Source organism: Candidatus Marinimicrobia bacterium CG08_land_8_20_14_0_20_45_22, assembly GCA_002774355.1.
In the GTDB taxonomy this organism is placed as follows: Bacteria; Fidelibacterota; UBA2242; order UBA2242; family UBA2242; genus 0-14-0-20-45-22.
Map to the genome: position 1 here is coordinate 1 of PEYN01000212.1, position 43,735 is coordinate 43,735.

Annotated in this window: 45 protein-coding genes; 39 read left to right on the forward strand and 6 right to left on the reverse strand. The window is 44.9% G+C overall.

All coding sequences use genetic code 11. The features are described 5' to 3' along the window. Positions 1-612, reverse strand: a 612-nt coding sequence (locus COT43_11855; GenBank protein ID PIS27135.1) for a sugar kinase, incomplete at its 3' end; no start/stop codon positions are given. 89 nt (positions 613-701) lie between these two features. Between COT43_11855 and COT43_11860 the strand changes: the two genes are divergently transcribed. From COT43_11860 to argF, 19 genes are all read left to right on the forward strand, one after another. Continuing rightward, positions 702-1,265: an NUDIX hydrolase gene (locus tag COT43_11860; protein ID PIS27136.1), complete on the forward strand. Its 564-nt coding sequence runs from the start codon at positions 702-704 to the stop codon at positions 1,263-1,265. Between the two features lie 11 nt (positions 1,266-1,276). Next, a complete protein-coding gene (panB, locus tag COT43_11865; protein PIS27137.1) occupies positions 1,277-2,077 on the forward strand; it encodes a 3-methyl-2-oxobutanoate hydroxymethyltransferase in 801 nt (266 codons plus the stop codon). Positions 2,078-2,080: 3 nt separating this feature from the next. Beyond that, positions 2,081-2,926, forward strand: coding sequence for a pantoate--beta-alanine ligase (locus tag COT43_11870; protein ID PIS27138.1), 846 nt, complete (start codon positions 2,081-2,083; stop codon positions 2,924-2,926). A gap of 170 nt (positions 2,927-3,096) precedes the next feature. Continuing rightward, positions 3,097-3,567 carry a hypothetical protein gene (locus COT43_11875; protein PIS27139.1) on the forward strand — a complete coding sequence of 157 codons (471 nt, stop codon included), beginning with the start codon at positions 3,097-3,099 and terminating at the stop codon, positions 3,565-3,567. Between the two features lie 10 nt (positions 3,568-3,577). After that, entirely contained in the window at positions 3,578-4,105 is a 528-nt protein-coding gene (locus COT43_11880; protein ID PIS27140.1) for a hypothetical protein, read from the forward strand. A 38-nt stretch (positions 4,106-4,143) separates the two neighbouring features. Continuing rightward, positions 4,144-4,494: a ribosome silencing factor gene (gene rsfS, locus COT43_11885; GenBank protein ID PIS27176.1), complete on the forward strand. Its 351-nt coding sequence runs from the start codon at positions 4,144-4,146 to the stop codon at positions 4,492-4,494. A 105-nt stretch (positions 4,495-4,599) separates the two neighbouring features. Next, positions 4,600-6,234 (forward strand): arginine--tRNA ligase, encoded by a 1,635-nt coding sequence (locus COT43_11890; protein PIS27141.1) that lies wholly within the window; start codon positions 4,600-4,602, stop codon positions 6,232-6,234. A gap of 123 nt (positions 6,235-6,357) precedes the next feature. Next, positions 6,358-6,657, forward strand: a complete 300-nt coding sequence (locus COT43_11895) for an Asp-tRNA(Asn)/Glu-tRNA(Gln) amidotransferase GatCAB subunit C (GenBank protein PIS27142.1) — start codon at positions 6,358-6,360, stop codon at positions 6,655-6,657. Then, positions 6,654-7,397, forward strand: coding sequence for a 3-deoxy-manno-octulosonate cytidylyltransferase (kdsB, locus tag COT43_11900; GenBank protein ID PIS27143.1), 744 nt, complete (start codon positions 6,654-6,656; stop codon positions 7,395-7,397). The genes COT43_11895 and kdsB overlap by 4 nt, the downstream gene beginning before the upstream one ends. Further along, positions 7,384-9,036, forward strand: a complete 1,653-nt coding sequence (locus COT43_11905; GenBank protein PIS27144.1) for a CTP synthase — start codon at positions 7,384-7,386, stop codon at positions 9,034-9,036. Before kdsB ends, COT43_11905 begins: the two co-directional genes overlap by 14 nt. After that, complete coding sequence (locus COT43_11910) at positions 9,033-9,857, forward strand: 3-deoxy-8-phosphooctulonate synthase (GenBank protein ID PIS27145.1); 825 nt, start codon at positions 9,033-9,035, stop codon at positions 9,855-9,857. The genes COT43_11905 and COT43_11910 overlap by 4 nt, the downstream gene beginning before the upstream one ends. Positions 9,858-9,865: 8 nt before the next feature. Beyond that, entirely contained in the window at positions 9,866-10,402 is a 537-nt protein-coding gene (locus COT43_11915; GenBank protein PIS27177.1) for a 3-deoxy-D-manno-octulosonate 8-phosphate phosphatase, read from the forward strand. A 4-nt stretch (positions 10,403-10,406) separates the two neighbouring features. Beyond that, positions 10,407-11,384 carry a D-arabinose 5-phosphate isomerase gene (locus COT43_11920; protein PIS27178.1) on the forward strand — a complete coding sequence of 326 codons (978 nt, stop codon included), beginning with the start codon at positions 10,407-10,409 and terminating at the stop codon, positions 11,382-11,384. Next, on the forward strand, positions 11,381-11,914 hold the full coding sequence (lptC, locus tag COT43_11925) for an LPS export ABC transporter periplasmic protein LptC (protein PIS27146.1): 534 nt from the start codon (positions 11,381-11,383) through the stop codon (positions 11,912-11,914). The genes COT43_11920 and lptC overlap by 4 nt, the downstream gene beginning before the upstream one ends. A gap of 37 nt (positions 11,915-11,951) precedes the next feature. After that, complete coding sequence (lptB, locus tag COT43_11930) at positions 11,952-12,674, forward strand: LPS export ABC transporter ATP-binding protein (protein ID PIS27147.1); 723 nt, start codon at positions 11,952-11,954, stop codon at positions 12,672-12,674. Then, positions 12,674-14,059: an RNA polymerase sigma-54 factor gene (gene rpoN, locus COT43_11935; protein PIS27148.1), complete on the forward strand. Its 1,386-nt coding sequence runs from the start codon at positions 12,674-12,676 to the stop codon at positions 14,057-14,059. The genes lptB and rpoN overlap by 1 nt, the downstream gene beginning before the upstream one ends. 69 nt (positions 14,060-14,128) lie before the next feature. After that, positions 14,129-14,686, forward strand: coding sequence for an HslU--HslV peptidase proteolytic subunit (locus tag COT43_11940; GenBank protein PIS27149.1), 558 nt, complete (start codon positions 14,129-14,131; stop codon positions 14,684-14,686). Beyond that, entirely contained in the window at positions 14,683-16,041 is a 1,359-nt protein-coding gene (locus COT43_11945; protein ID PIS27150.1) for an HslU--HslV peptidase ATPase subunit, read from the forward strand. The genes COT43_11940 and COT43_11945 overlap by 4 nt, the downstream gene beginning before the upstream one ends. A 51-nt stretch (positions 16,042-16,092) precedes the next feature. Then, the gene (gene argF, locus COT43_11950) at positions 16,093-17,007 is read left to right on the forward strand and encodes an ornithine carbamoyltransferase (GenBank protein PIS27151.1); all 915 of its coding nucleotides are present in this window, start codon (positions 16,093-16,095) and stop codon (positions 17,005-17,007) included. An 81-nt stretch (positions 17,008-17,088) separates the two neighbouring features. Here argF and COT43_11955 read toward each other — a convergent pair whose 3' ends face one another. The 4 genes from COT43_11955 to COT43_11970 form a co-directional block, all read right to left on the reverse strand. Next, positions 17,089-17,610: a hypothetical protein gene (locus COT43_11955; GenBank protein ID PIS27152.1), complete on the reverse strand. Its 522-nt coding sequence runs from the start codon at positions 17,608-17,610 to the stop codon at positions 17,089-17,091. 18 nt (positions 17,611-17,628) lie between these two features. After that, positions 17,629-18,213 carry a hypothetical protein gene (locus tag COT43_11960; protein PIS27153.1) on the reverse strand — a complete coding sequence of 195 codons (585 nt, stop codon included), beginning with the start codon at positions 18,211-18,213 and terminating at the stop codon, positions 17,629-17,631. Positions 18,214-18,253: 40 nt separating this feature from the next. Then, entirely contained in the window at positions 18,254-19,228 is a 975-nt protein-coding gene (locus tag COT43_11965) for a D-cysteine desulfhydrase (protein ID PIS27154.1), read from the reverse strand. Between the two features lie 91 nt (positions 19,229-19,319). Beyond that, positions 19,320-19,844 (reverse strand): adenylate cyclase, encoded by a 525-nt coding sequence (locus COT43_11970; GenBank protein ID PIS27179.1) that lies wholly within the window; start codon positions 19,842-19,844, stop codon positions 19,320-19,322. A 139-nt stretch (positions 19,845-19,983) separates the two neighbouring features. Here COT43_11970 and COT43_11975 point away from each other — a divergent pair, with 139 nt between their 5' ends. Continuing rightward, positions 19,984-21,282, forward strand: coding sequence for a hypothetical protein (locus COT43_11975; GenBank protein ID PIS27155.1), 1,299 nt, complete (start codon positions 19,984-19,986; stop codon positions 21,280-21,282). Between the two features lie 30 nt (positions 21,283-21,312). On the opposite strand, the gene COT43_11980 is transcribed toward COT43_11975, so the two are convergent. Beyond that, on the reverse strand, positions 21,313-22,383 hold the full coding sequence (locus tag COT43_11980; GenBank protein ID PIS27156.1) for a hypothetical protein: 1,071 nt from the start codon (positions 22,381-22,383) through the stop codon (positions 21,313-21,315). Positions 22,384-22,458: 75 nt separating this feature from the next. Between COT43_11980 and COT43_11985 the strand changes: the two genes are divergently transcribed. The 19 genes from COT43_11985 to COT43_12075 all read left to right on the forward strand — a co-directional run bounded on the left by COT43_11985 (position 22,459) and on the right by COT43_12075 (position 43,530). Further along, positions 22,459-23,703, forward strand: a complete 1,245-nt coding sequence (locus tag COT43_11985) for a hypothetical protein (GenBank protein ID PIS27157.1) — start codon at positions 22,459-22,461, stop codon at positions 23,701-23,703. A 259-nt stretch (positions 23,704-23,962) separates the two neighbouring features. After that, entirely contained in the window at positions 23,963-25,102 is a 1,140-nt protein-coding gene (locus tag COT43_11990) for a hypothetical protein (protein ID PIS27158.1), read from the forward strand. A 216-nt stretch (positions 25,103-25,318) separates the two neighbouring features. Next, complete coding sequence (locus tag COT43_11995) at positions 25,319-26,278, forward strand: hypothetical protein (GenBank protein PIS27159.1); 960 nt, start codon at positions 25,319-25,321, stop codon at positions 26,276-26,278. Then, entirely contained in the window at positions 26,275-27,054 is a 780-nt protein-coding gene (locus COT43_12000; protein PIS27160.1) for a hypothetical protein, read from the forward strand. Before COT43_11995 ends, COT43_12000 begins: the two co-directional genes overlap by 4 nt. After that, positions 27,051-27,788: a hypothetical protein gene (locus tag COT43_12005; GenBank protein ID PIS27161.1), complete on the forward strand. Its 738-nt coding sequence runs from the start codon at positions 27,051-27,053 to the stop codon at positions 27,786-27,788. Before COT43_12000 ends, COT43_12005 begins: the two co-directional genes overlap by 4 nt. Before the next feature lie 20 nt (positions 27,789-27,808). Beyond that, positions 27,809-29,152 (forward strand): hypothetical protein, encoded by a 1,344-nt coding sequence (locus tag COT43_12010; protein ID PIS27162.1) that lies wholly within the window; start codon positions 27,809-27,811, stop codon positions 29,150-29,152. A 10-nt stretch (positions 29,153-29,162) separates the two neighbouring features. Beyond that, a complete protein-coding gene (locus COT43_12015; GenBank protein ID PIS27163.1) occupies positions 29,163-29,957 on the forward strand; it encodes a motility protein A in 795 nt (264 codons plus the stop codon). Positions 29,958-29,960: 3 nt separating this feature from the next. Continuing rightward, on the forward strand, positions 29,961-30,644 hold the full coding sequence (locus tag COT43_12020) for a hypothetical protein (GenBank protein PIS27164.1): 684 nt from the start codon (positions 29,961-29,963) through the stop codon (positions 30,642-30,644). 16 nt (positions 30,645-30,660) lie between these two features. After that, positions 30,661-32,154, forward strand: a complete 1,494-nt coding sequence (locus COT43_12025; GenBank protein ID PIS27165.1) for a hypothetical protein — start codon at positions 30,661-30,663, stop codon at positions 32,152-32,154. 16 nt (positions 32,155-32,170) lie between these two features. After that, entirely contained in the window at positions 32,171-33,103 is a 933-nt protein-coding gene (locus COT43_12030; GenBank protein PIS27166.1) for a hypothetical protein, read from the forward strand. Between the two features lie 107 nt (positions 33,104-33,210). Next, positions 33,211-34,293, forward strand: coding sequence for a 4-hydroxy-3-methylbut-2-en-1-yl diphosphate synthase (locus COT43_12035; GenBank protein ID PIS27167.1), 1,083 nt, complete (start codon positions 33,211-33,213; stop codon positions 34,291-34,293). Between the two features lie 2 nt (positions 34,294-34,295). After that, a complete protein-coding gene (locus COT43_12040) occupies positions 34,296-34,736 on the forward strand; it encodes a hypothetical protein (protein ID PIS27168.1) in 441 nt (146 codons plus the stop codon). Between the two features lie 37 nt (positions 34,737-34,773). Continuing rightward, on the forward strand, positions 34,774-35,697 hold the full coding sequence (locus COT43_12045) for a hypothetical protein (GenBank protein PIS27169.1): 924 nt from the start codon (positions 34,774-34,776) through the stop codon (positions 35,695-35,697). Further along, positions 35,690-36,316 (forward strand): threonylcarbamoyl-AMP synthase, encoded by a 627-nt coding sequence (locus COT43_12050; protein ID PIS27170.1) that lies wholly within the window; start codon positions 35,690-35,692, stop codon positions 36,314-36,316. Before COT43_12045 ends, COT43_12050 begins: the two co-directional genes overlap by 8 nt. Before the next feature lies 1 nt (position 36,317). Next, positions 36,318-38,192 (forward strand): ABC transporter ATP-binding protein, encoded by a 1,875-nt coding sequence (locus tag COT43_12055; GenBank protein PIS27171.1) that lies wholly within the window; start codon positions 36,318-36,320, stop codon positions 38,190-38,192. Positions 38,193-38,202: 10 nt separating this feature from the next. Beyond that, complete coding sequence (selA, locus tag COT43_12060; GenBank protein ID PIS27172.1) at positions 38,203-39,618, forward strand: L-seryl-tRNA(Sec) selenium transferase; 1,416 nt, start codon at positions 38,203-38,205, stop codon at positions 39,616-39,618. Between the two features lie 11 nt (positions 39,619-39,629). Then, complete coding sequence (selB, locus tag COT43_12065; GenBank protein PIS27173.1) at positions 39,630-41,552, forward strand: selenocysteine-specific translation elongation factor; 1,923 nt, start codon at positions 39,630-39,632, stop codon at positions 41,550-41,552. A 116-nt stretch (positions 41,553-41,668) separates the two neighbouring features. After that, on the forward strand, positions 41,669-42,598 hold the full coding sequence (locus COT43_12070; GenBank protein ID PIS27174.1) for a restriction endonuclease: 930 nt from the start codon (positions 41,669-41,671) through the stop codon (positions 42,596-42,598). Further along, complete coding sequence (locus tag COT43_12075; GenBank protein ID PIS27175.1) at positions 42,589-43,530, forward strand: DNA adenine methylase; 942 nt, start codon at positions 42,589-42,591, stop codon at positions 43,528-43,530. The genes COT43_12070 and COT43_12075 overlap by 10 nt, the downstream gene beginning before the upstream one ends. The last annotated feature ends 205 nt before the right edge of the window (positions 43,531-43,735 follow it).

The window sequence follows — 43,735 nt, forward strand, 5'->3', positions numbered from 1 at the left end:
TTTTTTCAGGACGATATAAGTCAAACTGAGCGCGTGGAGTTTCCGCAAACCGGAATATGGATTGTTTTCGCCTGTCAGTTCGGCGAGTTCGGTGTCGTTGATAAATAGCAGATCGACGCGGGGAATTACTTTCATCAGGTCGTCACGAGTCGTGTGAATCCATAGATTCATGGTGTCTAATGCAACGAATTTCGGTTTTTGTATTTTGTTTAAAATATCCGATTGAAGCGCCGGTTGAATATTTCCGAGAAAGACAAACGGCGTCTGAAGGTAGGCTTCAGGAATCTTCGGATCGAATGAGGCGAACACATTCAAATCGGTATAGAGCGTGTCGCGTTTATTGACGTCTGAATAATATTTTCCGCCCCACCGGAAGGTTTTCCCGTCGGCGATTTCGAGCCCACCCAGATCGACACGGTGTTTTTTTAGGAGTTCGATGGTTTCTTTCGGGAAATCGTTCCCGGCGACACCGACGAGCCGAACATTTGAAAAATGAGAAGCGGCAACGGAAAAGTAAACCGCCGAGCCGCCGATCGCATCAATGCGCTTTCCGAAAGGCGTTTCGACATCGTCAAAGGCGACGGAGCCGACAACCAGTACCGAATTTGACATGAGAAATTCCTCAGTTAGACGTTTCAATTTGCATCAGAAGATACAAAATCCGCCTGACGTTTTCAACATCATCTACGGAAAAATGCGTTGTGAATCCGTGTAAAACTGCTTATTTTCTTGACATGAAATACCGGTTTTGTTATCAATGCGGACATCCGATGGAACAGGTGAATATAGAAGGCAGAATCCGCACTTTTTGTCCTGCATGCAAGGCGGTTTTGTACGAAAATCCGATCCCGTCGGTGGCTATTCTTGCCGAAAACGATCGGAACGAAATTCTGCTCGTGAAACGAAATGTGGAACCGGGAAAAGGCGGCTGGTCATTAGCAGGCGGATTTATTGAAATGGGTGAAACGCCGGAAAACGGCGCGATTCGTGAACTGAAAGAAGAAACTGGACTGAACGGAATTCAGCCGACGTTATTCGACGTCAAAATTCATTTGAACGGGTATTACGGCGACATCCTCATCGTCATTTATCGGATGATTTTGCAGAGCTTCGAAATCCTACCCGGCGACGATGTTCAAGACGCGCGTTTTTTTAAAATTGACGAACGGCCGCAACTGGTTTTTTCGATCCACGAACAACTTCTGAAAAGATGGCTTTCGGAAAGAGAATCGAAAAAATATGAACGTATCGTCGGTAAAAAATAGGTTAATAAACGATGAATAAAAAAGTAAGAATCTCCACACTCCTGAAAATGAAATCTGAAAAACAGAAAATTACAGCGCTGACCGCGTATGATTACACTTTCGCCTATTTGCTGGACGAATCTGGCGTCGATCTGATTTTGGTCGGCGATTCGTGCGGAAACGTCTGTGCCGGATACGAGACGACATTACCGGTAACGATGGACGAAATGCTGTATCACATCAAATCCGTTCGTCGCGGCGTTCAACACGCACTGTTGGTCGGTGACATGCCGTTTATGTCGTATCAGGAAAGCATCGAATCGGCGATTCACAATGCAGGGCGATTTATGAAAGAGGGTGGCGTCGAAGCCGTCAAACTCGAAGGCGGCGAACCGGTTTGTCCGACGATTCGAAAACTCGTCGAGATTGGAATTCCGGTAATGGGACATTTAGGATTTACGCCGCAAAGCGTTCACGAATTCGGCGGCTACGGCGTCCGAGGCGCCAGCGAGATCGAAGCGGAACGAATCAAGAAAGACGCTCTGGCGCTGGAATCTGCCGGCGCGTTCTCAATTGTGCTGGAAAAAGTGCCAGCACAATTGGCAAAAACAGTTTCGGAATCGTTGAAAATACCGACGATCGGAATCGGCGCGGGCGTTGATTGCGACGGACAAATTCTCGTCATTTACGATTTGCTTGGTTTATTCGACAAGATGCAGGTCCGGTTTGCGCGGCGTTATGCCGATCTCAGTGAAACCATTCGGAAAGGCGTTTCGGACTATTGCTCGGATGTTCGGGCGGGGAAATTTCCTTCCAAAGAGGAGAGTTACTAAAAAATGAGAGTCGTGAGCAGTATTCCGGAAACACGGGAAATCCTCCGGGAAATTCGTCTTGCCGGAAAATCCGTCGGTTTAGTTCCAACGATGGGCTACTTGCATGAGGGACATCTTTCGCTCGTCGATGAAGCGAAGAAACGATGCAATTTTATCGTTATGAGCATTTTCGTCAACCCGACGCAATTTGGACCAAATGAAGACTTGGATAAATATCCGCGCGACTTTGAGCGCGATGAAAAATTAGCGCAGCAACGCGGTGTCGATCTGATATTTTATCCCAACGTGGCGGAAATGTATCCCAAACCATATTTTACTTATGTCATGACCGAACAACTTTCCAAAACGCTGTGCGGCGCGTCGCGTCCGATTCATTTCCGGGGCGTGACGACGATTGTTTCAAAATTATTCAACATCGTTCAGCCGGACATTGCGGTTTTTGGGCAAAAAGACGCTCAGCAGGCGATCATCATCCGGCGAATGGTTGACGATTTGAATTTTCCGGTTCAAGTTGTCGTCGCTCCGATCGTTCGGGAAGCCGATGGATTGGCAATGAGTTCGAGAAATGTCTATCTGTCACCGGAAGAACGTCAGCAAGCGCCAATTATTTTCCGCGCGTTGAAGTCAGCAAAAGAACTCGTATTAAATGGTAATCGGGATGCTTTAGCCGTAGCGGAATTGATCCGGCGAACGATTGGCGAATCGCGGCTTGCGGAAATTGAGTATATCGAAATCGTTAATTCGATCACGTTGGAGAATGTACAAAATATTGAATCGGGGAATTTTGTCGCCGTGGCGGTTCGCTTTGGGAAAACCCGACTGATCGATAACCTGGTTTTGATTGATTGAACCGGAACAAATCCTATGAAATGGATGTTGTAAGATTGATTCGGATTTTTGCAGTAGAATGAGAAAATAGTCGAGAATCCACTTGACAAACTCATGTAAAACTTTTAAAATGGGATGTGAATTATGAAATCCGCAAATCGGGTGAAAAGATGAGGCGCAAAGCAGTAGTTATGTGGGTATCAATCTTTTTGTTTTTACCTTTCGGATTGGTGCATGGTCAGTTCAAAAGTCAATTAAGAGAGACTGCGTCCGTTGAGCAGAGCATTAAAATTCCCGGTATTGGGCCATCATTGTTGGGACTGGGATTTTTGGATAAAAGCCGCTTTTCAATGCACCAGTCTTACTCGCTTTCATTTGCGACGTTTGGAAAACAATCGGCGTCAATGGGCGTGTATCAGAACAATTTTTCTTATCTCTTTTCAGATAAGCTGATGATGAACGGTCGGGTCGGTTTTTCCCACGATCCGCTCAAGATGGGCAATACACAGTTAAACCAAAATCTGATGGACAATATTTCCTACGGGGCTGACATCATTTATCGTCCAAAAGATAATGTCTTGTTGAATTTTAGCTTCGATCGTGCTCCGGCGACTTACTATTACGGATACGGTCCATATTCTTATCGGTATTTTCCGTATTAGGTGATAGATAGTGAAGCGTAAGGTTCGATCCAAACACAACAGAAAAAAACAGTCAAAGCGAGGCGATGTTCAGAATTGGTTTCTGAATGTTGCGATTTTTTGTTTGGCGGTAATCATTGGCGGATTTATCTATTCGACCGGCAAACGCATGAATGATAATCTGCAAAAGGTCATGCTAAGTACCGCTGAAACGATGTCCGCTCCGGAAAATCCCTTCTCCAATATTATCATCGAGGTATTGAACGGTACCGAAAAACCCGGATTGGCGCTGGAATTCACGAATTATCTCAGGCAACAAGGATTCGATGTGATCGCTTCGGGAAACGCTTCGCGGTCGGATGTTCCCCAGACGATCCTGATTCAGCGAGCAGATGTTCCGGAAAAACTAAGTTCTGTCAACGCAACACTTTCGCTGGATTCTGGAAGATTATATGATGAAAAAGATCCTTCTTTACAAGTCGATATGACGCTCATTATTGGGAAGGATTACAATACGCTTCCCGTTTATTCAAAAATCCAATCGATCAAGGAAAACTGACCAGCCTGATGATAAAAAAGCCTGAAGAAAAACCTGCTGTGTCCGTGCGCGAATCGGCGGTCAAAGCGGCAAGGATTGCTTTTGATAAAAAAGCGACCGACGTCGTTATTCTGGATATGCGCGGATTGACCTCATTGACCGATTATTTTATCATTTGCACGGCCGAAGCGGATGCCCATACTAAAGCGATTGTCGATGAAATCGAGATGAAAATGCTTCCCGAAGAAAAACCGTGGCACATTGAAGGATACCAGCACCTGAAGTGGGTTCTGATGGATTATGTCGATTTTGTTGTGCATGTTTTTACACGGGAAACGCGCGACTATTATAATATCGAACGATTGTGGGCGGATGCTCCCGTCGAGAAAATTGAGTCTTCGGACGAATAGATCCGGCATTTCATATAATTCATTTTTACAGAACTTTTTTAGCGGTCAAGATTATTGCGATAAAATGGATTGACCGTTAAATTACCCGCGTTTTTTAAGGAACCAATGACAGTGAAAATACAAGAAATGTTGATCGAAGCGCTGGAAACGCTTCAGATATCGCAACCGACGCAAATCCAAATCGAACGAACGAAACATCTGGATTTTGGCCATTTCTCAACGAATTTGGCCATGACGCTAACAAAAACACTCAAACGTCCGCCAATGGTAATCGCCGGTGAAATTATCAACGCCTTGCCGAAACGCCCGGAAGTTGTCGAAAAGGTCGAAGTCAAAACGCCCGGCTTTATCAATTTCTTTCTCGCGTCGCAGGAATTGCAGACTGTCGTTGATGAAATTTTAAAATCCGGTTCGGATTATGGACGGTCATCTCGCGGAAAAAATAAAAAGGCGCAGGTTGAATTTGTCAGCGCCAACCCAACTGGCCCGCTGACCGTCGGTCACGGCAGACAAGCCGTTCTCGGCGATACCGTTGCCAGAATTCTAGAATGGAACGGTTACGACGTTGAGCGGGAATACTATTACAATGATGCCGGACGGCAGATGAGAATTCTGGGTCACTCGACATTTGTTCGTTATCGGCAGGCGCTCGGATTTGATGATGAATTTCCCGAAGATCATTATCAGGGCGAGTACATCAGTTACATTGCGAAAACAATCGTCGAAAAATACGGAGATCTATTCAAGGACGATCCCGAGAATGAGATTTTTAAAAATTCAGCCGAACATGCAGTTTTTGAAGATATTAAGACAACGCTTGAGCGGATTGATATCAAATTCGACTGTTTTTATAATGAGAAAAGTTTGTATGAAAACGGCGAAGTAGAGGCGGTGTTGAAAAAATTCGAGGAAATCGGCGCCAGTTACGAAAAAGACGGCGCCATCTGGTTTAAAGCTAGCCAGTATGGCGGCGCCGACGACCGTGTTCTGTGGAAAAGCGTAATGGATGAAGCAACTTACCGCTTGCCGGATATTGCTTATCATACGACGAAATTCAAACGCGGGTTTGATATCATTGTCGATATTTTTGGTGCCGACCACCACGCAACTTATCCTGATGTTCTCGCTGGATTGAAGGCGCTCGGGTATGACACTAAACGGATCAAAGTCCTGATTCATCAGTTTGTCACCTTGACGCGCGGCGCAGATAAGATGAAAATGTCCACGCGGAAAGCAAATTACGTGACAGTTGACGAACTTGTCGATGAAGTCGGAAAAGATGTCGTCCGGTATTTTTTCATCATGCGCGGAATGAACAGCCAATTGAATTTCGATTTGGCGCTTGCCAAAACGGAAGGCGAGGAAAATCCGGTTTTCTATCTTCAATATGCCCATGCCAGAATTTGCAGTATTCTGCGAAACGCGAATACGCAGGGAATTGGTTTAAATGAACCGTTTGATGCAGGACTTTTACGGGAAGCGGAAGCGCTCTCGCTTTTGAATGTTCTCAGTGAATTTCCGGAAGTCATCGGAATTTGTCATGACACGCTTGAACCCCAACACATGACGACCTATTTGCAGAAATTAGCAACGGCGTTCCATAAATTTTATACAGAGCATCGCGTTTTGACAAGCGACCAAAACCTGTCGATCGCCAGAATCGCGCTCATTCAGGCTGTCCGCACTGTTTTGAGCAATGGACTCCGTCTCATCGGAATTTCCGCGCTGGAAAAAATGTAATTCTCCGCGCTTTCTGGCAAAAACCATGCAAATCTGGTAAAAAAATCCCGCATTCCAATCGGTCTGCTTGATTCAGATATTCAAAATCTTTAAATTGTCCGTCGTTGTCATTTGAAAGGTTATATGGAAATTGATGAAAAAATTGTCGGGAAAATCGCCGAACTTGCTAAGTTAGACCTAACCGACACGGAAAAACTAAAATACGCCGCGCAGATCGAGCAAATCTTAGATTATGTTCGTCAACTTTCACAGGTTGACACTTCGTCCGTTCAGCCTCTTTCTCATGTCCATGAAATGACCAACGTTTTCCGGGATGATTCGCCGGCCGAATCGCTCTCGAAAGAGGACGTTTTTAGAAATGCCCCGGAACGACTCGGAGATTATTTCCGCGTGCCAAAAGTCATCAAGGATATCAATTCATGAATATCGTCGGCGTCATTCCAGCGAGATATTCCTCGACACGTTTGCCGGGGAAGCCGCTGAAAAAAATTGCCGGTCAAACGCTCATCCGCCGCGTTTACGAAAATGCTGTGAAAAGCCGGTTTCTGAAACGATTGATCGTTGCAACCGATGATGAGCGTATTCAGAAAGAGGTCGAATCTTTCGGTGGGGAAGCCGTTCTGACGCCATCGGGTTTGCCATCCGGAACAGACAGGGTCGCCTATGCTGTCAAGAAAGAATCGGCGGAAATTATCGTAAATATTCAAGGGGACGAGCCATTTTTAGATCCGACTGTTATTGATGATGCCATTGAAGCCTTAGCGCAAAGTCCGGAATGCGTCGTCAGTACGGCGGGAAGAACAAACATCACCGAAAAAGAATTATCCGATCCAAATGTCGTAAAAGTCTTGACAAATTCCCGCGGTGAGGCAATCTACTTCAGCCGTCAGAACATTCCGTTTGTCCGAGACAACGAGACGCAAAGATTTCCAAGTCCGACGCTGGTTCACATTGGGCTTTACGTTTATCGCCTTGACTTTTTATTCAAATTTACTTCTTTACCCGTTTCTCGGTTAGAAGAAATGGAAAAATTGGAACAACTTCGGATTATTGAAAACGGCTATCGAATCAAGGTTGTTACCACAGATCGAGCGAGTTTGGGAATCGACACACCGGCAGACCTTCAATTTGCAGAGAAAATGATACGACATGATTTCAGGTAAACCAACCAAATACATTTTTGTAACCGGCGGTGTGATTTCCGGTCTCGGCAAAGGAATCGCGAGCGCCTCGATCGGCTATCTGCTGAAATCGCATGGTTACAAAGTCACAATCCAGAAGTTCGATCCTTATATTAATATCGACCCGGGAACCATGAGTCCCTATCAACACGGCGAAGTATTTGTACTCGAAGATGGAACGGAATGCGATCTTGACCTCGGACATTACGAGCGGTTCATCGATGAAAATATGAACGGAATGAACAACACGACGACCGGAAAAGTCTATTATGAGGTTATCTCGCGCGAACGCCGTGGCGATTACCTTGGCGCGACCGTTCAAGTCATCCCGCACATCACGGATGAAATCAAACGCCGAATCGCCGCTGTAAATAGCAAGCATCAATATGATGTCGTCATTTGTGAAATCGGTGGGACGGTTGGCGACATTGAAGGATTACCGTTTTTGGAAGCCGTGCGCCAATTTCGATTTGAATCTGGACGCGGGAATTGCCTGAATGTGCATTTAACGCTCGTTCCGTTCATTCCGTCCAGCGGTGAGATCAAAACCAAACCCACTCAACATAGCGTGATGACACTGAGAGAAATCGGTATTTTACCCGATATTTTACTCTGCCGGACGACGCAACATTTAACTGAGAATGTCCGAAAAAAAATCGCGCTCTTCTGTAATGTTGCTCTAGACGCTGTCATCGAGGCGATCGACGCGCCGACGATTTATGAAATTCCGCTCATTTATGACCAACAAGGATTGGGGAATCTGATCACCGATTTGCTCGAATTGCCTAAACATAAACCCGACTTAAAGCAGTTGGAATCTTTTGTTGAGCGCGTAAAAAATCCGAAAAACTCCGTCCGAATCGCTATCTGCGGGAAATATACACAACTTCATGACGCTTACAAATCCATCGTCGAATCATTCGTTCATGCCGGCGTCGAAAATAATGCGCATGTCGAAATTTCATGGATCGAAGCGGAGGAATTTGGAAAAAACGGGGAACATGAAAACTTGGTCAACCATATCGACGGATTGCTAATTCCAGGCGGTTTTGGCGACCGCGGCATCGAAGGAAAAATCGAGGCGATCCGTGTTGCGCGCGAAAAGAAAATCCCATTTTTCGGTATCTGTCTCGGCTTGCAATGTGCCGTTATTGAGTACGCGCGAAACGTCTGCGGACTGACCGGCGCGAATAGTACGGAATTCAACCCGGATACGCCTTATCCTGTTATCGATCTAATGGAAGAACAAAAGCGGGTTTCAACGAAAGGCGCAACGATGCGGCTTGGCGGATACGCCGCCGAGCTTACTGATAAGAGTCAGGCTCAGAAAATTTATGGGGAAAAGCAAATTTCCGAACGCCACCGCCATCGCTTTGAGGTTAATAACCAGTTTTTACCGATTCTGACAAAGGCTGGACTTCACGTTGGAGCAGTAAATAAAGAACTTAATCTTGTCGAGATGATCGAACTTCCTCAGCATCCGTGGTTCGTCGGTTGCCAATTTCATCCTGAGCTGAAATCGCGGATCGGTAAAGCGCACCCGCTTTTCCGAGAATTTGTCAAAGCCGCGCTGGCTTATCACAATGCAAAATCCAATTCTTTGGGAAGGACGGCGAGATGATGACAATCGTCAAGATCAACACAATATCCATCGGTAACCATCACCCGCTGGTTTTTATCCTGGGCCCTTGTGTGATTGAAAGTCGCGATCATTGCATGAGAATGGCGGAACGGCTTAAAAGTCTTTCCGAGTCGCAGAAATTTCCGTTTATCTTTAAATCTTCATTCGACAAAGCCAATCGGACATCCGTCGATTCATTCCGCGGTCCCGGATTAGAGAAAGGTTTGAAAATTCTTCAGGAAGTAAAGGCGCAATTTCAGATTCCGGTTTTAACAGACATTCATGAACCGTCGCATGCCAAACCGGCGGCGGAGGTTGTAGATGTCTTGCAGATTCCTGCTTTTTTGTGTCGGCAGACCGATCTTTTAGTTGCGGCTGGTCAAACGGGGAAACCCGTGAATATCAAGAAAGGTCAGTTCGTTTCGCCGTTCGATATAATTCATCCGATTCGGAAGGTCGAATCGACCGGTAATCATGCGATATTGCTGACGGAGCGGGGCGTCTCGTTCGGATACGGAAATTTGATCACCGACGCCCGGTCAATTCCGATTATGCAGGAAACCGGCTATCCGGTGATTTTCGATGCGACGCATAGTGCCCAAATTCCGGGCGGAACTGTCACCGGCGGAAATCGAAAATACATCCCAACGACGGCCAAAGCAATGGTTGCGGCGGGATGCGACGGCATTTTTATGGAAATTCACGACAATGTCAACGAGGCAAAAAGCGATCGATCTACCCAATTTCCACTCGACGAATTCCCGGATTTGCTTCGCAAATTGATAGAATTATCAACCTTAGTAAGGGAAAAATCATATTGACAAACGAACTGACAAGACGACTAAAAAAACTCAAGATTCTTATCGCTGATGTCGATGGCGTTTTTACCGATGGTTCACTGTTTATCGGTGAAAACGGCATGGAAATCAAGCGTTTTCACGTTTTAGACGGCACCGGCGTTGCTCTGCTTCGCGCCGTGAAATTTCCGTTGGCTATTATTTCCGGGCGGAATTCGGGAGTCACGGCATATCGGATGAAAGACTTGCATCTGGAAGATAATCTGTTTCAGGGAAATCTCGCCAAACTGGAACCATACGCCGAGATCAAGAAGAAATTTCAGGTTTCCGATGAAGAAATCGCTTACATCGGCGATGATTTGATCGATATTCCGCTTCTTAAACGTGTCGGCGTACCAATTTCCGTCGCTAACGCGCTTTCCGAAGTCAAAAAACACGCGTTGTATGTGACAAAACGGAAAGGCGGCGACGGAGCGCTTCGGGAAGTGATTGAATTGATTTTGAAAGCGCAGGAAAAATTCATCCCGGCGCTGGAAATACTGACGAAAGATACCTATAAGGATGTCTAAGATGATGGGAAAAGATTACATAGGCAAAGCGATTGAACTGATCCGGATCGAAGCATCAGCGGTTGCCGCACTGGAAGAAAGAATCGACGAAAACTTTGAGAAAGCCGTCGAACTGATCCAAAAAACAAAGGGAAAGATCATCGTAACCGGTGTTGGGAAATCCGGGCATATCGGAAGCAAAATTGCCGCGACGCTTTCGAGCGCCGGTACGCCGAGTTTTTTTATTCACGCCTACGAAGCGGGACACGGCGATCTCGGAGGTATTTCGAAAAACGACACGGTGATTCTCATTTCCAACAGCGGCGAGACCGACGAAGTCATTCACCTCGTTCCTTTTTTGAAAAAAAATGCCGTTCCGATCATCGGTTTGCTCGGCAGAACCAACTCAACGCTCGCGAAAAAATGCAACATCGTTTTAGATACGCAGGTCATGACCGAAGCCGATCCGCTCAACATGGTTCCGACGGCAAGCACGATTGTCACGCTAGCGATGGGCGACGCGCTGGCCATCGCGCTGATGACCCAAAAAAAAATCGACCAAAAAGATTTTGCGGCTTTTCATCCGGGTGGTTCGCTGGGGCGAAGATTGCTGACGACCGTTGAAGATCTCATGCACAAAGGCGAACAGATTCCGTTAGTTTCTGCCAGCGACGACATCAAGCAATCGCTTTTCATTATGACGAAAAAGGGATTCGGAATCGTCGGCGTCATGGACAAGGACGAGAACTTAGTTGGTGTCATCACCGACGGCGATCTGCGGCGCAGTTTAGAAAAACGGAGCAATTTTCTGAACAAGGTCGCTAAAGATATCATGTCAAAGAATCCCAAATGGATCGAGTCGAGTTGTCTTGCGATCGACGCGCTTCACCTGATGGAAGAACATGCGATCACGAATCTGTTCGTTTATGCCCAAGAAAAGACAGGCAGACCAATTGGCATCATTCATATTCACGATATTTTACGGTATGGGATTTTATCTTGAAAAAACTGCTCTTTCTGTCCATGCTTTTTATTTGTCTGTCTGGTTGCTCGAAGATGACCGATGAACAATTGAGCGAATCCGAAAAACAGTATCCCGATCAGGAAAGTTGGTCGTCTCAGATCACGCTGACAAAAGACGGACAAAAGCGCGCGCTTGTCGATGCCGGGCATTTGACTAAATACAACAACATGGCTTATGTTTCGATGGACGAAAATGTTGAGATCGATTTCTTTAACAACGAAGAGCGGCATCTTTCGCATCTGAAATCCAAAACGGCAATTGTTTATGAAAGCACCAATGATCTGATCGCCAAAGGAGATGTTGTTGTCGTGTCCGACAGCGGTGTGACGCTCTACACGCAGGAACTCAAATGGAATCATGAGAAAGAACGGATTCTATCTGAAGGATTCATCATATTTGTTACCGAACAAGATACGCTGAACGGCGTTGGCTTCGAGTCCGATTCGGACCTTAAAAACTGGATTATCCGCAAGCCGACTGGCGTAACAGAAAGGGAGTTCAACGATTAGTAGCGAAACGACATTATCCGTCTCATCTGAAAAGAAAGTGCTTCGCGGTGAGGCGCTCTGTAAAACGTATGGCAAATGCAAAGTCGTCGACAGCGTTTCGATTCAGGTCGCTAAAGGCGAAATCGTCGGATTACTGGGACCGAATGGCGCCGGGAAAACCACTACTTTCCACATGTTCACTGGAATGATTAGACCGACCGACGGAAAAGTTTTTATCAACGATATGGAAATCACCAAACTGGCGATGTATCGCCGCGCTCAACTCGGCGTCGGCTATCTTGCGCAGGAGCCTTCGGTTTTCCGAAAATTGACTGTCGAGCAAAACTTAATGTTAGTTTTGCAGACGCTGGATATTTCAAAACAGGAGCGGATGGATCGGCTGGAGTCGCTTTTAGACGAATTAAACATCCGAAAACTCCGGAAAAGCAAAGCCTACACATTGTCGGGTGGTGAAAGACGCCGGACGGAAATTACGCGCGCATTGGTGACCAATCCCGATTTTATTCTTCTTGACGAACCTTTTGTAGGCGTCGATCCGATCGCTGTAGAAGATATTCAGAAAATCGTCGTCAATCTGAAATCCCGCAACATCGGTGTCCTCATTACAGATCACAATGTGCACGAGACGCTGTCGATTACCGATCGCGCCTATCTCATGTTCGAAGGCAATATTCTCAAATCCGGGACTTCCGACTTTTTGGCTAACGACGAGGACGCAAAACGGCTCTACTTAGGCGATAGGTTTAAGCTGGACAGATAATGCAACTAAGTCAATCACAAATTCAAAAACTTTCTCAGGAACTTCGGCTTACGCCCCAGCAAATTCTTCAATCCACGATTCTGCAACTGACGACGCTTGCGCTCGAAGCAAGAGTCACGCAGGAATTGGAGCAGAATCCCGTTCTGGAAGAAGTCGAGTCTGAATATACAGAGGAATCCACTGATTCAGCATCCGAAAAGGAACCTGACGAAAAGGACGAGATCGATTGGGACTCCATTCTGCCGCATAACGACGAATATGAGCCGAAGCAGGAATACGATCACAACGTTAAACATGGCAATTATGTTCAGCCTTCTCCACGAGGATTAGTCGATCATCTTTTCGAGCAAGTCAAGTTGATGAACTTTGACGAAATCGATCAAAAAATCGCTTCCGAAATTATCTGGAATATCGATGACCATGGTTATCTGACGGTTCCAATTGAAAATATTGCCTACGGTTTGGGCGCTCCCGAGCAGAAAGCATTGAATGTTCTTAAACAAGTTCAACAATTTGATCCGCCGGGAATCGGCGCACGCGATTTAAACGAATGTCTTTTAATCCAACTAAAACAAATTCCGAATTCTGAGGATGCGGCAGTGATCGTTCGTGATTTCTTCGATGATTTTGCCAATAAACGGTTTGCGATCATCATGAAAACACTTGGCTGGAATCAAGAGCGACTGCATGCGGCGAAGGAAATAATCATTCGGTTGAATCCAAAACCTGGGGCATCATTGACCAGTCCTGAACCGCGCTATATCGTTCCGGATTTGATCGTCGAGAAAATTGATGGGGAATTTATTGTTGAAGTGAACGATTCGCGCGTTCCGGAACTCCGCATCAGTTCCAGCTACATGGCTATGGTTACGAATGGTTCTTCAACGACCGCGGATGCTAAAGTATATCTGAAAAAGAAAATTGACTCAGCGAAGTGGTTCATTCAAGCGATTCAACAGCGCCGAATGACCATGATACGTGTCATGAAAGCTATCATCGCAAAACAACGTGATTTTTTTGAAGACACACACAAACCGCTAAAACCGATGATTCTCAAAGATATAGCCGAAGAAGTTAACATGGACATTTCAACGATAAGCCGCGTAACGAGCGGAAAATATGTGCAGTTGATGTCCGGTATTCATGAACTGAAATATTTTTTTAATGAAGGCATGAAAGATGAAGACGGCGAAGAAATCTCGACGAGAATCATTAAGGAAAAACTGAAAGAAATCGTCGAAGCGGAAAACAAACAAAAGCCTTACAGCGACGATCAATTAGCGAAACTTCTGAAGAAGGAAGGTTTTCCGGTCGCCCGGCGCACCGTTGCGAAATACCGCGAACAACTCAAAATATCCGTTGCGCGTTTGCGCCGAAATATCTGAGAACGTTGGGTCACTCCAGCCCAAATTTCAGAAAAGATTAAACTTTCTAATAAAATTATGGAAGGCAAGATGGAAAAACAGAAATTTGTACACCGCGATGAAATTCGTTCGACGACGGTGATCGGTGTACGTCGGAATGGAATGGTTTCCATGGGTAGCGACGGTCAGGTGACCATCGGTAACACGATCATGAAGCATCATACGAAAAAGGTGCGAAAAATGTACGATGACACGATTCTCGTCGGATTTGCCGGCGCTTCAGCCGATGCGTTTACGCTGTTTGAAAAATTCGAATCAATGCTTGAAAAATATAAAGGAAACCTGAACCGGTCTGCCGTAGAATTAGCCAAATTATGGCGAACGGATAAATATTTACGTCAACTTGAGGCGCTTCTGACTGTAATGAGCAAGGAAACGCTTCTTGTCATTTCTGGAACGGGTGACGTGATCGAGCCGGACGACGACATCATTGCCATTGGTAGTGGCGGAGCATTTGCGACGGCCGCCGCGCGCGCTTTGATGAAACACAGCGACCTTTCAGCGCATGAAATTGTCGAAGAATCGCTCCGGATCGCTTCGGAAATCTGCATTTATACGAATAACTTTTTTACGGTCATAGATTTATGATAAAAAACGAATTGACTCCGCGGGAAATTGTTCAGGAACTCGACGCTTACATTATTGGTCAGGCGAAAGCCAAAAAAGCGGTTGCAATTGCCTTGAGAAACCGGTGGCGTCGCCAGCGGGTGACCGGGCAAATCAAAGAAGATATACTTCCCAACAACATCATTTTAATTGGACCGACCGGTGTCGGGAAAACGGAAATCGCCCGACGTCTTTCGAATCTGTCGAATGCGCCGTTTATCAAAGTTGAGGCATCAAAATTTACCGAAGTCGGATATGTAGGCAGGGATGTCGAATCCATCATTCGGGATTTAACGGGGATATCGGTCAATTTAGTCAAAGCGGAGCGTATGGCTGAAGTCGATGAACAGGCGCATCGCATGGCGGATGATCGAATTCTGGACATTTTATTACCGCCGCGGAAGAAAACGCATGCGACCAATGAAGAAACTCTCGACAACGACGATCAATTTTCACGAACCCGCGAAAAGTTTAGAGAAATGCTGGAGAATGGTTCGATGGAAAATCGTATCATTGAAGTCTCCGTGACACAAGCCGCGATGCCGATGATGCAAGTTTTCGGTCCGGCGGGATTAGAGGAGATGGGCGTCAATTTATCGGAAATGCTGGGAAGCGCTTTTCCGCAGAAGAAAAAACTTCAGAAAACGACTGTTGCAGAAGCGCGCAATATCTTCGCGCAGGAAGAGGCGCAGAAACTGATTGACATGGATTTTGTTATTAAGGAATCGGTTCGGCGCGTAGAGGAAACCGGCATCGTTTTTCTGGATGAAATCGACAAGATCGCGTCGAAAAGCGGCGAATCGTCGCACGGACCGGACGTTTCGCGTGAAGGCGTCCAGCGCGATATTCTACCGATTGTCGAAGGTTCCAGCGTTCAGACGAAGTTTGGTGTTGTGAATACCGATCATTTATTGTTCATCTCCGCCGGCGCTTTTCACATGACAAAACCCAGCGACCTGATTCCCGAACTTCAGGGCAGATTTCCGATCCGCGTAGAAATGGACAGTCTTGGCAAGGATGAGTTCGTACAGATATTGAAAAATCCGCGAAATGCCCTGCTGAAACAGTATTCGGCATTGCTTGAGACCGAAAATGTTCATCTGATTTTCGATGATGATGCGATTGAAGAGATTGCTCAAATAGCTGCGGAAGTCAATGAAAAAATGGAAAATATCGGCGCCAGACGACTGCATACGATTCTTACGACGCTGTTAGAAGATATTTTATATAACGTTCCCGACGACAACATCCGCGAAGTGCGTATCACACGTGATCGGGTAATTTCCCGGCTTGCGGACATTGTCAAAGATCGGGATTTGAGTCGGTATATTCTTTAATTGCTTCAACAGGTCGATTCATTTAGGAAATATTTACATAAGGAGAAATCAATGAAACGAGACTTTTTACATATCACCGATTTTTCTACTGAAGAAATTCATGAGACATTTCTATTGGCGGCGAAATTGAAAAAATACGTCCGAGAAGGCGTCGAATATACGCCGTTGAAAGGAAAAACGATGGCGATGATTTTCGCCAAGCCTTCCTCCCGCACACGCCTCTCTTTTGAAACAGGAATGACGCAATTGGGCGGTCATGCGATTTATCTGGGTCCGAACGACATTGGAATCGGCAAACGAGAAGCCGTTAGAGATATTGCTCGTGTGATTTCCCGCTACGACGATGTCATCATGGCGCGGTTATTTGATCATGCTCATATTCTGGAACTTGCAAAATATTCAAGTGTGCCGGTTATCAACGGGTTGACGGATTTGAATCATCCGTGCCAAATCATGGCAGATATTTTTACGGTTCTGGAACATCGCGGAAATTTGGACAATCTGAAAGTTGCATTCATCGGCGACGGGAACAACGTGGCGAATTCGTGGATCAATTTATCGGCGCGAATTCCCATGCACTTTGTCTTGGCGTCGCCTGCTGGATATGATCCGAATGAAACGATCGTTGAAAATGCCAGAAAAACAGGGATTAGCCGTGTGGAAATTACACGAAATCCGATTGAAGCCGTTCAGGACGCCGATGTAATTTATACCGACGTGTGGGCGAGCATGGGACAGGAAGCGGAAGCCGAAAAACGGAAAAAGGATTTCATGCCTTATCAAGTTAACGCGGAATTGGTCAAACATGCCAAGTCCGACTGCCTGATCATGCACTGTCTGCCGGCTCATCGCGGCGATGAAATTACCGATGAGGTCATCGACAGTGAAAATTCCATCGTTTTTGATGAAGCGGAAAACCGTATGCACGTTCAAAAAGCGATTATCCTAAAAGTTATGTTCGGTTAATTCGTCATTTTGCTGATTAAAAATCGAAACGCCCGATGGGAAATCTTATCGGGCGTTTTTAATTATTTCTCCTATAGCGGATTATTCGGTTGCACCGGGAATTCCCCGTTTTTTGTCCCGAAAGGATTTGATGAAAAAGATTGGCAACATGATGAAGATGATCGAGTTGATGTATTGATCGCAGATATTGCTCGGCCACGGGAACGGGCTAACAATGAAGAAATCAGTTGCATGATGGAAAAAAAGAATTTCCAGAACGTTTCCGGTGGCTCCGATCGTGAGGCTCAGGATGATGGAAAAAATCACGAAGCCGCTCCGATCGTACGTTTCCTTGATGAGTGAACGATAAAGTGTAAAGATCAGAAAAATGACCAAAATGATTCCGCTATACGCCCATATTTGCTGGTTTCCGATTTCCCCGAAAATGAAATGATAGCCGGTGTTGTAAGTTCTGAAAAAATGAAGAAAGGGAATCCACGTTTCGACGCGAGTTTGAAAAGGAAGCAGGCGATTGGCAACACTTTTGACAAAGATGTCGATTAGCAATAATCCGATCCCGCCGAAAACTGGATAAAGATAGGCAAGTTTATTTTTTGGTTTCATTGGTTTATGAATAGTTCTTTATTTGTTTTTTGACCAGAATTTCCATCGTGAAAATGAAGTTCTTTCCGGAATCCAACCGGAATCGACCGCGCGAATGTCTTGGACGGACACGAATGAGTTTGGATCAATGCCTCGCGCTATTTCCAAAACTTCGCAAACTTTTTTCCGGGGAACGATACTGAAAATAATATTGACTTCTCCTTTTGCTCCGTTGGCTTTCATGACGGTCGCGCCATATCCGGCATCGCGAAGCGCCATCGTGAGAATATCGATTGTGTCCTGCGTGATGATTCGGACTGCTTGAAGACCGAGCGCCATCTTTTCTTCCAAGGTAATGCCGATGAAATTCCCCGATCCGAATCCGAGCCCATAGGCGAAAAAACAAGCGGGGTTGGAGATGTGTTTCATCACTTCTGAGATGGCAAGCAACCAGATCGAGACTTCGAAAAACCCCAGAAATGAGGCAAGGATTTTACTGCCTTTCGAGACGAAAATGATACGTATAGTTCCGATCGAGACATCTATGATCCGTGCGCAGAAGATGAGCAAAGGCATGACAACCCACGTAAACAGAGTTGAATTTAAAAACTGGCTTTCCATCATTTTGGATTTCTAAATCTTTGAATTTTTAACAAAATCAATTTTATTCAAATAGTTCGATATTTCCACCTGTGTGGATGAAAACGATATTTTCATCGGGCGCAAATTTAACGGTATTCCCGTAATCAAGCAAGCCTGCCGCCGCTTTTCCCGTATAGACATAATCGAGAAAAATTCCCTCATGGCGGGAAAAAATTGTCACAGCATCTTCACATTCAGCGGTCCGGATGCCGTATCCTTTTCCGATGTACGAGTCATCGACGTGAACCAGTTCTCTTTCAACGTTGATGTTTACAAGATTACCCGTCGCTTGCGCTAACGTAAAGACATCTTTTTCGAGGGCTTGCCGAGGGACGTCCACGCTCATTCCGATGATTTGACCTGGCCAACCGGTGATTGCCTGTCCAACAACTAATCCGGCCTGAGTTCCCGCCGAAGAAGAGGCGTGAATGATCGTACTCACTTCTAAATGATTCGTTTCGAAATCATCCATCAACTCGCCCCAACCAGCCACATAACCGAGTGCGCCGCGTGGGATCGAGCCTCCCGGCGGCAGAAAATAGACTTTTTTTCCCTGATATTCTAATTGATTTTTAACCTGAAGCGCTTCTTCCATTCGCTCGACTGGATCGATCGTATCGACATGATGAACGACGGCGCCGAAAAGATGATCAATTAGCAAATTTCCCGTCGGCGTTTTTGGTTTTGCACCGCTCAAAACCAGATGAACACTGAGACCAAACTTTGCGCCTACACCGGAGAGGATTCGGCAAAAATTGGATTGATTCGCGCCAATTCCAATAATCGTATTGCATCCTTTTGCCAGTGCGTCAGCAACGAGGAAATCAAATTTCCGTGTCTTGTTTCCTCCGAATGCGAATCCGGTCAGGTCGTCGCGTTTGACGTAAACGTTGCATCCCAGCATGTCTGAAATGTCGTTCATGCGGTAAAAAGGCGTCGGAAGAACGGATACTTTTTCTCGTGGGAACGGTTTCAAAAGGTCATCGATCAGTTTCATTGTCGCTCCTCATTTTGTTGATAAAAATTGGGAAGTGATTCATTGATATCCAAATTCAAAAAATTTGTTTTCAACTTTGGTAAAAAATTAATCAAGCATTTTCCTTTTTCAAAAGCATATCTGAGTATGAACATTCGAGCCGCTCCATATTCTCGATATTGAGCAGTCGGATCGTTTGCCAGCATTGCCGTTCCAGTTCTTTGGTCTGGATTAACCCCGTTTCGTCGATTGCTTCGATTTCAACGAAAGTTCCCAATCCGCGAACGTCATCTAAATGAATTTTGACGTTTTTGATAAAGTAAATCTCGCGTTTTTTATCAACGATGACTTTGACCCCGATGCTACGGATGAGAATTTGTTTCAGCTCTGCAAGATTAGACGAACGGAACATTTCCACGTCGGATAATTTTGGGCCTAATTGATCTTTTCGGTTATAAAAAATCAATCCGCTTTCAATGTTTCCTTCTCGGCATTTTAAACGACCGTCTATAACCCGGAAGTAGGTGTCGATTTGATGATCGGTTCCCTTCAAAACAGCATCATTGGCAATGAGAAGTTGTCTGACCCGATCAATGTCTGGACATCTGGCTTTGATTTCGATAATTCGGCACTTCATTTCGATTGTTAATCTAAGAGGCAAAGATGGCGATTCCAAAATATAAACAGTCTGTGGGGAACGGAAAAAATCCGGATTATTTTAATTTCAGCGAATATTCCCTTGAAAATTCGTAACGAATTTTACATATTCCCTATCGATGAAAATAAGTGTAAAAGTTGTATCGATTCTTTGCTTTTGTATGGCAATCGGACTTGCTGGTGAAAAATCGCATCTGCCAAATAGACTTCGATACAAGCAGATCAAGAAAGAGATACCAAAAGACTTCGCTTCTGCCTACCGAAAAGCGGAGAAATCTATCGAAGCCGGTGATTGGAAGACAGCAGAATCTAAATTTTCCGAAATCCTGAAAAAAGAGGAAAATTTTTATGCAGTTTGGGGACTTGCATGGACGTTAGCCCAGCAAAAAGATATTCTGACTGCCAAGAAAGAGTATCTTCGAGCCTTAGCGCTAAACGATTCCTCCGGAGCGTTTTTAAAAGATTTTTTTAATTTTTCCCGATATGAATTTAAAAGTTGGGATCTTACCGCACAGATTGCGACTATTCTTTACAAGTGTACACGAACGGATGAAGCACTCTATTTGCTTATCGAATCTGCAGAGCCGTTCGAATGCCCCTTAAAATGCTTGGAAAAACTAAAAGATCTCACTGTCCAATTTCCGGATCGCCCAAATGTGGCGGTTTTTTATGCAACATATCTGATGGATATGGGACGAAGTACAGAGGCTGTTGCGGCGGCAAAAAAAGCGAGCCGGTTGGCAGAAGATCCGTTTCATCTCGAATTGCTTGTCTATATTTTAACCAACAACGGCTACTTTCTCGATGCCGCCAAAGTCTGTGAAAAATTATCGGAAATTTCACCACGATCCGCTCATACATACGAAGCGTGGGGATTTCTCGAATATAAGCAGGGTAATTTCCGGAACGCCGAACTCCATTACCGGAAAGCTTTAAACAAGAATTACGATATTCAAAACCTCTTGATGCTCGCGCGTCTGAATCACTTCAACCTGAACGACACCCCCAAAGCCGGATATTACTGCCGATCGGTTCTTCAAATTAATCCGAATTCGGTTGACGCGCTGTACCTACTTTCGGAAATAGCCAGAAAACAGGGCAACCTTGATAAAGCGCTCCTTTACTCGCAAAGGGAAATCGACTTGTCGCCTGATAAGCCGCATTCTTTTTATTATCACGGAAAGTTGTTATACGAGAAAAAGGAATACGAAAAAGCGGTCAGATATCTTCTTAAAGCGGTCGAACACAATCCGGAAATACGGCGGTATCGGCTTGTTTTGGCGAAAGCATACGCAGGAATGGGCAATGTTGTGAAGGCGAAGGAAACTTACTCCGATTATCTCAACGAATCGCTAAACGATCTCTGGAAAGAAGAAGAGATGCTCAAAGGAGAATCGCCTATTATTCAGCATCCATAACCTACTAAAGGGGTTTTCGGTGATTTAATCTTAGTTGTCGGATTCTGCTTCTGAAACAGTCTTGAGAGAATCTGCTGTGAAAATGACGTTTGAAACGTATTGAAGGTTGTTGTTGTAGGAACGAAGCGCGTCTTTTTGATTTTGCTGGTCATTGTCCCATCCTTTTTTATGTAAAAAATTGGCTACACTCATAATGGCATCTGGAAAATTGTACAGATCGACTACTCCATCTTGATTAGCGTCGATTCCGTAGGATTTTGCGCTGGATGGTAAAAACTGCGGATAACCGAAAGCGCCGGAATGCGAACCCGGCAGGTTGTGGATGTCAATATCCTTTTCCAAGTGCAACTGAATGAGTATTGCTAATTCTTTTCTTGCCCAAACCGAACGGGATTTGGCGCGTTGCTGAAGACGTTCGACTAGTTTTTCTTGCTGTTGTTCCGGTAGGTGGGGATATTTTTTTTTAACGAATTTAATAATGGCATATTGCGATTTTTTGCTATTTGTCAGTGACATCGAACTCAGGATGTTGAAGACCGAATGTTTTCCAATGTCTTTTCCGAGTTTAGTTTCAATGATCAGAACAGCGACGATGGCTTCTTTTTCAACGTGATAACGATTTTCGGCGAGGTCGAGATAGTGCTTGTACTTTTCCAAAAATCTTTGTGTATCATAGTGGTGCGTTTTTTCGTGAATGAAATCGGATGTGTTATCCAATTCCGGAGGAGTGAATTCTTTGACAGAAATTTCCGGATAGAATTCGACGCGCGGATCGGAGAATATCCGGATCAATTCTGCTCGCTCAAATCCGCGATTTTCCATATCCGTGATCAATTCTTCAAAGTTACTCAATCGTTTTTGAGAAAGTCGGTACTGAACGAAGTCGAAAAGTGCCCGAAGGAATATCGCCGATATGAAGATCATCGCACCGTAGAACCAGAGTCGTTTTCGTAAATAGAATTTACTTTTAAATCGTATCATTTTTTTCCTTGGGTTTCCTTTGATCGGGTTGAATTGCCCGTTTTTTAGCCGAATTTTATCGTTCAAGCGTTGTAAAGAAACAATAAATATTATAGAAAATAACGGACAATACCAAGTCATTCGTGTTGTTTTTCCATGGCGAGGCTGTTAAATTCCGTCGGTGACAGTTGAATAAATCTGGAAAACCGAGGAAGAATGGAAGAAAATAATCAGTTGACGGAAACGAAAGAAAACGGACAAACTCGCGCATTCCGGGCGCGCTGGATCGTGCCAATTTCCCGTCCGCCCATCCAAGATGGCATTATCATCATCAATCAGGATAAGATACTCGAAGTTGATCAGGTCGAAAACGCCCGGCGTGAAGCGTCGGAGACGATCGATCTGGGAAATTCTGTGATTTTCCCGGGATTTGTAAATGTACACACACATTTAGACCAGATAAGTCCGCCGTCGAAACCAGCCGATTATTATTCATACTTACGATATATTCGTGACTTTAATCGGGAGGTCGAGCCAACGACAAAGATTGATGCGGTTAAACAAAATATTGAAAACATTCATCGTTTTGGGACGGTCGCATTAACCGATTTTACAACGGATGGTGCATCATTTGAACCGTTACTTGCCAGTCCACTCTTTGCGCGTATTTTTTATGAAATTACTGGATTCAAGAATATAGATGCCACGCTGATTTTCCGTAAATATCAGAATATGATTAAAGAAGAAATCGTCAACAAACGGGTTACAAAACATCTAGCGCCTTCATCTCCATGGGCGTTGTCGCAAAATCTTTTAAAAGAGATTGGAATCAGCGAGCGGCATATCGCTGTTCACATGAACATGACAGAAGATGAAAATACGTTCTTTTTAAGCGGTTCAGGTAAAATCAAACAATTCCTTCTATCAATCGAAGACTTCGACTATGGTTGGAAAATACCCGGTATGAACGCGGTGAGATATTTTTTTGATTACCATTTTTATGCCAAACACAACATTCTTGTTCATATGAATCATGCCGATGAGTCGGACATTGAGTTGTTGAAAACGTTCTCTGCCAAAGTCAATATTTGTGTCTGTCCGAGAGTGAGCCGAGATTTAAACCTTGGACGCCCTCCGATTTCGATGTTTTTAGAAAAAGGAGTCAATGTTTGCCTCGGGACTGAAGGGCTGTCTGGCGTGTCAGATCTCGATATTAGAAAAGAAATTGGTATCTGTGTTGACGAATTCGGATTGTCGCCGGAAATTGCTGTCAAATGCGCCACGTTAAACGGCGCTTATGCGATTGGATTCCACAAAGAGGTTGGGAGTCTGGAACTCGGCAAAACCGCGAAGTGCTGTGTGCTGGATATGAATGGGGAAAAGTCTAACGATCCATACGAGTTGATTGCAAAATCGGTGAAACCGGTTGCATGGCTCAACGAAATCGGTTCATACATTTAAGATTGAAAAATTATCGGGACCTTTTTAAAAGGTGCAGACATTAAAAATGAAAATGTCAATTTTGTTATTGATAATGTCTAAAAATTTCGTTATTAATATCATTGTGGATCAGAAATGAAAGAGATACCGAATTGCACAGCATCGGGAATCTGCCAATTGAGATTCGCTTCTCGTTGGGTTATTCTCTTAATAACGCAAAAATTCGGTATCGGCGTGCATTTTTATCCAAAAACTTGAAACATTAACTACAGGAGGCATTATGATCAGTGAACAACTCGTAAAAGAATTGATTCGATTCAAAAAGAGAGATTTTCCAGTTACCAGCGCTTACCTGAACCTTGGGATATTGACGGGAAACCGGAAGAGTCACATCGTCGAACTTAAAAAAATGATCAAGTATAAAAAGAGTACAACCTATTTTAAACAGCTATCCGAGAACGAAAAGGGTTCCGTCTTGGCTGATTTCGATCGTATTTTGAACTGGTTTAACGAAGAATTAGACACGACGAAGGCGCTTAGTTCGATATGCTTCGTATCGTCGGGTTCAGGACTTTGGAGAACGCTGAACTTGAAACGTCCACTGGTCAATGAATTGGTTATCCAGCCCAAACCGTATATTCGTCCGCTCTCGACATTTTTCAGTATTCACAGAAACTACGCCCTGGTTTTAGTTGACCGCACCAAGGCGAAAATATTCGAATCACATATGGGAGAATTTACCGAACAATATGCGACCGAAAATGCCGCTCCAGAGCCGATTCGCGGCGCCGGTTTTCAGGGAAATCTGGAACGGAAAGTAGAGAGAAACATTCAGCAAACGGTTCTCCAGCATTACAAGCAGATTGCCCAGCAGGTTTTTGATTTAAACCAAAAGACGGATTTCGACTGGATTATTCTGGGTGGGAAACGTGAGACGATCAATGAGTTTCGGAAATATTTACACGGTTACGTTACCTCGAAAGTTGTAGATGTCATAGAAGTTGAACCATCGGCTCCGCTGAATGAAGTTTTTATGATAGCGCAACAAACGGAAAATGAGGCGCGTGAAGTATATGAGAAAAAACTGTTGGCGGATTTCGTAGCAAAGGAGCAAAAAAATCAGGCTGTCGAAGGAATTCAGGCGGTCATTCCCAAAATCGTAGAAAATTGGGTTGATACGCTTATCATTCAGGAAAACTTCGTGCATAAAGGCGTTTTTTGCCGAAATGATAATTTTCTGGCTGTAGATGTCGTCGAAAAATGTCCGATAGATGGTAGCCCGTTAGAGCGAACTAACGACATTGTCGAGCAGTTACTGCACATAGCCTTATCTCAGGGTGTCAATGTGCAGTATGTTAAAAGCCCGATGGATTCTTGGGGAGAAATCGCGGCGACATTGAGATTTTCAATTTCTGGATAACCGTTTGTTCCACTGATGAAACAGGTCAAAACGACAGAAAAAGGAGGAAAACTTCAATTAATCATTTAAATCATTGGTATAACTGGCGGATTATCTGAATTTTTTCCTTGACATTATAGTCGGAGAAAATATATATTTTTCCTGAATGCAACGCCAAATTGTTATAAAACGATTTATTTGAACGGATGGACACCATTTACCCGAAGGTGCGGGATTATGAAAGCAAAATTTTTTTTCCTCTTTTTAGTGCTTTTGGCATTTCTGAATGGATGTGGTTTGTTCGGAACCAAAAAAGATGCCAAAGAAAAAGCGGCGGCGCAGGATAAAGTAGAATCCTCTTCCGCAGTATCGGACACATCGAGTCGCAACGGCGCGCTATTAGGCAGAGAGACGCAGAAACGGACTGCAATAGCGCCAACTCAGTTAACGCCAACAGACCAGAATTATGTCATCAATGAATTGACTTTTGAAGTCAAGAAACTTGCCGCAGAGGTCAAACATCTTCAGAATGGGCTTAAGGAAATCCAATCCAAAAGTCAGATGTGGATGAATCCACTTTCCATGTATGATAAGGAAATTGTGATGGACAACGGTTCGTCATTTTTCGGGAAAATCATCTATCAAGATGACAAAATCGTGAAAATCGAAACGGTTATCGGATATATCGTCCTGGAAAAACCGAATATTGTTCGCGTTATCACGAATGTTCCGGAAAAACCGACCGATCAATATTTGCCCGATGAAGTTGCCGTGGATATTAAATCAAGTTCGCCCATTTCTCAGACTGTTCCTCCGACTTATACTTCGCAAATGAGCGAGCCATCTAAATTGACAGACTCGCCTTCCAGAGTTGCTAATTGTGTATTGATTGGAAATGTGAAAGAAAGTAAGGATCGTACGGGGAACACGATTTTCACAGGTGAAGTGAAAAACATTGGTAGCCGGCGCGCCGATTTTGTTAAGATCAACTTCGTTTTCCGAAAGAACTGGAGCGGTGAAACCGAGACCAGAACGGCTTTTATCGAAGGCAGTTACTATACTTTTGAAGGCTCCGGAATCACGACAAACAATTCGCTTCTTCCGGGAGCATCTGGAACTTTTCAGCTCATCGTTCCGAAAGCGTTTGGCGCTTTCATCGGATATTCCTATTCCATCGAGTGGGAGCAGTACAAGTGAAAAATCGATCAATCCTCACTCTCTGTTTTGTTCTGTTGGCGTCGATGACATCGCTTCGCGCACAAAAATCGCAGACAAAACCAGACGTGAATAAAGAACTTGAGCAAAAACGATCGGAAGTCGAACAGAAATCCGTCGAAGTCCTTGACCTGAAATCGGCATTAACTATTCAGGAAGCCGAATTGAATGATCTGAAAACCGAGATGGAAGACATCAAATCCCATAATCAAAGTTTAGCTGATTCTATGAAAGCTAAACAGGATGAGATTGCGAATTTAAAAGCCATTCTGAAGGCTTACGAAGATGAGAAAAAGGTGTCTCAAGAGGTGGTTAAAACGATTCAGGATTTGGATACGCCCGTAGATTCTTCGGAAGCGACGCCGTTGCCGCTTGACGATACGGATTACAGGGAAGACTATAACACTGCGCTGAATCTGTATTTTGATCGTAATTATAAGGGCGCAATCGATGGCTTTTTAAATCTTCTATCAATCAGCACGACGCATTCGCTTGCCGATAATTGTCAGTACTGGATTGGTGAGTGTTACTATTCACTTGACGACTATTTTTCAGCAGTTGCCGCGTTTCAAAAAGTAGCCGGGCTCGGTGATAGTAATAAATCGGATGCCGCACTTTTTAAAATCGGTATGAGTTATCTGAAAATGGGGAAAAAGGACAAGGCGGTTGCTTCGTTTAAGCTGTTAGAGAAACAATTCCCATCCAGTGAACTCGTACCCAAAGCCAAACAGTATTTGACGACTCAGGAAAAATTTTGAGAATTTCGAAAATTATTTTACTAATGATAGCCATGCCAATAAATTTGCTTCCGATTGAACCCGATTCAACGGTAACCGCACGCAAAGCGACGCAGTTATATGATCTCGGAATCGCTATAGAGCCAGCGAGGGAGTCTCCCCCTATCTTCGGGAAAGGCGTTGCTAACCTCAGTTTGGTTCATTTACAGAACCAATTAGACTCCCTTTCGTTGGCTTTTTCACGATTTAGAGCAGATTCGGACAATTTGAAAGCGGAACAGGATTCGTTGAAAAAATTGGTTATCGCATTACAAAACCGGTTGTTTCAATCGCCTTATGCCCCATTTTCGTATCCGGCGAAAATATACTCCCACAAGGACGGTCAAAAATACTTCCGAAAGGGTTTGGACGCTTTCAACCATAAAAATTTTATGGTTGCTGTCGATTACCTGCAAAAAACGATGTCCTCAGACGTTTCTTCCGAGATGCTTGGCGATGTTTATTATTGGATTGGGAACTGTTATGTCGAACTGGGCGATGAGTATCTCGCGCTGGAATATTTTAAAAAAGTGGTAGAATATCCATTGTCCGAGTGGTTGGATGACGCGCTGTTTGCTTCGGCGGTGATCTATCAAAAGGCCGGCGAGACCAAACTTGCGGAGGCGTTTTTTAATAGGCTTTTGAAGCGGTTTCCCAATAGTCCACGAGCCAAATTATCCGAACTCGAACTGAAGCGATTAAAACAGAAAGAGTGAGACAAACGGAGTTGAGTCAAATGATAAGACGATCAAAATTAATAGGTCTGGTTATCCTTCTCGCTGTTGGGATTTCCAGCGCGCAGGTCACACGCGTCGGATTCTCTCATCCCGGCTACATGATTAAGATACCGACCAGCAGTATCTATCGCACTCCTTATATTTTCCGAACCGGTTTTACCACAGATGTTTACGGTTTCGCCGACTCTTTATTTACCAAGGGTGTTTTTTTTGAAGCAGACCTGACTAACTCGTTCAAGATCGGATTTACTTCCGTGCAAGGAATTGTTGGTGAAAAACCGGTCGAGTTCGGTTTTCATCTGCAACAGCGGCTTTTTACTTATGGCGATATCAGCTTTTCGGCGGGCATCCACGATCTGGTTCTCAAACAGGGCGAGAAAAAATTGAACATGGATACGCAGACGCTGTCAATCTTCGGGGTCATTGCTAATGAAAAACAATTTGGAAAGAACAGCCTTTTTACCTACATGGGATTTGGAACCGGCGGATTGGCAACATCTTTCGGCGATGATTCCAGTACGACAGCTGGTGTTTTTGCTGGAATTTTGATGCACACGAACATGATGGCGAAGCAAGGCGGCGTTGATCTGATCGGTGAATTTGACGGCGGTAGCGTGAACATCGGCATTCGAATTCCCATAGCGTTAGATTACCATCTGAATTTTAGCATCAACAATGTGACATATCTGTATAATTTCGGCGCGAAGAATTTCGACGCCGCAAACGTTCGGGAAGCGCCCAGTATCAGCGTCGGTCTCGATTTCCGGATTCCGCGCATCAAGCCGGAACAGGCACGGAAGAAAATGCTGGAGGGAATGGTCGATGAAGGTTCGAAAATGGTGCTAGATTTGGAAGAACAATTTGCGGCGCGTCTCGATTCAACGCTCAAGGCGGCAGATTTTGAGATCGCCAAGTTGCGCGACTCGCTGAATATCTATGAAACAGAGATTAAATATTTAACCAGCCAGGTTGCCAATCTTCGTCAGAAAACCAATATGTTGGAGGATTCTGTTCGGACTGTTAAACTTGCCAAACATGCGATGGAGCAAAATATCAATCTGGCATTGAAACATTTGTCAAAGTCTCTCCAATATTTTTATTCCAACGATTACAGAGAAGCGCTTGTCGAAGTGGAAAATGCGATAGAACTTAATCCGAATCTGGCGTTAGCCTATGCGCGGCGAGGATCGATTTATTACAAACTTGGAGATATCGATCGGGCGACGATTAACTGGAATCTTGCGCTTCGCATCGATCCGGAATACGACGATGTGCGGAATATTTTACGAGCGATGAATGAGAACAGACTACGAAGCGCCGGCGGACAAAATGTAAAGGAGTAAGGTTTAAACTATGGATATAGCTACAATACTGGGAGTAATTATCGGAACCGGACTTATCATTTGGGGAATTTTTCTACTGACGCCCAATTTCAGCATGTTCGCCGATTTGCCGAGTTTGCTCATCGTCGGCGGAGGTTCACTTGCGGCGACGTTGATCAGTTTCTCGCTTAATGACGTGCTTAGTTTAGTTAAATCCATTTTGATTGTTTTTAAAAAAGAGAAAATTAACCTGCCGGAAGAGGTAGAGACGATCGTCAATCTCGCTCCTATTGCCAGGAAAAGCATACATGATCTCGAAAAGTCAATGTCTGATATTAGAAATCCATTCCTTCGAGATGCGCTTCAGATGGTCATCGACGGGTATAATCCCGATGAAATTCGTGATATTCTCGAGACGCGAATTGAAAACAGGACATTGCGTGAAAAAGGCGAAGCGAATGTATTGAGAACAATGGGCAAATATTCGCCGGCATTTGGAATGGTTGGAACACTTATCGGTTTGGTCGTGATGCTATTTGGAATGGCCGAAATTTCCGCGTCTGGAGCTGATCCAATGAAGACTCTGGGCGCCGGAATGGGAGCCGCTATTATCACGACGTTTTACGGCACGATTCTCGCCAATCTGATTTTTAATCCGATGGCAGTGAAATTTGAAACCCGAGTTCAACGACATAACTTAATGCAGAGCATGTTGATTGAAGGAGCGCTTTTACTACAAGCCCGGAAACATCCTCTAATTGTTCGTGAAAAACTGAATTCCTATTTAAGACCGCGCGATTGGAAGCGACTTGAGGAAAAGAAATAACTGATGGCTGAAGAAGAGAAAAGAAAAAAAATCAAATCGTTAGATGGAAAAGACGAAGAAGAGCCTTGGTTAACAACCTATGCGGATATGATGACTCTGCTGATGACCTTTTTTGTACTTCTATTTTCGATGTCCAAACTCGATCCGGTTAAGTTGGAGCAGTTTGGTAGTTCTGTTGGCAATGTGCTCGGCGGTCCTAGCCCTAAGGCAAAGACCTACACTCTCACGGAGATTTTTAAAGAAGTTGTAAATGTCATTGAAGAGGAAAAACTGAAAGATGTTATTCAGGTAGAAACGAGTGCACGCGGCGTCTGCATCAAAATCCCCAGTGAAATTTCTTTTCAATCGGGTAGCGCTGACTTAAACCCGAGCATTTTTCCGATTCTCGATAAATTAGATATTATGATCCGCAAATCCATCTTTCCAATTGCGATCGAAGGACATACGGATAGCGATCCGATCCAATCGCAAATGTATCCATCCAATTGGGAACTTTCGGCGGCGAGATCGGCACAGGTTGTTCGCTATTTTTCAGGTCGCGGAATCCCGCCGAACCGGTTTCAGGCGGTCGGATATTCCGACACAAGACCGCGTTCTGCCGGGAAAACAGTCGAAGAGGCAAATTCAACAATTGAGAAAAAATCTCAAAATCGAAGAGTCGAGATTTTTTTTCTAACAGTAGGATAAATAAGGGGAAAAGGTTATGGCAAGAAATGATAACCTGATAATAAAAAAAATAGTTTTTGCGACGATAGGTCTATTACTGACTTTTCTGTTTGCGCAGGACAATCAGGTTTCCTACCTATCGCAAAAACTACTCGTCGAAAATAGCCTTCGGGATAGAATTACCGACGCGCTGGATAAACTTCTTGATGATGCGAAGTTCGTTGTCGATGTAAACGTGGATATCGAATTCACACCCATCGAAGAAACGCAGATGATTATGCAATCACGGGCGGGTGCTAAATCCAGCCAGTCTGTTGCCAAAGAGAAAGCGAAAACTGGTGCCAAGAGTTCGCAAACACCTGCGGATATGAGTGCAACGTCGAAAAAACCGGCTAAACAAACCTATTCTCTGCCTTTGCCCGGTTTTGAAATTCCGCAAGAGACGTTTACCGAAACACCCAGTAATCAACCGGCGCAGGAACTAATTTTTGGTACAGATGAAAACGTTGAAGAACCTTCTGAAAGTCAGGAATCGACAGAAACACTGGGATCCGAAATGGTACCGACCACCGTTGATAAACAATCCATTTCGATTCCCATCATCAAGCGGCAACAGATAAGTATCATTGTTGAAGATGGCGTGACTCCGGATGTGATCGAAAACATCAGGCAGGTTGTCAACATCGCGTCGCACTATGATCGTTCGCGCGGTGATGTTATTAGCGTGATGACGGCGAATTTCAAGAAGAAAAAAGAGACCGACGGCGCTGAAGCAATCATCCTGAAAAATATTGCTGAAAAAATCGACGATATCGACAGAAGACAAAAGGAAACTGAACATTTTGGTCGTATTGAACAACAGCGGCGTGCCGAAAAGCAGGTCGTCGTTCGCGATTCACTTCGCATGGAAGATTTAAAAAAAGAGATCGCAGACCTAAAAGCACAGCTACAAACACCGCAACTTACCGATGAACAGCGGCAAGAAACTGAGAAAGCGACGACAGCTCGCGAACAGGAACTTGCTAATCTGAAAGATCAACTTCGCGACAGTAACCGCCGTCTTCAGGAAGTCGAACTGGGTGCGCTCGAAACGACGCCACCTATCATGACTCGCCTCAAAAATATGGGCGTTTTAATTGCGGCGGGAATTGCGGCATTATTGATTTTGATCCTTCTTTTCATCATTTTGATATCACGTCGAAATCAGGCAAAGCGGCAGGAGATCGAATGGGGATATGGCACAAAAATTCCGATGGGTCCTCGTCCGGTTCCACCTGCGCCACAAATCATAGAAAAACCGGCTCCGGAAGTCGTCGCCGCACCCACACCGATTTATGCGCAACCGACAATTCCGATTCCCGAACCAAAAGTTGCTGAAGAACCTGTCGATATTGAGGCTCAAAAAGAGGAAATGAGAGGGATTAAACAGTCTGTCATTTCAATGAGTGTCGGTCAACCCGACACGGCTTCGCGCATTATCAATGACTGGTTGAGCGGCGACATTAAATCGGAACAGACGGAAGCCGAATAGAAGGAGGAATGAATTAATGACGGAATATAAAGACCTGACCGGGCTAGATAAAGCCGCGATACTTTTTAAGACGCTTGGTGCGAATCTGGCTCTTCAGATGTTTAAGGGGTTGAATAAAAGTCAACTCCAGAAAATTCGACAACACATGGCTTCCATTGCCAGCGTACCGTTTGACGTGAAAAAAGCGGTGCTTGAGGAATTTTATTTCAGTTTTGTCACGGAAAAATTCACGCCTGCTGGCGAAGAGACTAAAAAGCCGTTCGAGTATCTGAATGATTTGAGCGATAATCAAATTATCTCGTTGATTGCCGCTGAATCGCCCGTTATCATGGCATTAACGGTTGCTCAATTGAGCGTGGATAGACAGATTAAAATTTTGCAAGCCCTTCCGCCCCCTACGCAACCGAGAGTCATGGCGGAAATCGGACACATTGGCGATATACCATTAGAAGGCGTCGTCAGTATCGCAAACGAACTGAAGGAAAAAGCCTCGTTTTTGCCGCGCGCTTCGGAATATTCACGCGGCGGCGGGGAAAATGTTGCCGGAATTCTGAGTCAGATGGCGCCAAAGGATGAAAGACGTTTTCTCGAACATCTGGAGAAAGAAGCGCCGGAACTCGTTCAACAGGTTAAACATTTCTATTTTACCTTTGACGACATGACCAAACTGCCGCAGACGGTTGTCAGCGATGTCCTGAAATCCGTCGAGGCCTCGGAAGTTGCCTATGCCCTAAAGGGTCAACCGGATGAAATAAAAGAGTTCTTTATGAGTTCGCTTCCGCAAAGGACACAAATCATTCTTCAGGACGAGATGCAGTTACTGGATGGGCCTCAACCGCGTAGAAAAGTCGAAGCCGCACAGAAAAAAATCGTCGACAAAGCGCGCGAATTAGAGAAAGAAGGGCGATTTAGACTCGAAGATTTTATGGATGCCGATTTTATCGAATAAATCTCTCTTTCAAAAGGAATGTGAAAAGCCCCTTGACCCAGGGGCTTTTTCCATAAACAGAACTTTTATTTGTGTAATAAACTGCTGGATATTAACTTGAAACTAAGATGATTTCTTATCCAAGAAAAATAACACGTCAAGTCCTTGCTGGAAACGTACCAATTGGTGGCGGTGCTCCGATCACCGTCCAATCCATGACCATTTCCAAAACGCACGATCTCCAATCGATTCTTCCCGAAATCGAGCAACTTCAGGATGCAGGTTGCCAGATTTTAAGAATCACAGTCCCGGATGAACGTGCGGTTGCCACTCTTCCTGAAATTAAAAAACACATGACGATTCCGCTCGTTGCGGATATTCATTTCAATTACAAACTTGCCTTAGAGGCGATTGACGCGGGTGTCGATAAAGTTCGAATCAATCCCGGCAACATCGGCGGTAAAGAGCGCGTGGCCGAAGTCCTTAAAAAAGCCAAAGCCGCGCACATCCCGATCCGATTAGGCGTCAATTCCGGTTCGCTCGAAAAGGATTTACTGGAAAAGTACGGTTATCCGACGCCGGAAGCCATGCTCGAAAGCGCAAAACGGCATATCGATATTTGCTTAGAAAATGACTTTCAGGACATTGTTGTTGCACTCAAATCGTCGGATGTTCGGCTAATGATTCTGGCGAACCGCTTATTTTCCGAGAAATATGACTTCCCGCTTCATCTTGGTGTAACTGAAGCCGGACCGCAATGGCAGGGAACAATTAAATCCGCCATTGGTATTGGGACACTTCTTTCCGAAGGAATCGGTGATACGTTACGAGTTTCGCTGACCGCAAAACCGGAGGAAGAAGTTCGAGTCGGGTTTCAAATTTTAAAGTCGCTTTCCATCGTTCGGCGCGGCGTAAATATCATTTCGTGTCCGACGTGTGGACGAACTGAGGTAGATCTAATGAAAATCGTTAGGGAGGTCGAAGAGCGCACAAAAAACATCCGGGAAAATATCACCGTCGCCGTCATGGGTTGTATCGTCAACGGACCGGGAGAGGCTAGAACTGCCGATGTCGGAATCGCTTCGGGAAAAGGAGAGGCGCTCCTGTTCCGCAAGGGCGAGATTATCGAGAAAATCCCGGAATCTTCTGCTGTCGATCGTCTGATGGAGGAGATCGAACGATTCATACATGATACTACCGAGGAGAATTAACCATGAAAAAAATTCAGATCCTATTTTTTCTGTTATTGTTCTGCAGTTTCTTATTTGGACAAGACTCGCTGAAAATAACCGATATGGATTATACATCCTACGGTCAAAATCTCTATTGGCGCGCGCTCAATCTCTCCGAAAAGAAAGTATTCCTTCACGCTTACCTCTATCGGACTTATGAAATTCAGTGCCATCTCGAAGAATCTAAGAAAGAGAAAAAATACTCCGATCAGTTCAAAAAAAAGTTTACCGACCCGTTGTTCGATATGTTCAGTGGAATGGATGAAACCAAAAAGGAAGAGTTCATTTATTGGATTGATGTCTTTTATCAGAACGATTTCAACCGAGAAAAACCGTTTTTAGACGCGCTGATTTATGCCGCCGGTAAACACGAAACAAAAAAAAGAACGCTTCTGGACATCTTCAAGGAAGTGTACGAATAAATCCCGGCGCGGGCTAATCTGATCGTTACTGTTTCCCATGATAAAATCAAAAATATCGGTGCAATTTTGGATCGAGTATCTGGGTCTTCGATTACTTGAGCGGATTCTGGCACCGTTATCGATCCGTTCTCGTCAAACGTTCGCAGAATTTGTTGGTACGTTTGCCTATTATTTTATTCCATTCCGGAAGAAAATCGTCCTGAATAATCTGAAACGAGCATTTCCCGAATCAACCTGCGCTTGGCGCCATCGGATCGCCCGCCTTAACTACGTACACTTTACCAAAGTTTACTTTGATCTAATTCCGGTTTTTCATTTTCCGGATTCTTTGTTTTTCCGGTATGTCCGAAACGAAGATCAATCCGTTTTGGATTCGGCGCTGAAACAGGGAAAAGGAGCGCTCATTGTTTTGTATCATCTGGGAAACTGGGAGGTGTTTGGCGATTGGTTCGCGCGGAAAGGTTATCCGATCGGCGCTATCGCAAAAAAACTCAATAATCCGCTTACGCATGGACTAATTTTCCGGACGCGCTCAATGAATGGAGTTTACCTATTCTCCAAGACCAAACGTCAATCGCTGAAAATGTGGAAATTCGCCAAAGAAGGAAATATACTCTTTATGGTCTCGGATCAGGATGCCGGGAGGAACGGGATATTTGTTCGGTTTTTCGATCAATGGGCTTCAACCTTTCGCGGTCCGGCTCTTTTTGCCACGAAACTCAAGTGCCCAATAATTCTTGGAACCTGCCTAATGGACGCCAACGGTAAATATGTAATTCGGTTAAAAGAATTACAGGTGAAAGACATAAGTCAGGAGTCAGGCGATCCGATTCAAAGCTTAACGCAAGCTATCACAAATTATTTTCAAGAAGAAATTTGCCGACATCCCGAGCAATACTACTGGTTCCATCGCCGGTGGAAAACCAAACCGCCAAAAGAATTGTTAGTTAACGATGACTGAAATCATCTCAATTGATTCCGCTTCTGAATCGCAAATCGCGGCGATTCTGTCGGCATTGTCCGATGGGCAGATCATCGCTTATCCGACCGACACGATCTGCGGATTGGGCGTGGATGTTTTCAATTCATCCGCGGTCGGTAATCTTATTCGGTTGAAAGGCAGGTCTTCCCAAAAAGCAATAAGTATCTTATATTCGGATGTGGAACGATTACTAAAAGATTTTCCAAACCTAAACAACTACCAACGGAAGTCGGTTCGTTCGCTCATACCCGGACGGGTAACGCTTGTTTTGCCTGTGAAAAACCGGAATTTCCCCGAACAATTCATGGATGAAGGCTTTGTCGGCGTTCGCGTCATAGACATGGAGCCTTTGAACCGGATATTACGCCAGTTCCCGAATCCGATTACAACGACCAGCGCAAATCCGTCCGGTGAAAAGCCTGCGGAAAATGCCGAAGATGTCGTTCGGTATTTCGGCAACTCCGTGTCAATTGTGTTGAAGTCGTCGGATTCTTCGAGCCAGATTCCTTCGACGGTCGTCAGGATTTTATCAGACAGTTTTTCGATTCTTCGTGCGGGCGCGGTAAGCGCCGATGAAATAGCCCAAAGGTGTGAATAGAATGAAACTTTATTTTCGCATTCTGAAAATGGTTAAACCCTACTGGAAAACGCTCACAGTCGGTATTCTTGCGTCACTTATGTTTGTCCTGTTCAACAGCGCCTCGGTCTGGCTTACCGCTTCGTTTGTCAACGTACTTTTTCCAAAAACACAGACCGTCGAACAGCAGTCGGATTCCCGAAAAGAGGTTGTTGAACCAACAATTCCCGTTAAACTCAATGCCAATGACAAACTAAAAGCATTGACAAATAAATTGATCTTAAGGGACGAACCGGTTAAAACTCTTAGAATGTTATGTCTAACGATCTTCTTGACATTTATACTCAAAAATATCTTCTTTTACATTAAAAATGTCTGTATCAGCTGGGTGCAGTTGAAAGCGGTGCGCGACCTGCGAAACAGGCTTTACGAACATTTGCATAACCTTTCTCTCTCATTTTTTCAACGAAAACGGGGGGGAGAAATTTCGTCCATTGTACTAAATGACGTTTCGACAGTACGGAATTCCCTTTCAGTCAGCTTCGATAAACTTCTCGTCGAGCCGATCAACATTCTCACATTCATGACGCTTCTGTTTATCATTTCATGGAAGTTGAGCCTTTTTGCCGTCATCATTCTGCCACTTACATTTATCGCGATTTCCAAGATTGGGCAGAGCGTTCGGCGAAAGTCGATTCGCACCTCCAAGCAGATTGCCGGGATTATGGCGATTCTTGATGAAACACTTCACGGAATTCGCGTCATCAAGGCATTCTCCATGGAGAATTTCGAGAAGATGCGCTTCTTCCGCGAAACCGAGAAGTATTTTCAACTGCTGTTCAAACGCAGGAAACTGAAAATCGTCTCGACGCCGATCAATGAGTTCTTCAGCGTCATCATCGGCATTTCTCTACTCTGGTTCGGAGGTAGCCACGTGCTCGCCGGAAGCGGAATCGAAGCGGAAGATTTCGTTCGGTTCATCATCATGCTTTTTGCGCTGATGACGCCGATCAAAAGCCTGAACAACGTTAATACGGACATTCAGGAAGCAATCGCTTCGACTATTCGAATTTATTCGATTTTGGATGAGAAACCTGATGTCGTCGAAAAATCAAATGCACAAGTTCTCGATGGCTTTCATCGGGAAATCCGCTATGATCATGTTCGCTTCATATATCCGCAAACGTCCCACGAGGTGCTTTCCGATGTAAATATGACGATCAGAAAGGGCGAAATCGTCGCCATTGTCGGACATAGCGGCGCCGGGAAATCGACGCTGGCTGATCTTCTGCCGCGCTTTTACGATCCTGTCGGCGGTTCCGTACAAATAGACGGAATCGACATCCGCGACATCACTTTCAGTTCGCTCCGGTCACTGATGGGAATCGTCACACAGCAAACGATCCTGTTTAACGACACGATATTTAACAACATAGCTTACGGTCTCGGAGATACCGATCCGGAGAAAGTCATCGCCGCCGCTGACGCCGCAAACGCACTGGAATTCATCAATCTTTTCCCGGATAAGTTCGAAACCATGATTGGCGATAAAGGCCTGCGGCTTTCCGGAGGCGAGCGCCAACGTCTCGCAATCGCCCGCGCATTGCTTAAAAACCCGCCGATCCTTATCCTTGACGAGGCAACTTCGTCGCTCGATTCCGAATCAGAACAAAAAGTTCAGGCAGCTATCGAACAGCTTATGAAAGACCGGACGGTTTTGGTCATCGCGCATCGACTCTCGACGATCCAGAACGCCAACAAGATCATCGTTCTGGAAAAGAGAAAGATCTACGAGACCGGCACGCACGACGAACTGGTGAAAAAGGAAGACTCTCTTTACCGTTATTTCTACGAAACGCAGTTCGTGAATCACCAGACTAATCATCTGCACGACTGAAACAGTCAACATGACCAGAACAAAATCCAAACTTCCTTTCGACTGGAAAATTCTGCCGTCCGTTCAATCCGTTGCCGACTTAATTGCCACCGAACTCACTGAATTCAAGCCGGAGATTCTGATAAGGCTGATTCGGTTCGAAATCGAATGGCTCCGAGCCGACATCGTTAGGAAACAAATCTCCTTGAAAGACAGGCAAAGTGCCATTGAGGAGGTTCTCTGCCGGTTGAGATCGAAAAGCGAAAAACTTTTATCGCTTCCACTGAAAAAAGTGATCAATGCGACCGGAATTGTCCTGCATACCGGTCTGGGACGCGCGCCATTCGGCAATGAAATCCTTTTGGAAACCGCTGAGATTCTTTCGGGTTTCTCCAATCTCGAATTTGACCTAAATGCAGACAAGCGCGGCGAACGACTCGATCTGGCGGATGATTATCTGAAGTTACTCACCGGCGCGGAATCATCCGCTGTTGTGAATAACAATGCCGCGGCTGTCTTTCTGGCGCTGAATTCGCTGGCAAACCGCAAGGAAGTCATCGTCTCGCGCGGTGAATTAATCGAAATTGGCGGTTCTTTCCGCCTTCCCGAAATCATGAAAAAGAGCGGCGTGAAAATGGTCGAAGTCGGGACGACTAACAGAACATACATGAGCGATTATGAAAGCGCGATTGGTACAAGAACCGGCGCAATTATCCTCGCGCATCCGTCCAATTACAAAATTCAGGGATTTACGACTCGACCCGAACCGGGAAAAGTCGTCAAATTGGCGCATGAACACGGCATTCCGGTGATTTTCGACATCGGCAGTGGTGCGTTATTTGACATCAGGAAAGTCGGACTTCCGGCGGAACTCGTCGTACCAGAATTTATCGAAGCGGGTGTCGATTTAGTGACGTTCAGCGGCGATAAACTTCTTGGCGGACCGCAGTGCGGAATCATCGTCGGGAAGAAAAAATCGATTCTCCTCCTTCGAAAAAATCCGCTGATGCGCATCGTCCGGTGTGATAAAACAACTTTCGTGCTTCTCTGTGCGACGCTGAAACGCTATTTACTTTCGGAGCCGGAGAAACGCATTCAAACCTACCGACTACTCGCGCGCGACAGCCATATTTTACTCGGCGAGGCGGAAAAGATCGTTCATAATTTGCCGAAGATACTTGTGAATGACCTCGGAATCTCGGTTCTCGAAACCGTCGTCGAAGCGGGAAGTGGTTCATTGCCGACCGAGACGATTCCCAGCGCGGCGATCGTCTTTTCACCGAAAAAAATCTCTGTCGTCCGACTGGCTGGCCTGTTCCGGAAGAATCGCCCGCCGGTCATCGGATACACGAAGTCCGAAGAATTCTATCTCGACCTGAAAGCCGTGTCGTCTGCAGATCTTCCGGCAATTTTAGATGCGATCCGAACCATCGGCATGTCGCTTTAAATTTTCCTTTTATGTTAACGGAAAACCAGAAAATGCCCGATGAATTTGTCACGGGGCAAAGACCGGTCATTTTCGGAACCGCCGGACATATCGATCATGGCAAATCATCGCTTTTAAAAGCGTTGACCGGTGTCGATCCCGACCGGCTCGAAGAAGAACAACGCCGTGGCATGACCATCGACATCGGCTTTGCGTTTCTGAATGAAAATATCGCATTCATCGACGTTCCCGGCCATGAAAAGTTCATCAAGAACATGGTCACCGGCGCGAATACCGTCGATCTGGCGCTTCTCGTCATTGCCGCAGATGACGGCATCATGCCACAGACCCGCGAACATGTAGAAATCCTCAAACTAATTGGCATCCGCTCCGGACTGATTGTTGTCAACAAGATCGATCTCGTCAATTCTGATTGGCTGGAAATGATCCTTGAAGATGTCCGGCAATTCGTCCGGGGAACGTTCCTCGAAAACGAACCGATTCTTTGCGTTTCCACTGTCACAGGTGCCGGAATTCCTGAACTAAAGGAAGCGATCTTACAAAAAGCGGGACAGTTCGAACGGAAAAGCACGAGCGACCTGTTTCGTCTGCCTATTGATCGCGCTTTTATCGTCAAAGGTTATGGAACGGTCGTCACTGGTTCGGTCATCTCGGGAGAATTACACGTCGGAGACGAAGTGGAAATCGCGCCGCTGAAGATTTGGACGAAAGTCCGCGGCATCCAGTCGCATGGAAAGCAAACAGATAGGATTAGCGTAGGTCAGCGCGCTGCAATCAACCTGCAGAATGTCGATAAGGACGATCTGAAGCGCGGCTACTTCCTCGCGACGCCCGGATATTTCCAACCGAAGCGGCTGACGACATGCCAAATCGGACTTCTGCCGTCCGCATCGCCGCTGAAATACAATTCCGTCGTCCGCGTTCACCTTGGAACCGGCGAATTCATCGCCAAAATCCGGCCAATCGGCAAAGACGAACTCCTGCCGGACGAGTCGTGCATTGCGCAAATCCTCTTCGACGAAGAAATTTCGGTCGGATTCCACGACCGGCTGATTCTGCGTAGTTATTCGCCGGTGGCGACGATCGGCGGCGCGACGGTTCTCGAAGTTTTCCCCGAACCTCTGCGAAAAAAAGAGTCCGTAAAAGCGGATCGGATCGGGAAACTCATCGCCGACGACCTGCTTTTCTGTGCCGAAAACCTCTTTTCGTTCCATCCCGGCATACTTTTCTCATCTTTCGACGTCGCGCAGAGACTTTCGGTTTCCGAAAGTTCGGCTTTGAACCTACTGCGGTTACTTTCCGACAGACAAAAGATCGTTTCGATCAAAACCGGTTACATTTCGCTTTCAGAAATCCCGGCAATGAAAAAACGCCTGATCGAAATTTTGTCGCAATTTCATCAGAAGAATCCGATCCTCTCCGGTCAATCGAAAGCGAGCCTTCTTGAGGAGGTAAAAATCTCCGATGAGATGGCTGATTGGCTGACAAATGAACTTAAAGATGAAAATAAAATTGCGGTTTCCGGCGATAAATGGCGGCTGAGAGGTTTCTCGCCGGTTCTTTCCGGAAAACAATCGGAATTGATCCAACAGATCGAGTCGGCGCTGATCGCCGGCGGATTTATGCCGCCCGATCTGACCGAAATCCGGAAAAAATTGAACCTGCCGGAAGATGAAGCCGAGCCGCTGTTCGCCTATCTGACCGACGCCGGAAAGATCGTCATCCCCGAAAAGAATCTGGCGTTCCATTCAGAAACGATCGGAAAGGGGCGCAATCTGATCGCCGGTTATCTCGATGAAAAAGGCGAGGCAACCGTCGCCGAACTGAAAGAACTGCTCGGTACTTCCCGCAAATGGGTAATTCCTTTGCTGAATTATTTTGACCGGACCGGACTCACGCGGCGGGAGGGAGATGTGAGGAAGTTGAAAGAGTGAGAGTTCAGATACGAGGATGTGATTTAAAAAATCAATGTACTTTGTCTTGACAAAAGTGAAGCTATTGCTTAATATGTTGGTGAAATGATTGTTATGATCGAATGTGAGGAAGTATAATGAATAAAAAAGAACGCCTGATCGAGAAAGAAAACTTTTCAATCGCATTAACAGAATTCGTCAAAGGACTTGGAAATTATGTTTCCGGAGAAGATGGCCAATGGACAGTTAAGGGATTTATCGACATATTCAAGAATATTTACACGATCAGTTCGGATACTAAAATTGTATCAAAAATTCTGGAAATTCACTTGTTTCCTCGTATCCTTCAATTTGCTCAGGATAATGGCTATTCAATCGTTTTAGCGGAACATCAAAACTGGTATCCCGACCTTAGTTTCGTCCAACATAGCAACCAAACCGTAAAATTTGCCGTTGATTTAAAGGCAACTTATCGTGATCCCGAATTTCCGGGACACGTCAATGGTTTTACTTTAGGAAGTCACGGCGCTTATTTCAGAGAAAGAAGTTCGACCAAGAACATCCAATTTCCCTACTCTGACTATCTGGGGCATTTCTGTCTGGGAGCGATATACACTAGAACATCAATAAGTGATTTGGACGAAACTGAAATATTCCGCGTTAAAGAGATTGAAGAAACCGATTATCAAGTCACATCAAATCGATACCGTGTAACTCCAGTTGAAAATCTTCGATCGATTACATCGGTTGTCAGAGATTTTCAATTCTTTGTTTGTGAAAAATGGCAATTGGCGAGCGACAAACAAGGCTCAGGTAATACCGCTAATATCGGTTCAATAACTTTCATCGATGATATAATCAAAGGCAATGGCATTTTCGCCAAACTTGGCGAAGAATGGTTCGATGAATATTGGATGAATTATGGTTTGCTCAAGATGAAAATGAAAGGAAAGGTCAAACCAATCCGATCTATCGAAGATTTCCTTGATTTCAAGCATAGCGATAAGACAAAGATCGTTCCGGTTAAAACCAAAAAGAAAAATAACAACGAGCAACAATGCGAATAATCGTTCCACCAATTAAAAGTCAGGGTATAAAAACCAAACTGGTTCCCTGGATTCAACTTTTAGTGCCAGAAGTCAAAGGCCGGTGGATCGAGCCATTTTTCGGAACCGGCGTTGTGGCTTTTAATTCCGGTTTTCAAAAAGCATTGCTGAACGACATCAATCCGCACATCATCCGGTTTTATCAGGCAATCAAGGATCGGAAAATCACACCGGAGTCGGTGCGTGAATATCTTGAGCGGGAAAGCAAGTTATTAGCTGAGGCCGATGATAAGGGCTACGCTCATTTTCGATTCATAAAAGACCGTTTTAACGAACAGCATGCTCCGCTGGATTTCCTGTTCCTCTCGCGGGCGGGTTTTAATGGGATGATGCGTTTTAATAAAAAGGGGAAATGGAACATTCCCTTTTGCCAGAAACCGGAACGTTTTTCGAAATCATATATCACTAAGATCGTTAACCAGGTGAACAAGGTGGCCTGCCTGATTCAGCTGGAGTGGATTTTTACGGCGGAACCGTTTGAGCAGACGATCCTGAAAGCCGGACCGGACGACATCATTTATTGCGATCCGCCTTACATCGGCAGATACGTGGATTATTTCAGCGGCTGGAACGAAGAAAATGAATTAAGACTTTTCGGGCTGTTATCTGAAACGCCTGCGCGGTTCATTCTCTCAACTTGGCATCACAACGATTATCGTTCTAATCCATTTATCAATTCGCTGTGGAATCGGTTCAACATCATAACGCGTGATCACTTCTATCATGGTGGCGGCAAGATCGAAAACAGGAAATCGATCGTTGAGGCATTAGTTTTCAACTACGAGGCCAACGTCGAAAAACATAATGCCTATGTCCAGCCAAAAGCCGAACAAATGATATTATTCGAACAAAGAGTGGAGTATATAGAGAAAAAATTGAAACGAGAGTTTTAAATAAAGTTAGGAAGGTAATAAAATGAATTGGTGGTACGTAATTATCCAAACGATCATAAATGAATTACTTTTCGCATTAACAATAGAGTTGTTTAGAAGCAAGTTTCAAAGACGGGTTGTGTAAATCAAAGTGTGTAAACTCATAAACAAGTTAGACATAATTCTTTAAAATTTCCTCAAAGTAAATTAACAATTGCGCATAAAT

Coding starts and splice junctions, on each gene's coding strand:
- panB (PIS27137.1), top strand. CDS start 1,277: ATGAATAAAAAAGTAAGAATCTCCACACTCCTGAAAATGAAATCTGAA.
- COT43_11870 (PIS27138.1), top strand. CDS start 2,081: ATGAGAGTCGTGAGCAGTATTCCGGAAACACGGGAAATCCTCCGGGAA.
- COT43_11875 (PIS27139.1), top strand. CDS start 3,097: ATGTGGGTATCAATCTTTTTGTTTTTACCTTTCGGATTGGTGCATGGT.
- COT43_11890 (PIS27141.1), top strand. CDS start 4,600: ATGACAGTGAAAATACAAGAAATGTTGATCGAAGCGCTGGAAACGCTT.
- COT43_11895 (PIS27142.1), top strand. CDS start 6,358: ATGGAAATTGATGAAAAAATTGTCGGGAAAATCGCCGAACTTGCTAAG.
- kdsB (PIS27143.1), top strand. CDS start 6,654: ATGAATATCGTCGGCGTCATTCCAGCGAGATATTCCTCGACACGTTTG.
- COT43_11905 (PIS27144.1), top strand. CDS start 7,384: ATGATTTCAGGTAAACCAACCAAATACATTTTTGTAACCGGCGGTGTG.
- COT43_11910 (PIS27145.1), top strand. CDS start 9,033: ATGATGACAATCGTCAAGATCAACACAATATCCATCGGTAACCATCAC.
- COT43_11920 (PIS27178.1), top strand. CDS start 10,407: ATGGGAAAAGATTACATAGGCAAAGCGATTGAACTGATCCGGATCGAA.
- rpoN (PIS27148.1), top strand. CDS start 12,674: ATGCAACTAAGTCAATCACAAATTCAAAAACTTTCTCAGGAACTTCGG.
- COT43_11940 (PIS27149.1), top strand. CDS start 14,129: ATGGAAAAACAGAAATTTGTACACCGCGATGAAATTCGTTCGACGACG.
- COT43_11945 (PIS27150.1), top strand. CDS start 14,683: ATGATAAAAAACGAATTGACTCCGCGGGAAATTGTTCAGGAACTCGAC.
- argF (PIS27151.1), top strand. CDS start 16,093: ATGAAACGAGACTTTTTACATATCACCGATTTTTCTACTGAAGAAATT.
- COT43_11955 (PIS27152.1), bottom strand. CDS start 17,610: ATGAAACCAAAAAATAAACTTGCCTATCTTTATCCAGTTTTCGGCGGG.
- COT43_11960 (PIS27153.1), bottom strand. CDS start 18,213: ATGATGGAAAGCCAGTTTTTAAATTCAACTCTGTTTACGTGGGTTGTC.
- COT43_11965 (PIS27154.1), bottom strand. CDS start 19,228: ATGAAACTGATCGATGACCTTTTGAAACCGTTCCCACGAGAAAAAGTA.
- COT43_11970 (PIS27179.1), bottom strand. CDS start 19,844: ATGAAGTGCCGAATTATCGAAATCAAAGCCAGATGTCCAGACATTGAT.
- COT43_11975 (PIS27155.1), top strand. CDS start 19,984: ATGAAAATAAGTGTAAAAGTTGTATCGATTCTTTGCTTTTGTATGGCA.
- COT43_11980 (PIS27156.1), bottom strand. CDS start 22,383: ATGACTTGGTATTGTCCGTTATTTTCTATAATATTTATTGTTTCTTTA.
- COT43_11985 (PIS27157.1), top strand. CDS start 22,459: ATGGAAGAAAATAATCAGTTGACGGAAACGAAAGAAAACGGACAAACT.
- COT43_11990 (PIS27158.1), top strand. CDS start 23,963: ATGATCAGTGAACAACTCGTAAAAGAATTGATTCGATTCAAAAAGAGA.
- COT43_11995 (PIS27159.1), top strand. CDS start 25,319: ATGAAAGCAAAATTTTTTTTCCTCTTTTTAGTGCTTTTGGCATTTCTG.
- COT43_12010 (PIS27162.1), top strand. CDS start 27,809: ATGATAAGACGATCAAAATTAATAGGTCTGGTTATCCTTCTCGCTGTT.
- COT43_12015 (PIS27163.1), top strand. CDS start 29,163: ATGGATATAGCTACAATACTGGGAGTAATTATCGGAACCGGACTTATC.
- COT43_12020 (PIS27164.1), top strand. CDS start 29,961: ATGGCTGAAGAAGAGAAAAGAAAAAAAATCAAATCGTTAGATGGAAAA.
- COT43_12025 (PIS27165.1), top strand. CDS start 30,661: ATGGCAAGAAATGATAACCTGATAATAAAAAAAATAGTTTTTGCGACG.
- COT43_12030 (PIS27166.1), top strand. CDS start 32,171: ATGACGGAATATAAAGACCTGACCGGGCTAGATAAAGCCGCGATACTT.
- COT43_12035 (PIS27167.1), top strand. CDS start 33,211: ATGATTTCTTATCCAAGAAAAATAACACGTCAAGTCCTTGCTGGAAAC.
- COT43_12040 (PIS27168.1), top strand. CDS start 34,296: ATGAAAAAAATTCAGATCCTATTTTTTCTGTTATTGTTCTGCAGTTTC.
- COT43_12045 (PIS27169.1), top strand. CDS start 34,774: ATGATAAAATCAAAAATATCGGTGCAATTTTGGATCGAGTATCTGGGT.
- COT43_12050 (PIS27170.1), top strand. CDS start 35,690: ATGACTGAAATCATCTCAATTGATTCCGCTTCTGAATCGCAAATCGCG.
- COT43_12055 (PIS27171.1), top strand. CDS start 36,318: ATGAAACTTTATTTTCGCATTCTGAAAATGGTTAAACCCTACTGGAAA.
- selA (PIS27172.1), top strand. CDS start 38,203: ATGACCAGAACAAAATCCAAACTTCCTTTCGACTGGAAAATTCTGCCG.
- selB (PIS27173.1), top strand. CDS start 39,630: ATGTTAACGGAAAACCAGAAAATGCCCGATGAATTTGTCACGGGGCAA.
- COT43_12070 (PIS27174.1), top strand. CDS start 41,669: ATGAATAAAAAAGAACGCCTGATCGAGAAAGAAAACTTTTCAATCGCA.
- COT43_12075 (PIS27175.1), top strand. CDS start 42,589: ATGCGAATAATCGTTCCACCAATTAAAAGTCAGGGTATAAAAACCAAA.